The following is a 57,671-nucleotide window of genomic DNA, read 5'->3' as shown; positions in this document are numbered from 1 at the left end:
ACGCCGACGCAAAGAAGTATGATACCCTCACCTTTACCAAGGTGCTGGAAGACCAGCTGGCTGTTATGGATGGCACTGCTGCCACTCTGTGCCGCGACAACAAGCTGCCCATCCTCGTGTTCGATCTGGCCGACCCGGACAACATTGCCCGTGCCGTGCAGGGCGAGAATGTGGGCACACTGGTTTACGAGGGCTGAAACGCCTGCAGCCGACATACATTATAGGGCAGACGCATTGCAGCGCAGCCCCAAGATAAAAAGGAACAGGAGACTACCGCAATGAGCAGCAACACCAAGGTTTACGAAGACAAGATGAAGAGCTCGGTCGAACATCTGGGCCGCGAACTGGGCGCTGTGCGCGCAGGCCGCGCAAATCCCGCTGTGCTGGATAAGGTCAGCGTGGATTATTATGGTGCCCCCACCCCCATCCAGCAGGTGGCATCCGTGGCTGTGGCCGAAGCACGCACCCTGACCATTACCCCGTGGGACCGCACCCTGCTGCGCCCCATCAGCAAGGCCATCATGGCCAGCGATGTGGGTATCACTCCCATTGATGACGGCTCTACCATCCGCCTGAACTTCCCGGCTCCCACCGAGGAGCGCCGCAAGCAGCTGGCAAAGGAAGTTTCCAAGCTGGGCGAGGAGGCTAAGGTGGCAGTGCGCAACATCCGCCGCGAGGCTATGGATAAGGCCAAGGCCATGAAGAAGGCCGGCGAGCTGACCGAGGACAGCCAGAAGACCATGGAAGAGGATGTCCAGAAGCTGACCGACAAGTATATCAAGAACATCGATGCTGCGGTGGAAGAAAAGCAGAAGGAGATCATGTCTGTCTGATCTGCGCAGATGCAATAGACTGGAGGTGCCGTGCGCTGAAGAAGAGTGCGCGGCACTTTTGTTGAAGGTGGCATTGCTGCCGGGAGGAAATAATGGCGCATCCTAAAGAATTTGCCGAGGGCCTTTCCATCGGCATCATCATGGACGGCAACGGCCGTTGGGCAAAGAACCGCGGCCTGCCCCGCACTGCCGGGCACAAAAAAGGCGCAGAGGTGTTCAGCGATATTGCAGATTACTGCGATGAGCTGGGCGTTTCGTCGGTGTACTTCTATGCGTTTTCCACCGAGAACTGGAAGCGTCCGCTGGAAGAGGTCAACGCCATCATGCGGCTGTTCGGCGAATATCTGCTGAAGGGCTTTGACTACAAGAACCGCAATATCCGCATCAAGTTCATGGGTGACCGCACGGTGCTGGATAAAAAGCTGCAGCAGCTGATGAACAAGCTGGAAGCAGATTCTTCGGTCAAGACCGGCATGACCCTGAACATTGCCATCAACTACGGCGGCCGCCCGGAGATCGTGCGGGCGGCGCAGCAGCTTGCGGCAAAGGCGGCGGCAGGGGAGATAAAGCCCGAAGAGATCACGGAACAGCTGCTCAGCGATGCCATGTATACCGCTGGCCAGAAGGACCCGGATTTTATCCTGCGTCCCAGCGGAGAAAAGCGGCTGTCCAACTTCATGCTCTGGCAGGCAGCTTACTCGGAGCTGGTAGAAATGGACGTTCTGTGGCCGGATTTCACCCGCAGCGATCTGGACGCTGCCATTGAGGAGTTCAATCATCGTTCCCGCCGGTTTGGCGGACTGTAAAACCCAAGACCTCCTGCACACGGTGCAGGGACCGGACGGCCCGGCGGCTTTGCCGGAGCCAAACTTAATCCAGAGGGGCGCGGCACCCGACCGGTGAAAAGGAGATCCAATCTATGAAAACACGTGTTATTACTGCGATCGTGGGCATCATCGTACTGATCGGCGTGATGTTCACCTTCAACACCCTGCTCTTTAATCTGGTCATCGCGGCCATTACGCTGATCGCCGTTCACGAGATCTACAGTGCCCTCGGCTTTGAAAAGAAGGACTGGCTGATGTATGCGATGCTGATACCATATACACTGCTGGTCATGACGAGCAACTATCAGATCATGCGGCGGCTGGTGATGCCGGTGTCCTTTCTGCTGGTCACATTTTATGCCATCTATCTGGTGGTGCGCAACGGCACCATCAGCTATCAGAAGGCCAGCGGCCTGCTGATGTTCTCCGGCATCGTGATCTTCTGCTTCTATTCCTTTATCCGGCTCAAGGAGCTGCTGCCGGTGGAGCAGTACGGCTACGATGCGGTGTTCTTTATCCTGCTCATCCTCTGCTTTGCCTGGGGCGGCGATACCTGTGCCTACTTTGCAGGCCGTGCCTTTGGCAAGCATAAGCTCTGCCCGGTGGTCAGCCCCAAAAAGACCGTGGAAGGTGCTGTTGGCGGTGTTCTGGGCACCATGGCGTTTGGTGTGATCATCACGCTGGTATACTCGGTGGCAGCAAACCGGATGGAAGCCTTCACCCGCTCCAACATTGGCGTTTCCATGTATGTGATCATTGCGCTGCTGGGCTGCGTGGCGGCGGTGCTGGGCATTTATGGCGATCTGTTTGCCAGCGTGGTCAAGCGCCAGTGCGGCATCAAGGATTACGGCACCATCTTCCCGGGGCACGGCGGCATTCTGGACCGCTTTGACAGTGTGATGTTCATTGCGCCCTTTGTGACCATGGTCATTACGGCGGTGTTCTACTATTAAGGGAGGAATATGTGATGTCGAAAAAAATCACTCTGCTGGGTTCTACCGGTTCCATTGGCACCCAGAGTCTGGATGTGATCCGTGCACAGGGCTATGAGGTGTTCGGCCTTTCTGCCCACAGCCATGTAGACAAGATCCTGCAGCAGATCGAAGAGTTTCATCCGCGCTATGTCTGCATGACCGACCCGGATGCGGCCCGCAGGCTGGATGCGGAGCTTTCCGGTCGTGCAGATGTGCCCCGGCTGCTGGTAGGGCCGGAAGGGCTCAAGCAGCTGGCCGCACTGGACGGCACCGATGTGGTGCTGAACAGCGTGGTGGGCATTGCAGGCCTTGGTGCCAGCCTGTGCGCGATCGAAAGCGGGCATGATCTGGCCCTTGCCAACAAGGAGAGTCTTGTCACCGGCGGCCATCTGGTCACACAGGCCGTGGCAAAGCAGGGTGTAAAGCTGCTGCCGGTGGACAGTGAACACTCGGCCATCTTCCAGTGCCTGCAGGATAAGGAGAGTGCCCCCAGCCTGACCAAGATCCTGCTCACGGCATCCGGCGGCCCCTTCTTCGGGATGAAGACCGAGGAGCTGCGCGGTAAGACCAAGGCGGATGCCCTCAAGCACCCCAACTGGAACATGGGCGCAAAGATCACCATTGACTCTGCCACCCTGATGAACAAGGGTCTGGAGCTGATCGAGGCAGTGTGGCTGTTCGGCCTGCCGCCGGAGAAGATCCAGATCGTGGTGCAGCGCCAGAGCATCGTGCATTCGGCGGTGCAGTTCAGCGATCATTCGGTCATTGCTCAGCTGGGTGTGCCGGATATGCGCATTCCCATCCAGTATGCGCTCACCTACCCAAAGCGCGTACCCGGCGTTGTGCCGGAGCTGGACTTTGCCGCACTCAAGGTGCTCACCTTCGATGTGGCAGACGACGAGACCTTCCGCTGCCTTGCCGCCTGCAAAAAGGCCATCAAAAAGGGAGGTCTCGGCCCATGCGCCGCCAACGGTGCCAATGAGGAAGCTGTCAAGCTCTTCCTTGAGGACAAAATTGGCTTCCTCGATATTGGCCGTCTGGTGGAAGCAGTCGTGGACAGCGACAGCTTTGGCGGCGAGTATACCCTCAGCGATGTGTACGAGTGCGACCGCATGGCACGAGAGTTCGTGCGCGCACATCTTTGATCTTTAGGAGACGCAATGTCAATTTTTATCACCCTGATCGCCGCATTGATCGTGTTCAGCGCTGTGATCGCCATTCATGAATTCGGGCACTTTACCGTGGCAAAGCTCTGCGGCATTCAGGTCAACGAGTTTTCCATCGGCATGGGGCCGGCTTTGTGGAAGAAAATTTACAAGGGCACCCAGTACAGCCTGCGTGCATTGCCGGTAGGCGGCTATGTGGCGCTGGAGGGCGAGGAAAGCCCCGAGAGCCAGCAGGCCGAAGCGGCCCGCGACGAACGGGAAGCAGAGGACGAAAACCCTGTCCCGCCGGAGCAGCGCACCGGCATCCCTTTGAACGAGGCATCGGTATGGCAGCGTGTGCTTGTGATGGTGGCAGGTGCCTTCATGAATTTCGTGCTGGGCTTTGTGGTGCTGGTCATTCTTGTGGCAGCACAGGAAGGAGCCATCACCAGCAAGACCATCTATTCCATTGAGAACGATGCCCTCTGCGGCCAGACCGGCCTGCAGGCGGGGGACGAGATCGTTGCCGTGAACGGCAGGCGCTGCTTTGTGGCCAACGACATCCTTTATGAGCTGGTGCGCACCGAAGCCTATCGCGCCGATTTTACGGTCAAGCGGGACGGCCAGAAGGTGGAACTGTCGGACGTGCAGTTCAACACCTGGCAGGACGAGGACGGCCAGACCCATATGACCCTTGGCTTTACGGTGTACGGCATCAAAAAAACACCGCTCAATGTGTTAAAAGAAGCGTGGAACAGCACCCTGTACTACGGACGCATCGTGTTTACCTCGCTGGAAGACCTTGTGCGCGGACGCGAGAGCATCAACAATCTGTCCGGCCCGGTGGGTATCGTGACAGCGATCGGTCAGGCGGCAAGCTACGGCTGGCAGGATCTGCTGGAGCTGCTGGCCCTCATCACCATCAATCTGGGCGTGTTCAATCTGCTGCCCTTCCCGGCACTGGATGGCGGCAAGGTGGTATTTTTGATCATTGAGGGCGTTACCGGCCATGCAGTGCCGGAAAAGCTGCAGGGCACACTGACCATTGCGGCCTTTGCACTGCTGTTTGGCCTGATGCTCTTTGCAACCTATAATGATATCATCCGGCTTGTGACCGGTGCAATGTGAGCAAAAACAGAAAGGGGAGCTTTATGAGGCAGTTAAAACGGGAAGTGAAGATCGGCAATGTGACCATCGGCGGCAAGAATCCTATTGCGGTGCAGACGATGCTCAACGTGCCGGTGGAGGATATTGAGGGCAATGTGGCGCAGGCAAAGCGGTGCGAAGCTGCTGGCTGTCAGATCTTGCGCGTGACCTGCCCCAGCCCGGCGGATGCAAAGTGCATCGAAGCCGTCAAGAATGCGGTGAACATCCCCATTGTGGCAGACATCCATTTTGACTACAAGGCGGCTCTGGCCTGCGCAGATGTGGGTGTGGATAAGATCCGCATCAACCCCGGCAACATCGGCGACGATGACCGGGTGAAGGCTGTGGTGGATGCCTGTCAGCGCAAGAACATTCCCATCCGCATCGGCGTGAATGGCGGCAGTCTGGAAAAGCATATTCTTGCAAAATACGGCGCACCCACGCCGGAGGCCATGGTGGAGAGTGCACTGTACCATGTGCGCCTGCTGGAAAAATTCGATTTCAACAACATCGTCATTTCCATCAAGAACTCCAATGTGCCCCGCATGATGGAGGCCTACCGCCAGCTCAGCGCTGTCACGGATTACCCGCTCCATGTGGGTGTTACCGAGGCGGGTACCTACCAGATGGGTCTGCTGAAAAGCGGCATGGGCATCGGCGGAATGCTGCTGGAAGGCATTGGCGATACCATCCGCGTCTCGCTGGCCGCAGAGCCAGAAAAGGAAGTGGAAGCGGGCTACAACATCCTGCGCGCCGTGGGCTTCCCGGTAGCAGGCCCGGAGGTCATCACCTGCCCCACCTGCGGCCGCACCCAGTATCCCTGCACCGAGATCGCCAATGAGGTGGAAAAGCGGCTGCAGGGCTGCAAAAAATCCATCAAGGTGGCCGTGATGGGCTGCGTGGTCAACGGCCCCGGTGAAGCCCGTGAAGCAGACATCGGCATTGCCGGCGGCAAAGGCGAGGCGGTGCTGTTCATCCACGGCAAGCCCATCAAAAAGCTGACCGGAGACAACATCCTGGATCAGTTCATGGATGAGGTCTATAAACTGTAAAATGGGAGAATGCTATGGCACTGCAAAACAAACTGGGCCTGACAGATGAACTGGAGCTTGCCCGTGAAGAGGAAAGAATCAGCAAACAAAAGGCGCTGGCGCTGTATGATACGGGTTTGCTGAATACTTTTCCGGTGGGAACATTTGCAGGCCTTGCAATGATCCATAAATATCTGTTTGAAGATATCTATGAATTTGCCGGTCAGATGCGCACCGTAAACATCGCAAAGGGAAATTTCCGCTTTGCACCGGTCATGTATCTGCGCCCGGCACTGGAAAGCATTGACCAGATGCCGCAGTCCACGTTTGATGAAATTATTGAAAAATATGTGGAGATGAACGTGGCGCACCCTTTCCGGGAAGGCAATGGCCGCAGTACCCGTATCTGGCTGGACAGCATCCTGAAAAAAAAACTGCATCAGGTGGTGGATTGGAGCCGCGTGGATAAAAGCGACTATCTGATGGCCATGGAGCGCAGCCCGGTGAAAGATCTGGAAATCAAGGTGCTGCTGCATAAAGCACTGACGGAACAGATCAATGACCGTCAGGTGTATATGAAGGGGATTGATGCAAGCTATCATTATGAGGGCTACCAGATTTTCAGAACAGAGGAACTTGCAAAGAAATAAAACCACATTTTTGCTGCCACACCTGCAAAAACGGGTGCGGCAGTTTGTGCTGTATAAAAAGGAGTACCATTTGTGACACCACTCGTATCCAACCTGTGGCCGCAGTTCATGGTGGACCCGGCATTTGCAGACTGCTTCGGGCAGGTCATTGTGGAGCATGCGCAGATGCTGCGGCAGGAGCGGCAGGTCATCTTTACCCTGCGCAGCGGTGCGCCACTGGACAAAAATCTCTGTGCCCGGCTGCTGGCATCCCTACAGCCGGATTATGAGGGCTTTGAGCTGCGCATCCAGAACCTGTTTGGCTATGCCATGCTGGACGAAGCGGCCCTGCGCGATCTGATGGAAGAGATGAAGCGGGACGGCGTGCCCATCAATGGCTTTCTGGACCGGTGCAAGATCAACATCATCGGACAGAAGATCACCATCGGCGTATGCCATGGCACCAAGTTTTTGCAGGAGATGCACTTTGAAAAGCTGCTGGCAGAGCGCATTGCGGCCCACACCGGGGTAACGCCGCAGGTAACGCTGCAAAGCGCTGTAAGCGAAGCCGAGCAGCACCAGATGGAAGAAAAGCTGGAGCGCAAGATTGCGCCACCGGTGGTCAAGTTTGAGAAAAAGAACACAGCACCGTCCATCAAGGTGGATGGTCTGGACCTGACCGATAAGCCCGTCACCATTTTCCACGGCAAGATGTTCACCCCCAAGAACCTCACCCCGCTGAAAGACCTTGGCGGCGAGGGCGGCAAGTGCACGATCTGGGGCGATGTGTTCTTCTCGGAGGTCAAGGGAAACTTCCGCAAAATTTATACCGTATCCATCACCGATTATCAGGGCTCCATCAACCTGAAGATCCGCGCGCAGGAAGGTGAGGACTGCTCCAAGTGGGAGAGCCTTGGCAAAGGCACCACCCTCATCGTGCGCGGCGACTGCTCCTACGACAAGTACGAACACGATTATATCGTCTACCCCTACGATGTGCTCATCGTGGAGCGCAAAAAGCGGGAGGATACCGCACCGGTCAAGCGTGTGGAGCTGCATCTGCACACCAAGCTTTCCAGCATGGACGGCTTCTGTGACCCCGGCGGCATCGTCAAGCTGGCCCACCGCATGGGGCATCCGGCCGTTGCCATCACGGACCACGGTGTGTGTCAGGGTTACCCGGAAGCCATGCTGGCAGCGGACGATATCCATAAATCAGACCCGGACTTCAAGTTGATCTACGGCTGCGAAGCCTACTTTGTGGACGACATGATCCCCTGTGTATACGGTGTGAAGGATCAGCCGCTGGACGGGGAGTTCTGCGTGTTTGATACCGAGACCACAGGCCTTGACCCCGGCGTGGAGTATATGACCGAGATCGGTGCCGTCATCGTGAAAAACGGCGAAGTGGTGGAGGAATTTGATACCTTTGTCAAGCCCGGCAAGCCCATCACCCCCAAGATCACCGAGCTGACCGGCATCACCAACGAAATGGTGGCGGATGCCCCCGGCGAAAAGGAAGCACTGGAAGCCTTCCTCAAATTTGCGGGAGACCGCATCCTTGTGGGCCACAACGTCCACGCCTTTGATATGCGTTTCCTGCGCGCCGCCGCCAAGCGCAGCGGCATCAAGCTGGAGCCGACCTATATCGACACCCTGACCATGGCGCAGGCCATGTACCCCGGCCTGCACAACTACAAGCAGGGCACCATCAACAAGCATCTGGAGCTGCCTGCCTACGAAGCCCACCGTGCCTGTGAGGATTCTGCCGCGCTGGGCCGCATCTTCGGGGTCATGCTGAACGACCTGAAAGAAAAGCAGGTAGCGAAGGTAAGCGAGATCAACACCGGCCTTGGCGGCAACCGCGAGGTGCTGAAAAAGAAGTATTACCACCTCATCATTCTGGTCAAGAACCAGATGGGCCTGAAAAATCTGTACAAGATCGTCAGCGAAGCCCATGTGAACTACTTTTTCAAAAAGCCCCGGGTGCCCCGGAGCCTTTTGAACAAATACCGGGACGGCCTGCTGCTCACTTCCGCCTGCGAAGCCGGCGAGCTGTACCGAGCCATCGTGGATGGAACCAGCTATGAAGAACTGAAAAAGATCGCGTCCTACTACGATATTCTTGAGATCCAGCCGCTGGGCAACAACGCCTACATGGTGCGGGACGGCAAGGTGGACAGCGAAGAGGACATCAAAAACTTCAACCGCACGGTCATCAAGCTGGGCGAGGACCTGCATAAGCCGGTCATTGCCACCGGCGATGTGCACTTTACCGAGCCGGAGGACGCGGCTTACCGCGCTGTGCTGCAGGCGGGCAACGGCTTTAAAGATGCCGACAACCAGCCGCCGCTGTTCTTCCGCACCACGCAGGATATGCTGGCGCAGTTCTACTATCTGCCCAAGGAAAAAGCCTACGAGGTAGTGGTGAAGAACCCCCGCAGGATCGCGGCGATGATCGACAACAATGTTCGTGCCATCCCGCGCGGCACCTACCCGCCCAGCATCGAGGGCGCAGAGCAGCAGCTGCGCGATGCTACGTGGGAACACGCCAAGCGCGATTACGGTGACCCGCTGCCCGAAATTGTGGAAAAGCGGCTGCAGAAGGAGCTGGACTCCATCTGCGGCCATGGCTACGCCGTGCTGTACGTGATTGCAGTCAAACTGGTGGCCTATTCCAACGCGGGCGGCTATCAGGTGGGCAGCCGTGGTTCGGTCGGCTCATCGGCCGTGGCCCACTTCTCCGGCATCTCGGAGGTGAACAGCCTGCCGCCCCACTATCGCTGCCCCAAGTGCAAGCACAGCGAGTTCATCACCGACGGCAGCGTGGATGACGGCTTTGACCTGCCGGATAAAAACTGCCCCAACTGCGGCACCCGGATGCTGGTGGACGGCCACGATATTCCCTTCGAGACCTTCCTCGGCTTCTACGGCGATAAAGAGCCGGATATCGACCTGAACTTTTCCGGCGAATATCAGTCCAATGTGCACCGCTATACCGAGGAGCTGTTCGGCAAAGCCAACGTGTTCAAGGCGGGCACCGTGTCCGGTATTCAGGACAAGACCGCCTACGGCTATGTCAAAAAATATCTGGATGAGCGCGGCCGCACGGTGAACCATGCGGAGGAGAACCGCCTGACTCTGGGCTGCACCGGTGTCAAGCGCACCACGGGTCAGCACCCCGGCGGCATGGTCGTTGTGCCGGACACCTACGAGATCTACGATTTCTGTCCCATCCAGCACCCGGCGGACGATGTGGCAGGCGGCCTGCTGACCACCCACTTCGAGTTCAAGTACCTGCACGATACCCTGCTCAAGCTGGACGAACTGGGCCACGATATGCCCACCTTCTACAAGTATTTTGAGGAGTACACCGGTATCCCCATCGACAGTATCCCCATGAACGACCCCAAGGTGTACAGCCTGCTGACCAGCCCCGAAGCGCTGGGCGTGACCCCGGAGCAGATCGACAGCCAGACCGGAACCTTCGGCATCCCGGAAATGGGCACCAACTTCGTGCGCGGTATGCTGGTGGAGGCACGCCCCAAGAACTTCTCCGAACTGATCCAGATCTCGGGCCTGTCCCACGGCACGGATGTGTGGACCGGCAACGCGGACGAGCTGATTCGCAGCGGCACCTGCACCATTGCGGAGGTCATTGGCTGCCGTGACAGCATCATGCTGTACCTGCTGCGCAAGGGTCTGGAACCCAAGATGGCCTTTGATATCATGGAGGCCGTGCGTAAGGGCAAGGTGGCCAAGGGCGGTTTCAAGGATGGCTGGGAGGAAGCCATGCGGGAGCACGAGGTGCCGGACTGGTACATCGAGAGCTGCCGCAAGATCAAGTATATGTTCCCCAAGGCCCATGCCGTGGCCTACCTGATGTCGGCCATTCGTCTGATGTGGTTCAAGATCTACCGTCCGCCGGAGTTCTATGCGGTATACTTTACCGTACGCGGCGACGACATCGACTACGAAGCCGCTGTGGGCGGTGCGGCAGTGGCCCGCGCCCACATGGAAGAAGTCAAGCGCCGCCTGAAGGAAGAGAAGAACGCCAAGGACGAGGATGTGCTGGTCAGCCTGCAGCTCGTCAACGAGATGCTGGTGCGCGGCTACGAGTTTTTGCCCATTGAGCTGGGCAAGAGCCGCGGCTCCAAGTATGTGGTGGAGGACGGCAAGGTACGTCTGCCTTTCTCTTCGCTGAAGGGTCTTGGCGGTGCTGCCGCCGATGCACTGGAAAAGGTGACCATCCACGGCGAAGAATATATCTCGGTGGAAGAGCTGCAGCAGGCTTCCGGCGTCGGCAGCAGCATTCTGGACCGTCTGCGTCAGGTGGGCGCTCTGGGCGACCTGCCGGAGAGCAGTCAGGTGAGCTTCTTCTGAGGATCCTGAAAGCAAAAGTGCCTGCACGGCTTTAGCTGTGCAGGCACTTTTGCTTTAAAAAAGCACCCGCGGCAAAAATCGCAGGTGCTTAAAAATTCAGCAGAACGGGGGAGTGTTTACTCCACGCTGATCATATAATAGTAAACGGGCTGGCCGCCGCGGATGTGGCTGACCTCAACGTGGTTCGGGCACTTTGCCTTTACGATCTCGGTCACTTTCTCGGCATCCTCATCGCTCACGTCGCAGCCGGAAATGATGGTGACGAAGCTGGAATCCTTCTTGCACATGCCGCGTGCCAGACGGTAGGTAGCTTTGGTGATATCGTTGGAGGTGGAAACGATCTTGCCGTTCTCCAGAGCCATGATCTCACCCTTCCTGATGCGCTTGCCGTCGTACTCACTGTCGCGGGCAGCATAGGTGATCAGACCGGTGGACACCTTGTCGGCAGCAGCCATCATGTTGATGGTGTTGGTCTCGGCGTTCACAGAGGGATCAAAGTTCAGCATGGCGGTGATGCCCATGGGCACGGTGCGGGTGGGCAGAACGACCACCTGACGGTCGGCCAGCTTCTGGGCCTGCTCAGCAGCCATGATGATGTTCTTGTTGTTGGGCAGCACGAACACGGTCTTTGCGGGCACGCTCTGGATGGCGGCGAGGATATCCTCAGTGGCAGGGTTCATGGTCTGACCACCGGAGACCACTGCGTCTGCAGCCAGATCGGTGAACACGGCCTTCAGGCCTTCACCGGCGGCAACGGCAACAAAGCCATAGTCACGGCTGGGGTCCACAGCAGCGTAGACGAACTCGCTGGACTGAGAAGGGGCCTTCTCAGCAGAAGCCTGCTTTTCCAGGCTCTTGCCCTGCTTCTGGCGGGCCAGGAACTGCTCATGCATGTTTTCAATCTTGAAGTTAGTCAGGTAGCCATACTTGATGGCTTCGCTCAGGATCTTGCCGGGGTCAGCGGTGTGCACATGCAGGTTGATCACATCGTCATCCTCGATGCACACCACGCTGTCGCCGTTGGATTCTGCAAAGGCACGCATCTTTGCGGCGCTTGCACCCTCATACTTGTTGATCAGGAACTGGGTGCAGTAGCCGTTCTTGATGTCCTCCACCTTCATCAGGTCGTCGGTGAACACACCCTTGCCGGCGTTCTCGGTGGAGAGCTTTGCCTTGTTGGGAGCAGCCTCTCCGCCTGCCACGATGCCTTCGCCATGGAACACCTTGCCCATGCCCTCAAAGATGACCATGATGCCCTGACCGCCGGCATCCACAACGCCGGCCTTCTTCAGAACAGGCAGCAGGTTGGGGGTGTCCTCCAGAGCCTTCTGGCCGGCGGTCATCACCACATCCCACAGAGCGGGCACATCCTCGGCACCGCAGGCAGCAGCTTCCTCAGAGGCAATGCGTGCAACCGTGAGGATGGTGCCCTCGGTGGGCTTCATAACGGCCTTATAGGCACCCTCGACACCCTTCTTCAGGGCCTCGACAATGTCGGCAGCGGTGGCTTCCTTCTTGCCTTCCAGCGCCTTAGAGAAGCCGCGGAACAGCAGGCTGGTGATAACACCGGAGTTGCCGCGTGCGCCGCGCAGCATGGCGGAAGCAGCGGTCTTGGAAGCCTCACCCACGGTGCAGCTGTCGTCCAATGCTTCCAGCTCGCGCACAGAAGCACCCACGGTCATGCCCATGTTGGTGCCGGTATCGCCATCAGGAACAGGGAAAACGTTCAGCTCGTCCACGCGGGAGCGCTGATTGTTGATGTTGTTGGCGCCAGAGATAATGGCGTCACGCAAGATCTTACCAGAAATCATTCTTTTTTACTCCTTGTACTTGCCGGAAAAGCCCGGCGCATTCGGATGAACCAACAAAAATCAGGCGATCACATCGTCTACCGAAACCACAACGCGGGCAACCTTCAGGCCGGTAGCCTGCTCCACCTCGTCCTTGACGCGGTGAGAGATGCTGCGTGCGGCGGTAGAAATGTTCAGGCCATAGCTCACTGCAATGTGCAGTTCGATCACCAGACGACCATCCTCCTGCGTGACACGGACACCCTTTTCCGGGTAATCAGAACCGTGCACCATGCTTCTGACGGCATCGGTCATATCACGGGGTGCCATTGCGGCAACACCGTAACACTGTTTGGCTGCTTCACCTACCAGAGTAGCAAAATACCCGGACGTAAAGCTGACATCCCCCAGAGGGAAACGGGAAGTGATCATAGTCGCTCTGCTCCTTTATGTTATTTTCATAAAACACATTCAAGGTCTGGGGCGCAGCGACGGACAGATACGCATACTGCGCCGAAAAACACCCACATTATTATACAACTTTGGGGCGCGCTTGTACAGCGCAAAATGCTGGTATATCAACTTTTTGCGCAGGTTTCTGCATTGGCGGCATGGTTCGGGCGGTTTCGCACCGGGAAGGTGATAGTATAACGGACGCTGGTTGCTTTTTATCAAAACCGAAAGTATGACGAAAAAAAGCAAACAATCTGTTAAAAAAATATAAAAGGTGGGTGATAACTCTTTATCTGACTATGAAAAAGTGCTAAAATAAAAACAAGGATAGGGACTGCGGCGCAGGGTCCCGCTTGTGCGGACGAACTGCGTTATTTTTTGCGCACGGCGCGTGGAACAATGTTTAGGAGCTGTTGTCATGAATATTTTGTTTTTCCTTTCACCCAAGCAGGATCTGATGTATGTTTACGACGATTTTACCCTTCGGCAGACGCTGGAAAAGTGGGAGAATAACCGCTACGCATCCATTCCGGTGCTCAACCGGCAGGGAAAATATGTGGGCACCCTGACTGAGGGCGACATTCTCTGGGGGCTGAAAAAGTTCCATGGTCTGGATCTGGAAGCGGCTGAGGATATCCCCATTTCGGCCTTCCCGCACAAGCGCGACTACAAGGCTGTCACCGTGACCACCAGCATGGATCAGCTAATCGAAGCGGCCATGAACCAGAACTTTGTGCCGGTTGTGGATGACCGCGGCATCTTCATTGGCATCGTGCGCAGGCAGGCAATCATCCGTTACTGCTATGAGAAGGCCCGCACGGAGCAGCAGGCCCATGAGCAGCGCATCCCGGAATATGCCGCTGTGCATTGAACGATATAAATAGGTGGCCAGCCGTCCGGTTCCGCATCTGGAGCCGGGCGGCTTTTTGTCTGCAAAATGCGTTGAAGATCCGATTTATGGTACCTGTTGTGTGCGATAATACAGCCATGGAACAAAAACGTTCTGAAAAGCTGCAAAAAACGAGATACAGGAGGGAACACGGATGAAAGATTTTGAACTGCGTTATGTTGGAAGCCATGTGGAAGTATACACCGGCAGCGGAGTGTTCCTGTTTTCGGCCGATACGGTGCGGGAAGCAATGGAAGAACTGGCAGAGTAAGCGCCCGCAAACAGACAGGGACTTCAGTACAAATGTAAAATTGATGTAAAATAATTGAAAAGGAAAGAGCACGAATTCATTAAGAGACGGAAAATTGTGTAGAAAAAGTGATTTTCTTGTAAAATAAACCTTGTTGTGACAGGATAAAAAATGATATAATAAATCCAAGCGCGGTCATTGTGCGCCGTTCTGTGCAGCAGAGCGGCAGGCCGCAGCATCTGCCGGATCAAGCAGGCCCGGTGTGCGGGCAGGGCAGATGTACAAGGATCAAAAGGAAGATCATTTTTAGGAGTATCGTTATGGATATCACACACATTACCTCTCTGTTGGGTGGAATTGCGCTGTTTCTGTACGGCATGTCCATTATGGGCGCTGGTCTGGAAAAGCTGGCCGGCGGCAAAATGCAGGGCGTGCTGCAAAAGCTGACCTCCTCAACGCTCAAGGGCGTTATTTTCGGCACCCTCATCACGGGTGTCATCCAGTCCTCGGCCGGCACGGTCGTTATTTGTGTCGGTCTGGTAAACTCCGGCATCATGACCCTTACGCAGTCGGTAGGTGTCATTATGGGTGCAAACATTGGTACCACTGTTACCGGCCAGCTGATCCGCATGGCGGATATCTCCGGTGACAGTCTCTGGCTGACACTGATCCAGCCCAAGACCTTTGCGCCCGTGGTGGCGTTTATCGGCTGCATTTTTTATGTGTTCCTGCGCAGCGCTAAAAGGAAGAACATCGGCCAGATCATGCTGGGCTTCGGCATCCTGTTTACCGGCATGAGCCTGATGGACACCGGTGTGGCTCCTCTGCGTGAGAGCGCCGTGTTCCAGAATCTGTTCGTTACCATGACGAATCCCGTTCTGGGCATTCTGGTGGGCGTGGTGGTCACGGTGATCATCCAGTCCTCCTCGGCATCGGTGGGTATCCTGCAGGCACTGTCCAGCACGGGTCTGGTCACCTTCAGCTCTGCCATCCCCATTATTCTGGGCGCACACATCGGCACGGCCTTTACGCCGCTGCTCACCATTGGCGGCTCCTCTAAGGACGGCAAGCGCGCTGCACTGATCCATCTGTACTTCAACATCATTGGCAGCGTGATCCTGCTGGCGCTGGTGTATGCGGTGCAGTTTACCGTTGGCATCCCCATGTGGAACGATGTGATGAACAAGAGCACCATCGCAAACATCCACACCCTTTCCAGCGTGTGCGCCATGCTGCTGTTCCTGCCCTGCAGCGGCGTGCTTTCCAAGCTGGCCATGCTTACCGTGCCGGACAGTGCCGAGGAAGCACAGGAGCTGAGCATGCCGGTGCTGGATGAACGTCTGTTCAAAAGCCCGGCTGTGGCCCTGCAGCAGGCTAAGAGCGCTGTGATCAAGATGTCCCGCCGTGCTGCCCGCAATGTGAATCTGGCTGCACCGCTGCTGCTGAAGATGGACGAGGATGCCGTCAGCGCCATCCGGGTGCGTGAAAACCTGATCGACCGCATGGAGGTGGCAATCTCCAACTATCTGATCAAGATGACCGATCAGGAGCTGGGCGACGATGAGAGCCACACTGTGACCGAACTGCTGAATTTTGTTACCGAGTTCGAGCGCATCGGCGACTATGCGGTGAACATTATGGAAAAGGCAGAAGAACTGCAGGAAAAGGAAGCGTCCTTCAGTGAAAGCGCCACCAAGGAGCTGCAGCTGCTGGAAAATGCACTGAACCGCATCCTGAACCTGACCAACGATGCCTTTGAAAACAACGATATGCGCCTGGCGGCTCAGGTGGAACCGCTGGAGGAAGTGATCGATGTGATGGCGGAGCGCCTGCGCGACCAGCACATCCTGCGCCTGAAGGACGGCGTGTGCTCCATTGATACGGGTGTCGTGTTCCTGGATGTGCTGAACAATGCAGAGCGCATCTCGGATCACTGCTCCAACGTTGCTGCCCGCCTGATCGGCATGGATGCCGGCGAGGACTACGACTCCCACACCCTCAAGAGCATCATGCACCACAACCCCACCAAGGACTACATGCTGGAATACGAGGAGTGCCGCAAGGCCTACCTTGTTCCGCTGGAAGAAATGGAAGCCTGAAACTAAGAAAGACCTCCGGGGCACTTTTCCCGGAGGTCTTTTTTGCGTTAAAAATCAAGCACTTTTGGGCAAAGAGACAATGACCCAGCGGTGCGGCCCGTGAAAGCCGTCTACCTTGGCGGCTTTGCTGCAGGTGCCGGGGCTGGGCGGACCGAGGTGGATACCGCGGTCCAGCTGCTTGCCGCAAAGACGGCACTGGTAATGGAGGGTGATCTGTTCTGACATGAGGACGCACTTCCTTTTATGATCGCTGCAGGCGGTTAAGAAACTTTACTTCTATTGTCATTATATAATTTCTATATCGTGATGTCAATAAAAATAATTTGTAAAAGTAGATAAAAATTGAGCATTCTGCACTCAACCGCCCAGATCTTCCAGCAGCAGGTCCAGTTCCCGTTCGCTGTACACGGTCACACCGCGCTTGATGCGCACGGCATCGTTCTCCGGCAGAAGATTGGTGTAGATGCCGGTGACGGTGACAAGCACATCCGGCTGGCCATTGGTGCCGCAGCGGTAAACGGCTACGCGCCCGCCTTTGTCGCACAGGCGGTAGCTCTGGGCAGCAAGCTCCGGCATGGCCTGTGCGGCAAGGTCTGCTGCGGAGGAAGGCGGCGCTTCGCTGCCGGGGTCGGGCACCGGAAGGCTGAGCTTGGGCAGGGCCATCCAGAACAGGCTGAACACGATGGTGAATACGCACAGCCCGTAGAACAGGCAGGTGCACAGTTTGCGCATGGAGAAACACGCTCCTTTCCGGCTGAAGTATGCCCCAAAACAGGGGGACACAGTCAATTTTCACACGGGAATGCTGTACTTTGTCCGGCAGATTGTGTTATACTACAGATGATTAGACCTATCAGGGCCGAAGATTGGTTCTTGCCCGCGTTCTGTGCACGTGCTATAATATGGTATTGCGTGCAGTTCTGTGCGCTTTGATGGAAAAGTACCAGCGCATGGCGCTGAAAAAGCAGCCTGAATGTTAGGAGGCGATTTCTATCTCCGATATGAGAAAGATCAACCGTGCCGGTGAGGGGCATTCCCCGGCACCGGCGGGGCGGAAGGTAAATGTGAGCAACAGCCGCCGGGAGTCCCAGCTGGGACCCAAACGCGGCCGGGAACCCAAAGAACCAAAGGAACCCCGTGAAAAGGGCAGACATCCCATTCTGCGCTTCATTGGCCGAACCATTGCTACACTGATTTGTCTGGGCATCATGGCAGGCAGTCTGGTGGCAGTGGGTGCTGTATATTACGTGGTGCAGGCTACCGCCAACGACGGCGACCTGCTGGATCTAGACAACATTGAGCTGAGCCAGTCCAGTGTGGTGATGGCCACCGACCCGGACACCGGTGCACAGGTGGAGTATGCCACGCTGCGCTCTTCCAACAGCCACCGCGTGTGGGCGGATCTGGAGCAGATCCCCACGAACCTGCAGTATGCGTTCATCTGCACCGAGGATAAGGACTTTTACAACGAGCCCGGCGTCAACTTCAAGCGCACCATCGGCGCAATGGTCAACGAATACCTGCTGCCCATCTACAGCTCCAAGCAGGGTGCATCCACGCTGGAGCAGCAGCTGATCAAGAACCTGACCGACGACAAGAGCGCCAGCGGCATTGAAGGCGCACTGCGCAAGCTGCGCGAGATCTACCGCGCCCTCTGCCTGAGCCGCAGCTATTCCAAGGAGACCATTCTGGAAGCGTACCTGAACACCATCAGCTTTACCGGCACCATTCAGGGCGTGCAGACTGCGGCCAACGAATACTTTAATAAGGATGTCAGCCAGCTGACCCTGTGGGAGTGTGCGACCATTGCATCCATCACCAAGAACCCCACCAACTATAACCCCTACACCAACCCCGAAAACCTGATCAACCGCCGTAACTTCCTCATGTACAACATGTGGCAGCAGGGCGTGATCAGCGAAGAGGACTACCGCAACGCAGCGGCCCAGCCGCTGGTACTGGCCGAGGAAGAGAATACCAAGAAGAATTCTTCCGTTACCTCTTACTTTACCGATGCACTGTTCACCGAGCTGGTGCAGGACATCATGGACAAGGAAAACATTTCGGAATCCGAGGCACAGAAGCTGCTGTACACCGGCGGCTTTACCGTTGAGTCGACTGTGAACACCAAGGTGCAGTCCGCCATGGAAAACCTGATGCTCAACACGGACGATGCCTACTTCCCGGCCGGCTGGCATGAGGAAGAGGTGACCTCTATCTCGGATGACGATGTACAGGTGATGAACGAGGACGGTACGCCCAAGACCCGCACCGGCGACGACGGTACCGTTTACTATTACCGCAATGTGCGTACTCAGGCAGCCATGGTCACGCTGGACTATGACGGCAATGTGATCGCCATTGTGGGTGGTCTGGGCGAAAAGAACAAGAGCCTCTCGCTGAACCGTGCCTACAGTGTCACTCGTCAGACGGGTTCTACCATCAAGCCTATCGGTGCGTATGCACTGGGTGTAGAGTATGGTCTGGTGAACTGGTCCACCATGCTCAACAACTCGCCCTTGTATCAGAAGCAGGATATGGTGATCCGCGATGAAGATTACTGCCGCAAAAACGGCCTGATGGGCCTTTCCGACAAGCAGCTGCGCGCTTATCCCAACGCATGGCGCAGCTGGCCCCGCAACTATGGCGGCAACTACGGCGACAACAGTGATGTGCCGCTGTGGAACGGTCTGGCCCGCTCGCTGAACACCATTGCGGTGCGTGTGGGTGATCTGGTGGGCGCAAGCAACATCTTCAATTTTGTGTACAACACCCTGCAGCTGAACACGCTGGACCCGGTAAACGATGTGGGTCTGGCGCAGATGGTCATGGGCAGTCAGACCCATGGCGTTACGCCCACGGCGCTGGCAGCTGCGTTCCAGATCTTCTACGATGGCCAGTACACCACCCCGCATCTGTATACCCGCGTGCTGGACCGTGACGGCAATATCTATCTGGAGAACAACTCCACCAGCTATCAGGCTCTGACCCCGGATACCGCTTATGTGATGAACCGCCTGCTGAAGAACGTGCTGTACTCCAGCGTGGGCACCGCCGGCGGCCGCTACCCCAACTCCAACGGCATGGAAGCCTTTGGCAAGACCGGTACCGCCAGCGACGAAAAGGATCTGTGGTTCGTGGGCGGCACGCCGTACTACGTTACCGCCGTGTGGTGGGGCTACGATGCACCCTATGATATGACCAAGACGCTGGGTAAGCAGCAGGCCAAGACCCGTACCTGTGTTATGGCGTGGAAGGCGCTGATGGAACAGGTGCAGGCAGACCTGCCGTATAAGGCATTCCCGACCTCTGCCGGTGTGGTGGAGCGCCGCTACTGCACCCAGAGCGGCCTGCTGGCAGGTGGCTCCTGCCCCAGTACCGCCGTGGGCTACTACCGCGCCGATGATCTGCCTGGTACCTGCAACTACTCCCATGCAGCAGCTCCTGCAGCGGCTGCACCTGCGGAGACTGCGGCACCGGAGCAGGCTGTCATTCCTGCGGATACAGGTAATCAGGATACAGACTGATCTGTAGCCATATGAAGGACAAAAGGCGTACTATCGGCACCGGCGTGGGGTGAATCCGGCAAGGAAATACCGCGCTTGCCGCAGCAAAACTGGATAATCTGACAAAAACGCATCCGACCTCTTGCATTGCAGGGGGCCGGATGCTATTATATTCACTGCAAGAACACTTGTGTTTGTGAGGTGAACAAGTTGGAACGCCGCTTTTATCTGGTAGATGCGCAGGTTCTGCCTGAGGTTTTTCTCAAGGTGGTACGCGCCAAGGAACTTCTGGCCAGCGGGGAGGCACGCAGCATTTCCGCTGCCACCCGCGCAGTCGATCTTTCGCGCAGCGCTTTTTATAAGTATAAGGACTGCATTTTTGACTCCGAGAATGGCCGTGAGGTGATCACCGTCATGGCTACTCTGCGGGACGAGACCGGTGCACTGCAGAGCCTGCTGGCCGGCATCAGCGCCGCAGGTGCAAGCATTGTGACCATCAACCAGTCCACACCGGAAAACGGTGCCGCATTGGTGGCAGTCACCATCCGCACCGATACCATGCAGATGACTCCCGAAGAGCTGACCGAAAAACTTTCGCGTCAGCGTATGGTGGTAGGCGTGCACTGCGGGTACAATCTGTAAGCAGTCTTCAGAAAACGAGGGAGAACAACAATGGCTAAAATCGCAATTCTGGGCTTTGGCACGGTGGGCAGCGGCGTGTACGAGGTACTGTGCCGCAACGCTGCGGGTGTCTCCCGCCGTGCAGGTGAGCCGGTGGAGGTCAAGTACATCCTTGACCCGAAGGATTTTTCAAACCATCCGGATGCACACCTGTTTATAAAGAACTTCGATATCATTCTGGAAGACCCGGAGATCAAGGTGGTGGTGGAGACCATCGGCGGCACCCGCTTTGCGTATCCGTATGTAAAGGCCTGCCTTGAGAGCGGCCGCAGCGTATGCACCTCCAACAAGGAGATGGTGGCCACCTACGGCGCAGAGCTGCTGGGCCTTGCCAAAGAGCACGGCTGTGCCTTCCTGTTCGAGGCTTCTGTGGGCGGCGGTACGCCCATCATCACCCCGATGCACCAGTGTCTGGCGGCAAACGTCATCACCGAGGTGGAGGGCATCGTGAATGGCACCACCAACTTCATGCTCACCAAGATGGTGCGCGAAAATCTGGGCTTTGACGATGCGCTGAAGATCGCGCAAGAGCTGGGCTACGCCGAGACGAAGGACCCCAGCGACGATGTGGACGGCCGTGATGCCTGCCGCAAGATCGCCATTCTGTCCTCGCTGGTGTGCGGCCATCAGATCTACCCCCAGAACATTCCCACCCGCGGCATCCGTGCCATTACCACGGCAGATGTGGAAGCGGCGGAAAAGCTGGGCTGTGTGATCAAGCTGATCGCATGGATGAAGCGCGGCAAGGACGGCAGCGTGGCTGCCGGTGTGGAGCCGTGTCTGGTGCCCAAGGCAAACCAGCTGGCCAGCGTGGACGATGTGTTCAATGCAGTGCTGGTCAAGGGCGATATGCTGGGCGACGTGGTGTTCTACGGCAAGGGCGCAGGCAAGCTGCCCACCGCCAGCGCCGTGGTGGCCGACGTTGTGGATGCCCTGAAGCATGGCTCCAAGGTGCACGACAGCCTGTTCTGGCAGCCTGCTGAGCCGGTGGAGGGAATGCTCACCGACCCGGCTCCTGCTGCATATTATGTGCGTGTAGCAGGCATTGCTCCGGCGGTGGTGGAAGCCATCTACGGCTATGGCAGGGTGGTGGACGAACGCTACGAAGGCTGCGCTTACTTTGTGGAGCGAGCCGACGAAAAGGCACTGGCCGAAGCAGCCCGCAAGGTGGAAGCCGTGGGCGGCAGCGTGAAGCTGGTGCTCAAGCGTCTGCCGGAAGAAAACTGATAACGGAATAAGGAAAGGTGCGGCGGCTATGAAGATCAAGGTTTCTGTCCCGGCCACCAGTGCAAACATCGGCTCCGGCTTTGATGCGCTGGGTCTGGCGGTGACGCTGTATAATACGGTCACCTTTGAAGAGAGCGAAGTGCTGGATATCTCGTCTGCGGACGGTACCCGCATCCCGCGCGGTGAATCGAACCTCGTGTACCGTTCGGCAAAGGGGCTGTTTGAGAAGGTGGGCAAGCAGATCCCGCCCCTCAAGATCACCCAGACGAATCCCATCCCCATGGCGCGCGGCCTTGGTTCTTCCTCGGCCTGCATCATTGCGGGACTGCTGGGTGCAAACCGGATGCTGGGCGATGTGCTCAACACGCAGGAGCTGCTCACGTTGGCCACCTCCATTGAGGGCCACCCGGATAACGTGGCCCCGGCCCTGCTGGGCGGCCTGACCAGCAGCGTGTTCGAGGATGGCAAGGTGTACTCGGTCAAACGCAATGTGGATGAAACGCTGTGCTTTGCCGCCATCGTGCCGGACTACAAGCTGCTGACGGAAGCCGCTCGTGCGGCCCTGCCCAAAGAGGTCTCCCACAAGGACGCGGTATATAACCTTTCGCGCGCTGCGCTAGTGCCCGCCGCCTTCTGCGAGGGCAGACACGACCTGCTGGCCATTGCTACCGAGGATAAGCTGCACCAGCCCTACCGTATGCCGCTGATGCCCGGCTCCAAGGAAGTGTTCGATATGGCACGCCTGTGCGGTGCAAAGGCTGTTTACGTTTCCGGTGCGGGCAGCACCGTGATGGCCGTAGCGGAAAAGGCAGAGGCCGAAAAGTTTTATTCCAAGCTGGAAAAGGGTCTGGAGCTTCTGGAAGGTCTGGACGGATGTGAAGCATTTACATTGCTGCGTTTGGATGCCGATAACACCGGCGCAACGGTGGAATGATAAATGGGTAAGGGAAGTGCAAGGCGCTGCTGACCGCTTCCGCCCGGTGTACCCCTTTTGACAAAGGGACAAAAAGAGGAGAGTGACAAGATATGGCGTTGATCGTACAGAAGTTCGGCGGTTCTTCGGTGAAGGACCGTGACCGTATCTTCAACGTGGCACGCATTGTGGCAAACACCCACAACGCGGGCAATGACGTAGTAGTGGTGGTGTCCGCTCAGGGCGATACCACCGATGACCTGATCGCCAAGGCTGGGGAGATCACCCACAACCCTTCGGCCCGTGAAATGGATATGCTGCTGGCCAGCGGCGAGCAGATCAGCATTTCGCTGCTGGCCATGGCACTGAATGAGCTGGGCTGCCATGCCATCAGCCTGACCGGCTGGCAGGCTGGCTTCCGCACCGACCGCGCCTATACCAAGGCGCGCATCACCCGCTTGGAGACAGAGCGCATCTCTTCTGAGCTGGAGCGCAACCGTGTGGTCGTTGTGGCGGGCTTCCAGGGCCTGAACAAGATGGATGACATCACCACTCTGGGCCGCGGCGGCTCCGACACCAGCGCTGTTGCCATTGCAGCAGCCTTGCACGCAGACCGCTGCCAGATCTTTACCGATGTGGAAGGCGTTTACACGGCCGACCCGCGCAAGGTGCGCAACACCCGCAAGCTGGATGAGATCACCTTTGACGAGATGCTGGAGCTGGCATCTCTGGGTGCACAGGTGCTGAACAACCGCAGCGTGGAGCTGGCCAAAAAGTATAATGTGGAGCTGGAGGTGCTCTCCAGCCTGAATCCCGTGCCCGGTACGGTGGTCAAGGAGGTTACAAAAGACATGGAAGGTATGCTGATCAAGGGTGTCGCAAAAGACACTGATGTTGCTGTTATCACGATTCTGAACGTTCCCGATGAGCCGGGCATGAGCTTCAAGATCTTCGGTCTGCTGGCCCAGAAGAACATCAACGTGGACATCATCCTGCAGTCCACCGGCCGTGACGGCAAGAAGGATATCAGCTTTACCTGCTCTGAGGGCGAAGCCGATCTGGCTATGCGCGTGCTGAAGGAGAGCGCACACTTCAACGATGTGAGCGTGGACACCACCTGCGCCAAGGTCTCCATTGTGGGTGCCGGTATGCAGAGCCACAGCGGCGTTGCTTCCAAGATGTTTGAGGCACTGTCCAACAACAACATCAACATCAAGATGATCTCCACCAGCGAGATCAAGATCTCCTGCATCATCAACCGCGACGATGCCGACAAGGCTGTTTCTGCGATCCACGATATGCTGTTTGACTGATCTGTAAAAAAATGAATTTTGTGCGCTGTACAGTTTCTTTGGAAGCTGTACGGCGCTCTTTTTGTTGACGGCCTCGCCCTCTCAGTCGCTTACGCGACAGCTCTCCCAAAGGGAGAGCCTCTGGCGAAGAAAAAAACTTTCTGGTTCTGCCAAGGCCTCTCACTTTGGGAGAGGTGGACGCGAACAGTGTGAGCGGACGGAGAGGGCAAGGCCGCTGACGAGGACGGTCATACTTATTTTACACTTCCGGCGTTTACACAAAATGCAAAGGGGTGTATAATATACACTGTATCTGTGCGGCGCAGTGCGCTGCAAATTCTGCAAAAGGAGCTGCAACGCACCATGGAACCGACTGATAGAAATGCTGCAAAGCCCCGCCTGACCCGCGCTCAGTGGAAGCGCCGCAAGCGGCTGCGTCTGGCCCGCAACTGGGCCATTCTCATTCTCGTCTGCGCCGCCATTGTGGCGCTTATGACCAAAGGCATCCTCTGGCTGCTGCCAAAGGTGAACGCCATGCTTGCAGGACCGCAGAGCTTTGATGCGGCCAGCTACGATGGCACCGGCTACAGCTTTGATGCTGACGATGAGCGCTTTGTGCTGGTGAACACCAATCTGCCTTTTACCAAGGAACCCTCTCCGGCCCTTGCCGATGCCGATGAAGCCAGCGGTATCCAACTGGAAGCCGAAGCAGCTGCAGCCTACCAGAAAATGGCTGCGGCTGCGGCCGAGGACGGCGTTGCACTGGTGCTGACGGCAGGCTATCAAGACGCAGATGTCCGCAGCGCGGCCTATGAGACGCAGAAGCAGCAGTATCTGGAAAAGGGCAAAACCGAGGAAGAAGCCGCCAGCCTTGCGGCAGATATCCAGCCGCCTGCGGAATGCAATGATCACGGCACCGGCTATGCGGCGGATATCCTCAGTACGGACTACCCGACCCGTGATACCGGCTTTGATACGACCCGCGCCTACGAGTGGCTCACCGCCTACGCCGCCGAATACGGCTTTATCCTGCGCTATCCGCAGGACAGGCAGGCTGCTACCGGCGTGGTGTTTGAGCCGTGGCACTGGCGGTATGTGGGCGTTGAAAATGCCCTTGCCATCCGTGCCAGCGGCCTGAGTCTGGAAGAATTTCTTGCCTTGCAGAAGGCATCATAAAAATAAAAGCTCCCTGTGAAAGCAGGGCGGAGGAACAAATTGGAACGTACTCTCATTGCGCCGGGTGTGCATCTTTCCTGTGACCCGGCGGAAAAATTCAACCGCTGCCGCATCAGCGTCCACTTTGCCTTTCCGGCAAAGCGGGAAACGGCCACAGCACATGCGCTGCTGCCGCTGGTGCTGGAGCGCGGCTATGCCGACTGCCCGGATATGACCCGCCTGACTAAAAAGCTGGCCAAGCTCTACGGTGCAGACCTCACAGTGGATGCCCGGCCCATGGGCTGCAGCCACAATCTGTGTGTTAGTGTTACCGGCATCAAGGATCAGTTTGCGCTGGAAGGGGAGAGCCTTACAAGGGAATATGCATCCATTGCACTGGGTGCGGCCTTTCACCCGTATTTTGTGGGCGGCACTTTTGATCCGGAAGCCGTGGGCATTGAAAAGCAGATGCTGAAAAAGGCGCTGGAAGATGAGATCAACGATAAGCGCCTTTACTGCCTGCATCAGGCCAACCGGGAATTCTTTGGCGACAGCCCGGCGGGTGTGCGGCAGGAGGGCTATCTGGAAGAGGTGGAAGGCCTGACACCGGAACAGCTTACCGCAGCCTATTACGAGATGCTGCGCACCGCCAACATTGAACTGATCGTGCTGGGCTGCACGGCAGAGCAGACCGCTGCGGTAAAGGATGCACTGCTGGCAGAGCTTGCGGCAATTGACCGCGCACCGCTGCCGCTGGCGGAAAACATTGCCATGCCCCGCCGGGAGCCGGTGCACAAAACCGAAACCTATGATATGGTGCAGGCGAAGCTCTGTATGCTGTTCACGCTGGGCGAACCCATGCGCACCGAGCAGCTGGCAGCGGTCCGCCTTGCCATGGCGCTGTATGGCGGCAGCGTGACCAGCCGCCTGTTCCTGAATGTGCGCGAGCGTGACCACCTGTGCTACTACTGCTCGTCCTCGTTCCAGAGCTTTACCGGAAGCATGGCTGTGAACAGCGGCGTGGAGCACGCCGACGCTGCCCGGGCTGAGCGGGCCATCTTGAAGGAACTGGCCGACCTGTGCGATGGCCCCATCACCGACGATGAATTTGAGGACTGCCGTCGGGGTCTGCTGAGCGGGATGCAGGGGGTAGAGGATACCTTGGGCGGCATCGAGACATGGTATTACATTGAAGTGCTGCGCGGCGGCGACCCGGCCAAGGTGCAGACACCCGCCGAAGCCCGCGCCGCTCTGCAGGCCGTGACCAAGGACGATGTGCGCGCCATCCTGCGCAAACTGACCCTCTCGGTCAGCTATCTGCTCACAAAGGAGGTGGCCGCTCATGCCGCAGAATAACCAGACCCTGCTGGAAAAGACCGTGGCTGACCAGTGGCAGACCCTGCCCTCCGGACTGACCGTTATCGTGCGGCCCATGCCGGGTTATTCCAGCACCCATGTCATTTTTGCTACCCGCTTTGGTTCCATTGACCGGGATTTCCGACTGGACGGCAAAGAGGTGCATCTGCCTGCAGGCGTGGCACACTTCCTCGAGCACAAGATGTTTGAAGATCAGGACGGCGATGCCTTTGCAAAGTATGCCAAGACCGGTGCCAATGCCAACGCATTTACCAGCTTTGACCGCACCTGCTACCTGTTCACTGCGACCCAGCAGCTGGATGAAAGCTTGGACGTGCTGCTGGGCATGGTGACGCATCCGTACTTTACCGAGCAGACCATCGCCAAGGAGCAGGGCATCATCGGGCAGGAGATCAAAATGTACGATGACAGCCCGGACTGGCGGCTCATCACCGGCCTGTTCGAGTGCTTGTACCACGAGCATCCCATCCGCAGCGATATCGCGGGCACGGTGGAGAGCATTGCTGAGATCACGCCGGAGATGCTTTACGACAGCTGCAAAGCCTTCTATGCACCGGGCAATATGGTGCTGGCGGCTGCCGGCGACACTACCATGGAGCAGATCCTGGCTGCCTGTGAGCGCCACGGCCTGATGAGACCGCGCAGCACCGAAAGGGTGCAGCGGCTGTGGAAGCCGGAACCCATGACGCTGGCGGCAGCCCATAAGACCCTGAAAATGCCGGTGTCCAAACCCTGCTTTGGCGTGGGCTTCAAGGAGAAGCCGTTGCCCCCGAACGATCTGCGTACTGAAGCGCTGTATGATCTGATCCTGAGCTGCATCACAGGCGGCATGTCGCCGCTGTACCGCCGCCTGTACGACGGAGGCCTTGTGAACCCCGGCTTTGGCGGGGAAGTGCTGCGGGTGGACGGCTGCTGCTGCATCCTGTTCACCGGCGAGAGCGATGCACCGGATACCGTGCGGAAGCTGCTGCTGGACGAGATCGCCCGCATCCGCGCAGAAGGTGTGGACCGGGAGATCTTTACCCTGTGCAAGAACGAAAAGTACGGTCAGCTGATCGAAAATCTGGAAAATGTGGAGGACTCGGCCAGCCAGATGGCAGACTTTGCCCTCTCCGGCCAGACGGTGGCGCAGCAGATCACCATGCTGGCAGGGCTGACTGCCGAGGATGCGGACGCTGCGCTGCAGCACATCCTCAGCACCGACCGCATGGCTGTGATGGATATTTTGCCAGATGGCACTGCGCCGCTGGCCGAGAACGAGGAGGAAGCAGAATGACAAATCTGGTGCAGTTCCCGGGGCTGGGCCTGAGCTTTGAGATCAACCGCGTGGCCCTTTCCATTGGCGGGTTCAATATTTACTGGTATGGCGTGTGCATTGCCTTTGGCATCTGTCTGGCGCTGGTATTTGCGTTCCGCCACAGCATCGAGTTCGGCGTGGACCCGGACAGCATGGTGGACGTGATCTTGATTGGCATCGTGCTGGGCATTGCCAGCGCCCGCGCTTACTATGTGGCCATGGCACCCTTTAAATACGAAAGCATCTGGGAGATGATCGCCATTCGGGATGGCGGCCTTGCCATCTACGGTGGCATCATCGGCGCCTTTCTGTTCGGTGGCTTGTCCTGCAAAAGGCGGGGCGTGCCGGTGCTGCCCATGTTCGACCTGACCGCTATGGGCTTTCTGCTGGGACAAGGCTGCGGCCGCTGGGGCAACTTTTTCAATCAGGAAGCCTTTGGCTGCAACACCACGCTGCCGTGGGGCATGTTCAGCGAAACGACCCGCGCTTACCTGATGGGCAGCACAGTCACGGCCCAGAGCGGCGTGACCATTGACCCGAATCTGCCGGTGCATCCCACCTTCCTGTACGAAAGCATCTGGTGCTTCGTGGGCTTTCTCCTGCTGTTCCGTTACATTAAAAAGCGCAAGTTCAACGGTGACATTGCCCTGCGGTATATGATCTGGTACGGCGCGGGCCGCTTCTGGATCGAAGCCCTGCGCACCGACAGTCTGATGCTGGTGCCCTCCATTGGTCTGCGGGCATCCCAGCTGGTGGCAGGTATCGCTGTGGTAGTCGGTATGGCTGCGGAAATTTACTTTACCCACAAGTTCAAGGACAAGCCCCTGATGGTAAAGCTGGCAATGACGGCGGACAACGAAGCTGCAGTCAATAAGCTGAGCAAAGAAAAAGCTGTTATCGGTCTGATGACGGATGCAGATACTGAACTGCTGGCCTCCAGCCCGCGTAAGCTGTTCGTGGAGCGCACCGAAGCCTACAATGCGGAAGTAAAACGCACCATCGCGGAAAGCGGGAAGGCGAAACAATAAAAAATCTTTCGGAAAGAGGAAAATTCCTCTTGCATTTCCATCGTTTTTTTGCTATACTATTCTAGCCGCGTGGTGTGGGCGCCTGAAATGGCCCAGTGTAAGGGCCTGCCTTTACGACCAGCGAGTACAACGAAAAGGAATGAACAAAATGTACGCAATCATTGTTACCGGCGGTAAGCAGTACCGCGTGGAGCAGGGCGACATCGTCTACATCGAAAAGCTGGACGTTGAGGCCGACTCCGAAGTGAAGTTTGATCAGGTTCTCGCTATTGGCGAGGAGGGTTCTGTGAAGGTTGGCGCTCCCGTTGTTGAGGGTGCTACCGTTACTGCCAAGGTCATCAAAAATGGCAAGGGCAAGAAGCTGAACATCATCACCTATCGCGCAAAGAAGCACAGTGCTCGCCGTATGGGCCATCGTCAGCCCTTCACCAAGGTTGAGATCACTGCGATCAACGGCTAAGGAGGTAAATTACAATGGCACATAAAAAGGGCGTAGGCAGCACCAAGAACGGCCGCGATTCCGCAGCACAGCGTCTGGGCACCAAGCGTGCAGACGGTCAGTTCGTTCTGGCCGGCAACATCCTGGTTCGTCAGCGTGGCACCCACATCATGCCGGGTGAGAACGTTGGCAAGGGCAGCGATGACACCCTGTTTGCTCTGGTGGACGGTACCGTCCGTTTCGAGCGCGTGGGTAAAGACGGCAAGAAGTGCAGCGTCAAGCAGTAACTTCTTTCGGATAACTGCAAAACGTAGAGAGCCGGACCCTCGTGGCCCGGCTCTTTTTGATGAAGAATTCTCTTTTTGACTGTCTGGCAGAAACTCCTCCAGTCGCCTGTGGCGACAGCCCCCTCGGGGAGGGGGCCTTAAAGCCTCCCTCCTTGAGGGAGGCGGCATCGTGCAGCGATGCCGGAAGGAGTTCCCGGCAAGGGAAGGGGAATAAACGAACATATAAAACTAAGGAGGGGCTGTATGGCAGCACAAACCAACTTTATCGACATCGCCACGATATGGCTCCACGCGGGCAAGGGCGGCGACGGTGCGGTGAGCTTTCACCGTGAAAAATTCGTGGCCGCTGGCGGCCCGGACGGCGGCGACGGTGGCCGCGGCGGCGATATCATCTTTGTGGTGGACGATCACCTGACCACCCTGATGGATTTCCGCTATAAGCGCAAGTATGTGGCCCCGGAGGGCGGCAAGGGCGGTGCAAGCCTGTGCCACGGCAAAAACGCGGAGAACCTTGTCATCAAGGTGCCGCTGGGCACCGTCATCAAGGACGCCGAGAGCGGCCTTGTCATTGCGGACCTGTCCGACCACACCCCAGTCACCATTGCAAAGGGTGGCCGCGGCGGCTACGGCAATGCGCATTTTGCCACTCCCACCCGACAGATCCCCAAGTTTGCAAAGCCCGGTATGCCCGGCGAAGACATTCAGGTGACGCTGGAGCTGAAGCTGATCGCCGATGTGGGTCTGATCGGCTTCCCCAATGTGGGTAAGTCCACCCTCATTTCCACCATCAGCGCAGCCAAGCCTAAGATCGCAAACTACCACTTCACCACGCTGGTGCCCACGCTGGGCGTTGTGTCCGTGGCGGAGGGCGCAAGCTTTGTCTGCGCCGACATCCCCGGCCTGATCGAGGGTGCCAGCGAGGGCATCGGTCTGGGCCACGACTTCCTGCGCCATGTGGAGCGCTGCCGCCTGCTGCTGCATGTGGTGGATGTTTCTGGCAGCGAGTGCCGTGAACCCATTGAGGATTTTGAAAAGATCAACGAGGAGCTGGCAAAGTTCAGCCCTGTGCTGGCTGAGCGTCCGCAGATCGTCATTGGCAACAAGTGCGATCTGGCCACCGAGGAGCAGATCGAAGCTTTCCGCAAGTATGTGGAGGGCAAGGGCTTGACCTTTGTGCCCATCTCTGCCGCTACGATGCAGGGCGTGAAGGAACTGCCGGGCCTCGTGTATAACCGCCTGAAGGATATCCCGCCGGTGCCGGTGTTTGCTCCCGAGTACAAGAAGCCCGAACCCAAGGCCAACGACCGTGCGTTTGAGATCAAGCGCATGGAAGCCCATGTATGGAGCGTGGAAGCCCCGTGGCTGGAATACATTCTGGCCGGCAGCAATGTGGACGACTACGAAAGCCTGCAGTTCTTCCAGCGTCAGCTGGGCGAGAGCGGCATTCTGGACGCTCTGGTGGCAAAGGGCGTGCAGGAGAACGACACCATTCTCATTGGCGATTACCAGTTCGATTATATCTTCTAAAATGGGAAACTGGCTCGCCCTCTCCGTCCGCTCGCTAAACTCGCGTCCACCTCTCCCAAAGGGAGAGGCCTTGGCAGTGCGGCAGACTTTCCGGTTTTGCCAAAGGCTCTCCCCTTGGGAGAGCTGCTGAGCGCAGCGAAGCTGAGAGGGCGAGGACGCTTTCCAGGGGAAAATTTTTTATGAACGAACCTGAAAAGATCGACCCGCGGGAGCTTAGCCCCTTGGCGCTGGCCTTTGTGGGCGACAGCGTGCTGGAACTGCTGGTGCGACAGCGTCTGGTGGAGCACCACCGCCTGTCTGCCGGAAAGCTCAACGCAGAAAAGGTCAAATATGTCTCGGCCCGGGCACAGTTCCGGGAGGAACAGCTGCTGGAGCCGCTGTTCACTGAGGACGAACTGGCCGTGTTCAAGCGGGGCCGCAACGCCAGCAAGGCCAGCGTGGCAAAGCACGCTTCCCCGGAGGAATACCGTGCTTCCACCGGCTTCGAGTGCCTGCTGGGCTGGCTGTATCTGAACGGTCAGCTGGGCCGTGTGCACGAGCTGTTTGAAACACTGTGGCAGCAGTTCGACCCCAACGAGACCTGAGAAGTTGCTTTCATAATCATTGCACACCGCCTGAACGGTCTTTTTGCTGCCATACTGCGTTGCTCTTCCTTGCAATCCATCAGGATTGCTGCGGAAAACCGCCTTGTCTGGCGGCAAAAAGCCGCGCCCATTCGGCGCACCCTGACTATAAAAACAACTTCTGACGCGAAAGCCCGCTGCTTTCCGCACTGGAAAACAGTGCCGGAGGGCAGCGGGCTTTGCGATTTGAGAAAGATCAGAGGTTCGCGCCCATGGTCCATCAGGCGCGAAGGGCAGCGTTAGCGGCTGTTTTTGGCGTTGCTGGAACGGTTGCTCGTGGAGTTCTTGGCGCTCTCATCGTCGGCACCCTTGGTGTACTGGTTGGGGTGCTTGTGCTCGTTGGTGGCGCTGTTGGTGGTCTGGTTGGACGTGCGGTTCGAGGTCTGATTCTTGCAGTTATTGCTGCGGTTTTCGGTTGCCATAGTGAATGATCTCCTTTCGGTTTTCCGTGCGGGGCGGTGTGCCCCTCACAAGACCTAGTTTGGCCGCAGACGGCGGCTTTATACATCCCACAGGAGGAATGCAGAATGCCCATGGAATATTTTGAACAGCGGGAGCGCGCTCTGCTGGGAGACCGGTTCGATGTCCTGTATGCAGCCCCGCAGGAAACGGCGGAGCGCGGCGTAACGGTGTCGGCCCTGCGCAGCTCACCGGAGCGGTTTGCCGCAAAAGCCGATTTCCCACTGGAAGCATCGCCCTTTTGCAAGGCGGCATTCGTGGTGCATCAGCCGGATGATTTGAAATTCCGGCCCGGGCGGCATCCGTACCACCATGCGGGCGTGTTCTACTCGCAGGAGCCGTCTGCGTCCTCGGCGGCACCGCTGCTGGGCGTGCAGCCCGGGATGCGTGTGCTGGACATGTGCGCAGCCCCCGGCGGCAAAAGCAGCCAGCTGGCGGCGGCGCTGCAGGGCCGGGGTGTGCTGGTGAGCAACGAATACGTTGCAGCTCGTGCGGATATCCTGAAAAGCAATCTGGAACGCATGGGCGTGCCCAATGCAGTGGTGCTGAACGAGACACCTGCCCGTATTGCGGATGCACTGCCGGAATTTTTTGACCGGGTGCTGGTGGACGCGCCCTGTTCCGGCGAGGGAATGTTCCGCAAGGAGCCGGTGGCCCGTCAGCAGCACTGTGAAGCGCTGGTGAAGCAGTGTGCTGAGCTGGGTGCAGAAATTCTGGACTGTGCAGCCGCTGTGCTGGCCCCGGGCGGGCAGCTGGTGTATTCCACCTGCACCTTTGCACCCGAGGAGGACGAGGGACAGGTGGCGGCGTTCCTGCAGCGCCACCCGGAGTTCACCCTTGCGGATGCGCTTGGCAATGTGGACTACACCTTTGGCAGTGAGGGCGAAGCCAACCGCACTGGCGGTCTGCCGCTGGATGTGAGCAAGGTGCGCCGTATCTGGCCCTGTCAGGGCGGCGAGGGCCACTTTATGGCCCGGCTCGTCAAAGCTGGCACTCCGCGCGTTCTGCCCGCAGAGGGCGAGTACACTGCCGAAGAACAGCTCTGGCTGGCTGCAGCGGAAGCTGCGGGCAAAAAGGCCAAGGGGAAGGGCGGCAAGCCTGCCAAGGCTGCGGATGCCCGTGCATCCCGCCGCGAGAATGTCCGTGCCTGCCGGGAAGCGGTGCAGGGTGACAAGCGCAGCCGCGAAACACAGGCAGGGGAGACAAGTCCTGCCCAGAGCCTTGCAGCATGGCACGCGTTTGCCGGGCAGTATTTCCCGGCGCTGGTTGACCGCCTGGCTGTGGTGCACGGCGGCGGTGTGCTGCTGCCGGTGCCGTTCCCGCAGACGAACCTGCATGTGCTGCGGGCGGGCGTATTTGTGGGCAGCGTGCAGAAAGGCCGCTTTGTGCCGGAGCACCATCTGTTCACGGCATTTGGCGCACAGTGCGTAAACCGCGAAGAACTCACCCTTGATGACCCGCGCTGCGTGGAGTATCTTTCCGGCCGTGAGGTGGAAGCCCGCATCGCTGCTGACGGCTGGTGCTGCGTGACGGTGGACGGCTGGCCGCTGGGCGGCGGCAAGGTGTCCGGCGGGCGGGTGAAGAACCATTATCCCAAGGCGCTGCGGCTGCTGTGAATGGGCAGAAAAAGCGCATTTTTCCGCGCAGAATGCTGAAAACCGGGCGGATAAGGCTTGAACGCTCTGCCCGGTTGTGCTACAATAATAGAGTTAGATTTTGTGTGCTGCCACAATGCGGGCGACCACAGCCCGTCTGCCCGCAGGCGGAGATTTGAGAATATACAGGAGGCTCTTTCCCATGTCTGGACATAGCAAATGGAACAATATTAAGCGCAAGAAGGAAAAGACCGATGGCGCAAAGGCAAAGGTCTTTACCAAGATCGGCCGCGAGATCAGCGTTGCCGTGCGTACCGGCGGCCCGAACCCCGCTTCCAACAGCAAGCTGGCTGACCTGATCGCCAAGGCAAAGCGCATGAGCGTGCCCAACGATAACATCCAGCGCATCATCAAGAAGGCTGAGGGCGGCGATAAGACCGAGTACGAAGCAATCACCTACGAAGGCTACGGCCCCGGCGGTGTTGCTGTCATGGTGGAGACCCTGACCGACAACCGCAACCGTACCGCTGCCGACCTGCGCCACTACTTCGACAAGAACGGCGGCAATCTGGGTGCTATGGGCTGCGTGGGCTTCCTGTTCAGCCAGAAGGGTGTCATTGACATCTCTCTGGAAGATAAGGATGCCGACGAGGCTATGATGGATGCTCTGGATGCTGGTGCCGAGGACTTCGATGCCAGCGAGGATGCAGCCGAGATCACCACCGATCCCGAGAACTATTCTGCTGTGGTCAAGGCCATGGAGGAGAAGGGCTACGAGATCCTCTCCGACGATCTGGCCATGGTGCCCATGACCACCACCCGCCTGACCGACCCCGACCAGCTGAAGCTGATGGGCAAGCTGCTGGATGCGCTGGAAGACAATGATGATGTCCAGAACGTCTGGCACAGCCTGGAGAACGAAGAGGATCTGCCGGAATAACCTTCCGCAAGGCTCTTTGCTCCTGAAATAAGACGATAAAAAGCCGCTTTTTGTGCTAATTGGCACGAAAGGCGGCTTTTTTGTGCTGTGTTACGGGACTGAAAACGGCTTGGGACCTCCACTGAACAATAAAAATCCCCCGTCGGCAAGGCATACCGGCGGGGGAAAGGGGGAGAGCGTTTTTAATAGATTATTGCACGCTTGCAAGGAACCGCACAAAGCCTGCGCGGCCAGCCTCGTCCATTTTATAGACACCGGCATCGGCCAAGACCTGAGCGAACACATGGCCCACCTCGTCCTGCAGGATGAGGTGCACGGTGTCGCCGTTCAGTTCCGGGTGGCGGGCAAGAATATCCTCGGCCCACTCGGCGTGCTTCTGCAGTTCTTCCGGGTACTGGCTCACCGGGGTGCGGGCCACCAGTGCATCGGCCAGCTCAAACAGCTCCTTTTTCAGGCGGCTGGGCAGCACGGCAAGGCCCATGACCTCGATTAGGCCGATGTTTTCCTTTTTGATGTGATGCAGCTTTGCATGAGGATGGAACACGCCCAGCGGATGCTCCGGGGTGGTGATGTTGTTGCGCAGCACCAGATCCAGCTGATACTTGCCGTCCCGCATCCGGGCAATGGGGGTGATGGTGTTATGTGGCTCGCCGTCGGTCTCGGCAAAGATGAAGCATTTTTCGTCCGAGTAGCCGCGCCATGCGGTCAGAATTTTATCGGCCAGCTCCACAAGACGGGCATCATCCTCGCTGGTCAGGCGGATGCAGCTCATGGGCCAGTGCACGATACCGGCATCCACATCCTCAAAACCGGGGAAGACCCACTTCTTCTCGACGGGAGCCTTTGCCATAGCGAATTCATAGTGGCCGCCCTGGAAATGGTCGTGGCTGAGAATGCTGCCGCCCACGATGGGCAGGTCGGCGTTGCTGCCCACGAAATAGTGGGGGAACAGGCCCACGAAATCCAGCAGCTTGCGGAAGGTAGCACGCTCGATCTTCATGGGAGTGTGCTGGTTGTTGAACACGATGCAGTGCTCGTTGTAGTAGACATAGGGGCTGTACTGCAGGTTCCAAGCGCTGTCATTGATGGTGAGAGGGATGATGCGGTGATTCTCGCGGGCGGGATGGTTCATGCGGCCTGCATAGCCTTCGTTCTCGGCGCAGAGCTGGCACTTGGGGTAGGCGCTCTGGGGAGCCAGTTTGGCGGCGGCAATGGCCTTAGGGTCTTTTTCGGGCTTCGAGAGGTTGATGGTGATATCCAGATCGCCGTAGGGGGTCTTGGTGACCCATTTCAGGTCGCGCTTGATGCGGTAGCGGCGGATATAATCGGTGTCCTGACTGAATTTATAGAACCAGTCGGTCGCGGCCTGCGGGCCTTCGCTTTCATAGCGTTCCTCGAAATTGGCGCGCACGATGCTGGGCCGCGGGGTCAATACGCCCATGAGCTTTGTGTCGAACAGGTCGCGGGCGGTGGAGTTGTCCTCGCACACACCGCGGGCAACGGCATCATCTACCAGCGTTTTGAGGATGCTTTCCAGATCGGTATAGCACACCTCGCCCTCCGGCGCGGTAAAGTCGTCCAGCTGCATGGTCATAAGCAGCTGGTTGCGGATGTAAATTTCATCATCGGGCAGGATAAGGCCGGTGTCCAGCCCGTAATTCACGAGCTGCTGAATGGCGGTAGAGATCACAGCACTGCGCCTCCTTCCGGGCGGATGCTCAGCACATGGCAGCGGCCCTCACCAAGGATGGCTTCCATGTGGGCCTTGAAGTCGGCCATCATTTCCACCGGCACAAAGGCCTGAGCCGTACCGGCAAAGCCGCCGCCGTGCACGCGCACAGCGCCCTTGCCGTTCAGATAATGCTTGGCAGCTGCAATGGTCACGCCCATCTCCTGATGCTCCTTGTAACCGGCGGGGATCACGTTCTGCAGGTATTCCCAGCTGCTGTGGCCGGACTCGTTGACCAGACGCAGGAAAGTGTCAAAATCGCCCTCGCGCAGGGCAGCTACCTGTTTTGCCACACGGTCGTTATCGGCATAGATATGGAAGGCGCGCAGCACAGCACGGTCGCCGCACTGCTTGCGGCACTCCGGAAGCTTTGCAAGGAAGGTCTCGAACGGCACATCCCGCAGCACTTCGCCGCCGCACACAGCAGCCACAGCGCGGCACTCGGCGGGCACAGCGGCATATTCGTCGGTCAGGTCGGCATGATCTGCGCAGGAATCCAGAATGCACAGGGCAAGGCCTGCCTTGGAGAAATCCACGGCCACCGGCTCCACATCCGGGTGGGCAGGGTCCGCAAAATCAATGGTAATAATGTTGCCAACGCTGGAAGCCATCTGATCCATCAGGCCGCAGGGCTTGCCAAAGTAGACGTTCTCTGCCCACTGGCCGATCTGCGCGATCTCGATGGGGGAGACTTTATCGGTCATGAAGCAGTCATTCAGGATCACGCCGATCAGCACTTCAAAGGCGGCGGAGGAAGAAACGCCGCTGCCCTTGGGCACGTTGGAGGAAATGTACACATCCAGACCGGCCAGCTTTGCGCCGCGCTGACGGAAGGCTTCGCATTCGCCGCGCAACAGAGAGAGGGTAGTGTTTTCCTCTTCCTTGCGGGCAGCAAGGTCATCAAGGCCGATCACACACAGGTCGTAGCCTTCGCTCTGCACGCGCAGCTGGTTCAGGGTGTTGGGCGCGGCGGCAGCGATCATATCAATATTCACGCTGCCGGCCAGCACGCGGCCATGCTGGTGGTCGGTGTGGTTGCCGCCGATCTCGGTGCGGCCGGGGGCACTGTAAAGGCCAGCTTCAGCATGGGGGCCAAAGGTGGCATCCAGACCATTCAGAACAGCTTCGTAGCGGGCAGCCTGTGCAGGAGTTTCTTCGGGCGCACAGCAGTAAAGTGCTGCCAGCCGGGCAGCGTGAGCGCCGCTGGAAAGCTCCTGCTTCCATGCGGAAACAGATTTCATCATAGGATAATCCTCCTTTTGAGCGGGTTGGAACTGCAGTGCAGAGCCGCATACAGGATGCTCTGCACACTTCTGTCCTTATCATATAAAATCCGGACAGAAAAAACCATGTGTTATTGTTGCATCTGGATGAAAAGTTGCAAAAAGACTGAAATTGGCGCACAGAGTGGAATTTGACGGTTGAAATAAAATTAGATATAAAACGGAAAAACCATTGGCAAAAATGCCTGCAAATCCGCGGTTTTGCGTGGGACGGACGAGGCCTGCACAACATGGAGATTTGCGCTTTGAAAAAACAGGGAAAAAGCTCATGGGCCTTTTCCCTGTTTCCGAAAATATTATTTTGTAAACTCGTTTCCGGTCAGGCCGTCCATGTTCAGCATCCCTTCCAGCGCGGCCACATCTGCCGAAACGTCCAGTGCGTCGGACTGGAACAGCTTGTCCAGCTGATTTTCAAAGGCGGTCACCATCAGGTCCATGCTGCGCTCGATGTTCTTTTTGGCATCGGCGATGTTTTCCCCCTGCACATCCTGCGCAGGAAGGCTGGCGTAAGTGTTCAGCAGCTTGAGGGCGGTGGGCAGATAGTAGTCCATGAATTTCTGCAGCTGAGCCTTTTTGCCGGGGTCCTGCTTTGCCAGCTCAAAGATGCGGGCACTGACCGCTTCCAGACGGCTGATCTTGGTGGTCATCACGGGGTCCGGGATGGCATCGTTGACCTGCCGCAGCTGTTGCAGAATTGCGGTATATTGGTCCGCTGGTGCAGGTTCTGGGGCGGGCGCAGGCTTCGGTTTCCGGGGCGGCTGGGGAGCCGCGCCGCGCACTACCAGAGTATTGGTGCGGTTATCAATGTAAGCATCTGCACCGAAGTAACCGTGGGAAATAGCACTTTCCACCACGGTGCGGCCCTTTGCAGCGTCGATGCCCGCGGCAGCAAACAGCTCGTCCAGCGGAATATTGTCGCGGTCGCCTGCGATCTTGTCCAACAGGCGTTCCAGCTTGCGGGTACGATCCATGCGCAGGCCGGTCCACAGTGCGCCGGCTCCGCCAATGGTCGTGGCCAATGCAGGGAGCAGATCGTCGAAGTCCGGAAAGTCGAACAGGCAGTCGATCAGTTCCTCCGCACCGGTAAACAGGAAGATAGCACCCAGAATGGTGCAGATCACGGCAATGGTCTTGTGCCAGTTTTGAGCGTCCTTCTGCTCTTTGGTGGGAACATCGTGGCCGTAGGCTGGCTCGTTTTCCTGCTGGGGGGCCGTCTGCGCAGATGCGGGGCCGAGGTCGGAACGATAGTCTGCCTGCGCCTGTGCAGCAGCCTTTTCCTCTTTTTCGGCGTTTTTATCGATGCTTTTTAAGATGAACAGCAGCACGCCCAGCGGTGCCGACATGGCAAACACAATAAAGATGGCAATGGTGGGAATGTGGGCAAAATAATGTTTTTTGGGCTGCATGAGCAAAAACCTCTCAATTTATCCTGACTGTCCGGCAAAAGAACAGAAAAAGACCGCGTTCCACTCTATTATAGCGGAGCACGGCCTTTTTGTTAAGGGGGAAATATTGATGTGCGTGGAAGCAGCAGGGGAGTAAGTATGCTGCCTGCCGGAAAAAGTTACTTCATCAGGCTGCAGACGGCCTCGGCGTAGGCGGCGGGATCATCCACCGGCAGGCCTTCGATCAGCTGAGCCTGTGCGTACAGCAGAGCACTGTACTTCTTGAGCTTGTCGGTGTCACCGGCCTCCTGTGCGGCCTTGAGCACGGCAAACACGGGGTGGTTGACATTCAGTTCCAGAACCTTATCGCTCTTTACGCCTTCGCTGCCGGGCTGCTTGGACAGCACCTTTTCCATCTCAATGGACAGCGGGCCGTCAGCACTCAGGCACACAGGGTGATCCTTCAGGCGGGTAGAGACCTTGACCTCTTTCACCTTGCCGTCCAGAGCGTCCTTCATGGCATCGAACAGGTTCTTGTTCTCAGCGGTAGCGTCCTCGGCGGCCTTCTTCTCTTCCTCGGTCTCAAGGCCCAGATCACCGCTGTTGACATTCTTGAACTCCACGGTGCCGTCCTTGCCTTCGGCATCCTTGCGGGGATAGGTGCGCAGGATCTGCAGGCAGAACTCATCCACGTCCTCGGTCAGCAGCAGGACGTCATAGCCCTTATCCATGACCAGCTCAGCGGCGGGCAGCTTTGCCAGACGGTCGGTAGAATCACCGGCAGCAAAGTAGATATACTTCTGCTCAGCGGGCATCTTGTCCACATACTCCTGCAGAGTGACCATCTTCTGCTCCTTGGCAGACCAGAACAGCAGCAGGTCGCGCAGCAGCTCGGCGTGCATGCCGTAGTCGGAGTAAGCACCGAACTTGATCTGACGGCCGAACTCTTTCCAGAATTCCTCGTACTTCTCGCGGTCATTGGCCAGCATGGCGTGCAGCTCGTTCTTGATTTTCTTTTCCAGAGCGTTGTGGATCAGCTTGAGCTGGTTGTCCTTCTGCAGCATCTCGCGGCTGATGTTCAGGCTCAGATCCTGACTGTCCACAATGCCCTTGACGAAGCTGAAGTAATCGGGCAGCAGGTCGGCGCACTTCTCCATAATGAGCACGCCGGATGCGTACAGGGCCAGACCCTTTTCATAATCCTTGGTGTAGAAGTCGTAGGGACGGTGGCTGGGCACGAACAGCAGGGCATTATAATTTGCAGTGCCCTCGGTGCGGCTGACGATGACGCGGGCGGGGTCGGTATAATCGCCAAACTTTTCCTTATAGAAGTTCGCGTACTCCTCGTCGGTCACTTCGCTCTTCTGCTTTTTCCAGATGGGCACCATGCTGTTCAGAGTTTCCAGCTCGGTGTAAGTCTCCCACTCGGGCTTATAGTCCTCCGGCTTGGGATCGGGTTCCGGCTTCTGGCGCTCGTGCTGGCGCTCCATCTGGATGGGATAGCGCACATAGTCGCTGTACTTCTTCACGATGGCCACGATGCCGTACTCATCGAGGAAGTTGTCGTAGTGGTCCGTCTCAGTATCCGGCTTGATGTGCAGGATGATCTGGGTGCCTGCAGTGTCCTTCTGGGCGGGGGTCATTTCGTAGCCGTCCACACCGGAGGACTCCCACTGCCATGCTTCATCCGAGCCATAAGCCTTGGAAATGACGGTGACTTTATCGGCTACCATGAAGGAAGAGTAGAAGCCGACACCAAACTGGCCGATGATATCGATGTTCTCGTCCTTGTTATCCTTCTTGAAATCCAGAGAACCGGAGTGAGCAATGGTGCCCAGATTCTGCTCAAGTTCCTCTTTGGTCATGCCGATGCCGTTATCCTCAATGGTCAGGATGCGGTTCTCCTGATCGCGGGTGATGAGGATGCGGAAATCGCCCTTGTTCATGCCCACAGAAGGATCGGTCAGGCTCTTATAATAGAGCTTATCGATGGCATCCGATGCGTTGGAGATCAGCTCGCGCAGGAAAATTTCCTTATTGGTGTAGATGGAGTTGATCATCATATCCATCAGCTTTTTGCTTTCAGCCTGAAATTCTTTCTTAGCCATAATGCAAAACCTCTTTTTATCTGTATTCGATACCAAGCACTCGGAAGAGAATATTACTTTTGAATGCTTAGCACTCGTAACTTTCGAGTGCTAATATACACCGACAAAAAGCAAAAATCAAGAGCTTTCATAAAAAGTTTAAAAAATGGTTCGTTTTGTGCTATAATGAACCGCAAAGGATGCTGTAAAAGGAGGAAATATCATGCAGCTGAAACAGCTGGAACTGGCCGGCGGTGGGACGCTGACCGTTTATCTGCGTGATTGCTGTGAGCGGATGCCGAATGTGATTGATCGGCCATTGGTGCTGGTGGTGCCCGGCGGCGGCTATACCCATGTGAGTGCCCGCGAGGGCGACCCGGTGGCGCTGCAGTTTGCGGCGGCGGGGTACCACACCGCTGTGCTGGACTACGCCATCTGCGAAAAGGCAAAGGACTACATGCCGCTGCGCCAGCTGGCCGAGGCTATCGGTCTTGTGCGGCAGCACGCGGCCCAGTGGCATATCCTGCCGGAAAAAATTGCCGTGTGCGGCTTTTCAGCGGGCGGCCACCTGGCCCTTTCCGGTGCTGTGCTGGACATTCCCGGCGGAGCGGCCCAGCCCCGGCCCAATGCGGTCATTCTGGGCTATCCGGTGGTCACGGCAGGGCAGTATGCCCACTGCGGCAGCTTTGTGCAGCTGGCGGGCAGCACTGACCCGGCGGCACAGCAGGTGTTCGGGCTGGAGGATAAGATCACGCCGCAGATGCCGCCGGTGTTCGTATGGACCACCATGGAGGATGCCGCCGTTCCGGTGGAGAACACCCTGATGCTGGTGAACGCTCTGCACCGGGCGGGTGTGCCCTGCGAGGCGCATCTGTTTGAAAAGGGGGTGCACGGTACCAGCATCAGCACGGCAGAGGTGGACCAGCCCAGCCGCCACCGGCATCACTGGGTGGAACTGGCAGTGGAATGGCTGGGAGACACTTTTGCCTTTTCCGTCTGTTAAGTCTGGATATATTTGAACGAACCTACAAAAAATTCACAATTAAACTGTTGACTTGCATAAGCCTTTGACGTATACTGGTCAGCAGGGACAAACTGAAGGAAGAAGGAAATACCTATGGTTATGGACCCGACTCTGCCGCGCATCTCTGTGCGCGACCTGATGATGCAGGCTTTTCTCACCGGATGGGAGCTTTCGGACAAGACAGTTTCGCAGGACGAATACCTGCAAAGCTCTATTCAGGTGATCGAAATGCTGCAGGTGGAACCGGAAAACCTTTATGCCGAAGAAGGCCTTGGCCTGCCGGACGGCGAAGAGGTGGATCATCTGGACGACTGGCTGCGTGCCGACGGCCAGTGGCTGTACTACGGTGTGGAGGAAGAAAATTTCTTCCTGATCCAGTGGTACCCGGACGAAGCCGCCGCAAAGGCAAAACTGGCCCAGCTGGAAGAACTGGGCGACGGCAAGCAGTATCTGGTAGATTTTTCCCTCAAGCGGGAGAACCCTTCCAGTGCAGAGAACTTCGGTAATTCCAATCCGGTCCAGCTCCGCTCCTGAAAACATCACCTTAAAGCGAAAGGAAATTTTGCAGCATGCAGCTTTCTGAGATCGAGCGCGAACAGCTTTATGCCATCGTAGAAAAATATGATCATCACCCGGATGTGCAGCGGATGCGGGAGTACATCCAGCACGGTTCTGTCACCACCTACCAGCATTGCAAGAATGTGGCGCTGGTGAGCTTTTGGCTCAACCGCCGTCTGCATCTGCACGCTGACGAGACCTCGCTGGCAGTGGGTGCCCTGCTGCATGATTTTTATCTGTACGACTGGCACACCACCGGTACCTTTCACGGCCTGCGCCGCCTGTTTGAGATGCACGGCTTCTCCCATCCGGGTTATGCCTGCGTCAATGCAAAGCGGGTGTTCAGCATTACCAGAAAGGAACAGAGCATCATTGCAAGCCACATGTGGCCGCTGACCTTCCGTCATGTGCCCACCTGCCGCGAAGCAGTCATCGTCTGTCTGGCCGATAAGTACTGCGCTGTGGTAGAAAGCATGTTCCAGCGTTCCCGCGCCGGTGCTGTGGTGGACGGCAGCGTGGACATCGACGGCGAAGAGTGGTAAGCCTGTTTTTACCTTTATCGTTTTATCAATGGACAAAAAAGAACTCCGCACCTCACAGGGCGCGGAGTTCTTTTGTATCTTACAGCTTTTTATAGCCTTCCGGTTCATTGGCAGCAGCGCGGTATTCCATTAAGAATGTGTCCAGCCAGCGGCCGTGACAGTCGCGGGCAATGCGTTCCCGGCGGCCCACTAAGCGAAAGCCGCATTTTGTGTGCAGGGCGCGGCTGGCAGCGTTGTCCTGCAGCACGGTGGACTGCAGTGTCCAGTAGCCGGCCTTTTCTGCCTGATGGCATAGCTCGGTCAGCAGGTGATAGCCAAGGCCATGGCCCCGGAACTGCTCACCCACGTAAATACTCACCTCGGCAACGCCGCGGTAGCACCAGCGCGGGTCCACCCGGCGCAACGCCGTCCACCCGGCAATCACGCCGTCGGCCAGCAGTACCAGTCGGCATTCTTTTGCGTGGGAAGCATCCCACGCAGAATACGGCGGACAGGTGGTCTGAAAAGTGGCATGTTCTGTAGCAATGCCCTCCAAATAAATTCTGGAAACAGCGCTCCAGTCTTCCGGCTCCATGGGCCGGATCTCGATTTTGCTCATATTTCGATCCCGGCAGAAAGTGCATAGCTTTCCGCGCCCTCAACTCTCAAAAATATCCGGCTCCAGTATAGCAGAATTTGCGGTGCGGTACAAGCGCCGTACTGCACAGAAATTTCTTTGACAAGCGGAAGGTTTGTGATACAATAAATCATAACAAAGAAAAGCACGGCAGGATACGCCGCTGCAGAATGGAGGATGTCCCAAAATGAAGTGGATCAGAACGGTGGTGTGCGCGCTGGGAATGCTGGCGTGCGTATCGCTTTCGGCATTTGCTGCAGAGTACGGCGAGCCGAACATCACAACAAAGACGACCATGAAAGAGCTGCGGGAGAACCCCAGCATCAAAGGCTCCGGCTACTATACCTACTGCAACGAATGGATCGAGGGCAGCACGCAGTACGATTATACGCCCATTGAGGGCTATGTAAGCTACGCGGCTGCCGAGGATGCCGCCGAAGGCATGAACCTTGTGATCGAAAACTACAACAGGGGCGTACAGATCACATGGCAGGTGTATACCCCGGAAGAAATTGCGGAAAATTCTTCTCTGGGCATGGTGCAGCTGTATTATTTCCCGGCTAAAACAGCCAACGCAAAGTACGCCATCGTGGTGCCCGGCAACGGCGGCAACACCACCGCAGAGCTGAACGAGGGTGCTTCCATTGCCAACCAGCTGCACGAGCTGGGCTATGCGGCCTTTGTGCTGCGGTACCGCTCTTTCCTGAATGCATCCGACAATGCGCCACTGTACGATATTGCCAACGCCGTAAAGTACCTGACCGAAAATGCAGATCAGTTTGGCGTTCAGCGCGAAAACTATGCGCTGATGGGCTTTTCTTCCGGCGGACACATCGTGGGCCTGATCGGCTCGGACAACGAAAAGTTCGGCTATAAGGCATTTGGCCTCCCACAGCCTGCAGCGCTGCTGCTGGGTTACCCCATCAACGATTTCTTTGAGGTGAAGCCGCTGTATCAGCTGGCCATTGACCCGCTGGTGCTTGGCTGGCGTTACTACTGGACCGATATTTCGGATGTGGTGAACGAAAACTTTACCCCTACCTATTTCTTCTACGGCAAAAATGATCTTTATATGCAGCGCATGTGCTACTCCCAGCAGGGGCCGCTGCTGGAGCGCAAGCTCCGGGAGAGCGGGGCTGTTTATGAGTGCCATGTGTACGAGAACGCACCCCACGCCATTGGCCCGGGCCACCACACCGATGCGGACGGCTGGATCCGGCAGGCAACGGCATTCTGGGAAAAACAGTGCAAATAAAGAGATAAACGGGGGATTGCTGTGAGAAAACGATTGAGCACGGTGATGTTTGGTATTGGCCTGATGATCCTGCTGGCACAGCCGGCGTTTGCGGAGGAGCTTGGTCAGGCCAACATCACACCGCACACCAAAATGGCAGAGATCCGCTCCAACCCCGGCATTGTGGGTGCGGGCATCTACACCTACTCGCTGGATCAGGACCGTGTGCTGGACCGGATGTACTGGGACGCGCAGCCGCTGAGCCGCCTTTCCAATCACTGGACGGCACAGGATGCGGCGGATGGACTGAACTATCTGATCCGCACCTATAACGCTGGGCAGCGGGTGACCTTCCCGCTTTATACGGCGGAGGAGATCGCGCAGGATACCAGCCGGGACGGTGTGGAACTGTATTATCTGCCGGCAGAAGGGGCGCAGGCGAACCAGAAATATGCGCTGGTGATCGGCGGTAATGCGATCGTGGTCAGTGCGGAGATCCGCGAGGGCATTTCCACTGCATGGAACCTGCACGAAATGGGCTACCCGGTGTTCGTGCTGCGCTACCGCATCGGCATGAAGGCTTCCAACAATGCGCCGCTGCAGGATGTGGTCCGCGCGGTGCAATATATCACGGAACATGCAGGACAGTTTGGCGTGCAGGCGGAGGATTATGCCATTGTAAGCTATTCCTCAGGCGGGCAGATCGCCGGACTGTTCGGCACCGACGCGGTGGGCTACAAAAATTACGGCCTGCCAAAGCCCGGTGCCATGCTGCTGGGCTACCCGGTAAACACCTTTCTGGAGTTCAAACCGGTCTATAATATCCTGCTGGACCCCGGCGTGTGCAAGCAGCGGTATTATAAAATGACATTGTCGGATTACATCACACCGGATTACCCGCCTACCTATCACTGGTACGGCAAAAACGACATGACCCTTATGACCATGTGCTGGTCGGCGCAGGGGCCTGTGCTGGAAAAGGCACTGGCCCGCAACCATGTGACGCATATCTACCATGTGTATGATGATGCTCCCCATGCAGTGGCCGCAGGCAAGGACACCGATGCAGAGGGCTGGCTGAATGAAGCAGTTGCCTTCTGGGAGGAACAGGTCGGCTGAAAAGGAGATGTTGAGTTGAAACACAGGATGTGCACCGCAGCAGCCTGTATCTGTCTGCTGCTGATGATGGCGCTGCCCGCATTTGCAGCAGAGTATGGTGAGCCGGATATCACGCCGCAGACCACCATGGGCGAGATCCGCTCGAACCCCAGCATCCTTGGCGCAGGCGTTTGGACCTATTCCAAGGAGCAGAACCTGCCCGGCACCGAGGACTGGTGCAATGACCAGACGCTGGAAAAATATGTGAGCAGCTATGTGGCACAGGATTGTGCCGATGGTCTGAACCTGCTCATCCGCAATTACAATGCGGGCGTGCAGATCGCCTATAAGCTCTACTCGGAGCAGGAGATCGCCGAGGACAGCTCCCGCAACAATGTGGAGTTCTATTACTACCCGGCCAGCACGCCGGATGCAAAGTATGCGCTGGTGCTTTCCGGCAACATCTTCAACCGCACGGCGGAGTTAAAGGAGTGCATCTCCACAGCTTACCAGCTGCACCAGAAAGGCTATGCGGTGTTCGTGATGCGCTACCGCGCCTACCCGGATAATGACAACAACGGCCCCGTGGAGGACATTGCACGGGCGGTGAAGTACATCACCGGCCACGCACAGCAGTTCGGCGTGCAGACGGAAAGCTACGCCCTGATCGGCTATTCTTCCGGCGGACATCTGGCGGGCCTGTTTGCATCGGACGCTCTGGGCTATAAAAACTATGGCCTGCCCAAGCCCGGCGCAGTGATCCTGGCGTATCCCATCGTGCAGTTTGCCGAGATCACACCGATCTACCGTGTGGGCACCGACCCCTTTGTGTGCGGCCGGTTCTACTATGAATACAGCCTTGCCGACCTGATCACAGAGGACTATCCGCCGGTGTACTTCTGGTATGGCAGGGATGACCTGACCTTGAACCTGCTGTGCTGGCCGCTGCAGGGGCCAGCCCTCAGCAAGGCACTGGCCGCGCATGGCGTACCTTACAAAGAAGTGGTATATGACCACGCAGCCCATGGCATCAGCCTTGGCCGCGGCACGGCTGCGGATGGATGGCTGGATGAAGCCGCTGCCTTCTGGGAAGAGCAGACAAAATAATATAAAGTACGCAGATCCGGGCTTTGCAGCTGCACAGCCCGGATTTTGCAATAGGAGGCATTATGGAATTTTTAGCGTTTCTTTACACGGTGCTTCTGGTGGCCATCTGCCTGATGATGGCCCTGCTGCTGTACCGCTCGGCAAAGCCTGCCGCAAACCGGGACGATGCAGAACGGAAGGAATGGCTGCGTCAGCAGCTGGAAGCGCAGAACCGCCAGATGGACGCGAAGCTGGCAGAGATGGCGCAGCAGAACCTTGCCGCTATGGGCCACATCAGTGAAACACTGCAGGCTTCGGTGCAGAGTATGAGCACCGCCCTTGCCGCAGGGCAGGGCACCCAGCAGCAGACCATGGAGCAGCGCCTGCAGGGGCTGGAAGCCTCCAACGCCCGCAAGCTGGAAGAGATGCGCCGCACCCTTGCCGAGGGCATGACTGCCCTGCAGGCCCAGAACGCCCAGAAGCTGGACGAGATCCGCCATACTGTGGACGAGCAGCTGCAGGATGCCCTGCAAAAGCGGGTGACTGAGAGCTTCAAGGCGGTGAACGACCAGCTGGAACAGGTGTACAAGGGTCTTGGCGAAATGCAGAACCTTGCCGCTGATGTGGGCGGGCTGAAACAGGTGCTTTCCGGTGTGAAGACCCGCGGCATTCTGGGCGAGATCCAGCTGGGAGCCATTCTGGAAGAGATCCTTGCCCCGGAACAGTACGACACCAACGTGGCCACCATTCCGGGCAGCACCCAGCGGGTGGAGTACGCCATCCGGATGCCCGGCGCGGACGGCGGCACGGTGTGGCTGCCCATCGACTCCAAGTTCCCCGGCGACACCTATGCCCATTTACAGGATGCACAGGCATCCGGCGACGCACAGGCCGTGGAGAACGCCCGCCACGCACTGGAACTGGTGCTGCGGGCCGAGGCCAAGGACATCCGGGAAAAATATGTGGAGCCGCCCTACACCACGGCCTTCGGCATCCTGTTCCTGCCCTTCGAGGGTTTGTATGCCGAGGTGGTGAACGCGGGCCTGCTGGAAGTGCTGCAGCGGGACTATCAGGTGAACATTGCAGGCCCCAGCACCATGGCAGCGCTGCTCAACAGCCTGCAGATGGGTTTCAAGACCCTTGCCATCCAGAAGCGCTCCGGTGAGGTGTGGCAGCTGCTGGGTGCGGTGAAGACCGAATTTGACAAGTTCGGGCAGGGGCTTTCCAAGATGCAGCAGCGTCTGCGCCAGACCGACGAAGAGCTGGATAATCTCATTGGCGTGCGCAGCCGTGCCATCAGCCGCAAGCTGCGCGCTGTGCAGACCATGGACGAAAGCGCTGCTGCCGCTCTGCTGGAACTGGATGCTGAGCCGGGCAGGCCGGTAGCGGCAAAGCTGCCGGAAAATGGAGAAGAATAATATCTCTTGCGAAATTTCTAACAATGTGCTATAATAGGAAATATTCTTAGAAATAATTGCTGCGTTCTGCGGCATATCATAAAAAGGAGACGGAAAGCTATGAGCATGAAGAAGATCAGTGAAGCCATTTTGGGTGTGGGCGTGGATGATACCACCATTGACCTGTTCGAGAGCCAGTATCCGGTGCCCACCGGCGTGAGCTATAATTCCTATGTCATTCTGGACGAAAAGACCGCCGTTCTGGATACGGTGGATGCCCGCGCTACCGAGCCGTGGCTGGAAAACCTGTCCGAAGCTCTGGCAGGCCGTAAGCCGGATTATCTGGTAGTCTCCCACATGGAGCCGGACCACGGTGCCAACATTGCAAAGCTGGCGGCACTCTACCCTGAGATGCAGGTGGTGGGCAACGCCAAGACCTTTTTGTATATGGAGCAGTTCTTTGGCGCTGATGCCATTGCCAAGGAGCGCCGTGTAGTGGTGAAGGACGGCGAGAGCCTGTGCCTTGGTACCCACACCCTTACCTTTGTGTTTGCACCCATGGTGCACTGGCCGGAGGTCATGGTCAGCTATGAGAGCAGCGAGAAGGTGCTGTTCTCCGCGGATGGCTTCGGTCGCTTTGGCGCCGTGGCAAAGTTTGACGAAAAGGCCGACTGGGCCAGCGAAGCCCGCCGCTACTACCTGAACATCGTAGGCAAGTACGGCCCGCAGGTGCAGGCGCTGCTGAAAAAGGCCGCGGCTCTGGACATCCAGACCATTTGCCCGCTGCACGGCCCGGTGCTGACCGGAGATCTGGGCAAGTACCTGAACTACTACGACATCTGGTCCAGCTACAAGCCCGAGGAGCCGGAAAAGATCCTTGTGGCAAGTGCTTCCATCCACGGCCACACCCGTGCAGCAGCGCACCTCATGGCCGAAAAGCTGCGAGCAAAGGGCGCAAAGGTCGTGGAGGTGGACCTGACCCGCACGGATGTGTCCTATGCCGTCACCGAAGCCTTCCGCTGCGGAAAGATCGTGCTGGCCTGCGCCACCTACGACGGCTTCCTCTTCCCGCCGATGGAAAATCTGCTGACCCACCTCAAGACCAAGAACTTCCAGAACCGCACGGTGGGTCTGATGGAGAATGGCACATGGGCACCCATGGCCGCAAAGTTCATGCGCGCCGAGCTGGAAGGCATGAAGAACATCACGGTCTGCGAGAATGTGGTCACCATCCGCAGTGCTGCCAATGCTGCTGCCGAAGCGCAGATGGATGCACTGGCTGCAGAAATCGTGGCAAAATAAAGCACTCTGGAAAAAATACGCAAGATCCTCTGCCGACTGCCCGGCAGGGGATTTTTTTATTGAACCATGTGGAAGAGTTTGATATACTGAAAAGCAGAAGTTTATGGATGGAGGAATATCATGTCTGTAAAAATAAAAGCAGATATCAGACACTGGCTGCGGGAGTTGGATAAGAAATATTTCTGTGTGATGCTGGGCTTTGCGGTGATGGTCTATTTTCCGCTGATCAGTTTGAAGCTGACGAACACAGTGGATGGTCTGTGGACAACGGCTGAGTACATGGCGGGAGCATGGGAGCTTTCCAATGGGCGATGGTTCTGGCTGGTGACCAGTTTTCTGCGTTTCAGTCTGCAGCTAGAACCCATCAATGCGGTGGTGTGCTTGGTGCTGGTTTCTCTTGGCGTTACAAAACTTCATATGACCTTTAAAACTGTGCACGAAAGGAGGACATCTTGCCTTGACTGGCTCGCAGGATTATGCTATTTGGCTAATACCGTGATCGGGTGTTACCTCTCGTTTGCACATCAATCGGTCGAGTTTGGTTTGGCATTTTATTTGTCGGTGCTGGCAGCGGTCTGTGTGATCAGAAGCCGCAGCATTGCGGCAGGCGTTGCGCAGGGAGCATTTTTACTTGCGTTGAGTCTTGGACTCTATCAGACAGACCTTGCTTGCTTCTGCATGGTGCTGCTGGCGTGGTTTCTGGTGCTGTTGTTCCGAGGTGAAGAAGGGATAAAGCTCCGGTACTATATCACAAAATGTCTGGGCAGTGCAGTGTGCGGCGCGGCGCTGTACTGGGGAACATTGCAGATTATTCTGAAGATTTCAGGTGTTGCAATGACGAATTATCAAGGCGGAGCTTCTACCTCGCCGCTGAATATGCTAAAAAGCCTGCCGCAGAGTATTGTAAAATGCTATGCCCAATTCTGGGACTACTTCTTTGGTGATACAGTACGCCATAATGTGCTGCAAAGCTTCGGGGTACTGTATGCGCTGGCGTTCCTTGTCGTGGGTGCAGCGCTTGTACGTCGGTTGGCAGTTGTTCTGCGCAGAAAGGATGCAGAAACGGCGTTTTACGCAGTGGCTGCGGTGCTGGTGATGCCGCTTGCCAGCGTGATCTTTCTGCTGGCAGCATCACAGGCGACGTTTTATATCCCAATGGCCGGAGGAACTGCGCTGTTCTTCCCGGTGTGCTTCTGGCTGTTAGATGCTGCCCAGCCTGCATCTAACACAGAAACCTCAGGCAAAAACAAAGCTGGCAAGGTGGAAAAGGCTGCGCTTCTGCTGGCTGCGGCAGGCATTCTTTATGGCAGTGTCTTTATGTCGGCTATCGATCAGCAGGCGATGTATGAGGGACGCAAGGCAACAAAACAAATCGCGGACCTTGTGGCCGGTGAGCTGGTGGCAGAGGGCTATTATGATTTGCCGGAAAAACTGCCAGTGATGCTGGTAGGCCGCCCCAGTGCAAGCCCGCTGTTCCGGACACACGTCATCTATTGGGATGCGAACGACTACGCACAGGTGGGCCTTTTCGAAAAAGAAAATGCCGCCACAATGCGCTATTCATGGAATGCGGTGTTTCGTGACCTCACACCGATGCAGTTGGAGCTGTGCAGTGATGAGGTATATGACGAACTGATCCGGACAGAAGAAATCAAACGGATGCCGACATTCCCTGAGAAAGGCTCCATGCAGGAAATGGACGGCGTATATGTGATCAAAATTTCAGAGGATTATCTGATTGATGAATAACAAATGAGCCTGAGAACACAAAACAGGACAGATGGAGAAAATAACGATGAAAGAAAAAATCGATGTACAGAAACCGGACGACCTTGGGCTGGATATATCGGATCTAAGATATTTTCTGGTGATGCTGCTGTTTTCGGCGGTAGTGTTTTTCCTGCTGATCAGCCAGCGGCTGACCAATACATTTGACGGATTGTGGAACAATACATGGTTCTTCGGCGGCTATTGGCAGGTAGTCACGGGCCGATGGCTCTGGCCGGTGATCGATGCGCTGCGGTTTGGCATCCAGACGGAACCTTTCAATTCATTGCTGACGCTTTCCATATCGGCGCTGGCTGTTACCCTGCTTCGGAAGTTTTTTACAGAGAAGGATTCTGTCGTGACCTATCTGGCGGGTATGGCTGTTCTGGCCAGCACGGTCACTGGAATACAGCTGTCATATCGGTTTCAGTCGCCGGTGTTTGGCTGCTCTTTTTTGTTTTCTGTTCTGGCGGCAGAGCGTGTGGTTCGTGCCGCAGATTTTAGAAAAGCGGTCGTACAGGGAGCACTGCTTCTGGTCATGAGCCTTGCGTGCTATCAGACGAGCCTTGATAACTTTTGTCTGCTCCTGCTGACATATCTTCTGCTGCTTCTGTTCCGCAATGTGGACAGAGAAAAGGTCCATGCCCACATTGGAAGAAGTCTTTGCAGCGCAGCTGCAGGAATGGTTTTGTATTTCCTGCTCACAAAGCTGATCGTATGGGCATGTGGATGGCAGATGGCAAGTTATAATGGAGGAGCGGATGTTTCGGTACTTTCTATACTGAAAAATCTGCCCAATGCCATTGCAGAGACCTACCAACTGTTTGGAGCTTACTTTTTTCAGAATTACTATCGGCATAACATTCTGCAGCCGGTGGGCTTTTTCGTTTTGGTATTTCTGGCGCTGAGCATCGGACTGCTGAACCGCTTCAGAAAAATGCTTCACCGGAAAAATTGGGAATATATCCTTCTGGGAGTGGCAGCGCTGATCGTTTTGCCCATCATGTGCAATGCCATCATGCTGATCACAAGCGAGGCGGTCTGGCTTTTGCAGATGGGCGAAGGATTGAATCTGTTCGTGCCGGTATGTCTGCTGCTGCTTGAAGGGACGCGCACAAATCAGCCTATGGTAAAAAAGTATGTACGTGCTGCCCGGACAGGGGCTGTAGTACTTGCGGTTTTGGTCGTCTATGGCAATGTCTGCTCTGCCGTGATCGATCAGGAAGCTATGTATGAGGGAAGGAAAACACTCAAGAGCATGTCGGATCACATCGCGGACGACCTGATGAGCAGCGGATATTTTGACGATAACGAGCAGCTGCCGGTACTGTTTGTGGGCAGACCCAGCTCGAACTCCAGTTTTATGAAGAGGGAGTATTACCTCTATGCAAATCCGTATGCGCAGATGGGCCGCTTCTGGCTGAACGATTACTCGGCCAGAGCGTCTTGGAAAGCGGTTTTCAGGGATATTACTCCGGCAAAACTCAAGCATTGCTCGGTGGAACAGTACGGAGAACTGTACAGCAGAACAGAGCTGGAACAGATGTCAGTCTATCCGCAGGAAGGATATATCCAGCAGATCGACGGTGTGGTCGTGGTAAAAATTTCAGATGATTACAAAGTTGATAAAGAGTTTGCGCCACTGATCGACCTGAGAGAATTGTTTCAGCTCATAATGGATGACATAAACGATTCATAATGGCTGCGGCTTTGTGAAAAAACCTCCACCGAACGCGATTTTTGCGGAAAGTGACTGCACAGCCCTTGCAAACTGTCCCGAAATGTGGTAACATAGCTCTTGGTTATAAAACCTGAATACTCCCAAACGCAGCGACGGAGAGAGTAGGTCTGTACCGCACGGCAAAGAGAGAAGCTTCACCGGCTGAAAGGGCTTCCGTGTGCGGGCTGGCTGAAGTTCGCTCCTGAGCGGTCTGTGCGAAACAGCAGTAGTACAGAACGGCCACGCCCCGTTACGGCGTTCTGAGAGCCGCCCGGCATCTGTGCACGGGTGGAAACCGGGTGGTACCGCGGAGCTAAGAATCAACAGCTTCGTCCCTTTTGCCTGAGAAATCGGGCAGGGGACGGAGCTTTTTTGTTGCACTCCGCTCATCAACACGAAGAATAAAGGAGAGAACATCCATGCAAGCAATGATCGACGAGCTGGCAAAACAGGCCGCTGAAAGCCTTGGTCAGGTGTCCGGCAAGGAAACGCTGGCCTCCTTCTGGCAGGAGTACCTCAGCAAAAACGGCAAGATCCCTGCCCTGATGAAGAACCTGCGCACCGTTGCGCCGGAAGAGCGCCCCGCTATGGGCAAGATCATCAATGAACTCAAGGCAAAGGTTCAGGCAGATTACGACGCTGCTGCAGAACAGGTGAAGCAGGCAGAGCTTGCTGCCCGCAATGCTGCGGAGACGGTGGATATTACCCTGCCCGCCAAGACCCGCTCTGTGGGCGGCCTGCACCCGCTGACCCTGATCACCAACCAGATCATCGACGTGTTCTCCGGCATGGGCTTTTCGGTGGGCACCTTCCCGGAGATCGAGGACGATGACCACAACTTCACCCGCCTGAACGTGCCCAAGGATCACCCGGCACGCGACATGCAGGACACCTTCTACCTGTCGGAGGAGTTCCTGTTGCGTACCCAGACTTCCGGCGGCCAGATCCGCACCATGGACGTTCAGAAGCCGCCTATCAAGATCCTGATGCCCGGCCGTGTGTTCCGCTCCGACTCGGACGCTACCCACAGCCCCATGTTCCACCAGATGGAAGGTCTGGTCGTGGACAAGGGCATCACCCTGGGCGACCTGCAGGGTGCCCTGAACACCTTCGTGCAGAAACTGTTCGGTGCCGACACCCGCACCCGCCTGCGTCCCTCCTACTTCCCGTTCACCGAGCCCAGCGTGGAGGTGGACGTGAGCTGCTTCGAGTGCCACGGCAAGGGCTGCCCGCTGTGCAAGCACACCGGCTGGATCGAGGTGCTGGGCGGCGGTGTCGTCAACCGCAAGGTGCTGGAGAACTGCAATATCGACCCGGACGAGTATTCCGGCTTCGCCTTCGGCATCGGCATCGAGCGTATCGCCATGCTGAAGTATGGCATCAACAACATCGGCCTGATGTTCGAGAACAACCTGCAGTTCCTCAAGCAGTTCCACGAATAAGAGGGGAGAGAAGAGACAATGAAAGTACCTTTCAGCTGGTTAAAAGAATTTGTAGATATCGACGTTACTGCGCAGGAACTGGAAGAAAAGCTCTTCTCCTGCGGCTTTGAGGTCGAAGAGCTGATCCCGCTGGATGCCGGCATCAGCAAGGTGGTCGTCGGCAAGATCGTGGAGATGGAAAAGCAGGAGGGCACCCACCTGACCAAGTGTGTGGTGGACTGCGGCGACTACGGCCACGACATCCGCATCAGCACCGGTGCCGCCAACATGAAGCTGGGCGACTGCGTGCCCGCTGCTCTGGATGGCTCCACCCTGCCCGGCGGCATCAAGATCAAGGCCCGCAAGATGCAGGGCGTGGAGTCCAACGGTATGCTGTGCTCCGGCGAAGAGCTGGGCCTGAACGACGACCTGTTCCCAGGCTCTGAGGTCTACGGCCTGCTCATCCTGCCCGAGGATTCTGTCCCCGGCACCGACATTGCTCCCGTGGTGGGTCTGGACGACTATATCTTTGATATCTCCATCACCGCCAACCGCCCGGACTGCCAGTCTGTTCTGGGCATCGCCCGCGAGGTGGCTGCCGTTTTGGGCAAGCCCCTGCACATGCCTGCCATGGACTACAAGACCGTCTGCGAGCCGGATGCGCCCATCACCGTCAAGGTGGAGGCACCGGACCTGTGCCCCCGCTACATGGCACACTATGTGCGCAACATCCGCATGGGCGAGTCTCCCCGCTGGATGAAGCGCCATCTGGCTCTGTGCGGCCTGCGCTCCATCAGCAATGTGGTGGATATCACCAACCACACCCTGCTGGAAATGGGTCAGCCCATGCACGCCTTTGATCTGAACAAGGTCGCCGGCCGCACCATCGATGTGCGCCGCGCCCATGCGGGCGAAAAGATCGTCACGCTGGATGAGAAGGAGTTCACTCTGAACCCCAACAATCTGGTCATCTGCGATGCCGAAAAGCCGGTGGCACTTGCCGGCATCATGGGCGGCGCAAACTCCGGCATGGACGAGAACACCACCAGCCTGCTGTTTGAGTGCGCCACCTTCGCCCGTGACTGCGTGCGTAAGACCAGCCGCGCATTGGGCCAGAACAGCGACTCTTCTGCCCGCTACGAGAAGGGCGTGGACCGTCACTCTCCCGAACTGGGCCTTGCCCGTGCCCTGCACCTGATCCAGGAGCTGGACTGCGGCGACATCACCACGCTGGAATATGACCTGACCGATGGCCGCCCGATGGAGCGCAAGCACATCGTTACCACTCCGGCTAAGATCTGCGGCGTGCTGGGCATCACCGTGCCGGATCAGACCATGATCGACATTCTGCAGCGTCTGGAGTTCACGGTGGATGTACAGGCCGATGGAAGCTGGGACGTGTCCGCACCCCTGTACCGCGAGGACGTGGAGAGCTTCCCGGATCTGGCCGAGGAGGTCATCCGTGAGTACGGCTACGACCACATTGTGCCCACCTTCCTGAACACCGCCTCCGTTACAAACGGTGGTCTGAACTATGACCAGAAGCAGCAGCTCAAGACCAAGCGTCTGCTGGCCGCACAGGGCTTCTATGAGGCCTCCACGCTGGCCTTCTACTCCAACGCAGAACTGGATATGCTGCACATCCCGGCGGACGATGCTGCCCGCAAGGCCATCCACATCCTGAACCCCATCAGTGAGAATCTGTCCATTATGCGCACCCTGCTGGCTCCCTCCATGCTGAACGTCATTGTGGACAATCTCAAGAAGGGCAACACGGAAGGCCGTCTGTTCGAGATGGCACCGGTGTATCTTGCCAAGGAACTGCCCATCAATGAGCATCCGCACGAGCGTCAGACCCTGTGCATCGGCGCATTCGGCCCTGAAGAAGATTTCTTCACCGTCAAGGGTGCACTGGAAGCACTGGCAGCCGGCTTTGGCCTGAGCTTTGATTATAAGCGCGAGACAACCCCGTGGCTGCACCCCGGCATCAGCGCCGCTGTTTACTGTGGCGACAAGCGTCTGGGCGTGTTCGGCAAGCTGTCCAACGAGATCAACGGCGAGCTGGAAATTGCAAAGGATCAGAAGGACAACCAGAATATCTATCTGGGTGAACTGGACTACGAGGCTCTGATGTCCTGCGTGGACGGTGAGCTGCGCTATCAGCCGCTCAGTCCCTACGCTGCTGTCAAGCGTGATCTGGCATTGGTCTGCGACGAAAAGACCACCTGCGGCGAGATCGAGGAGACCATCAAGAAGGCCAGCCCTCTGGTGGGTGAGATCAAGCTGTTCGATATCTACCGCGGCGCAAATCTCGGCGAGGGCAAAAAGAGCATGGCATTCACCCTGTCTCTGTCCGACCCGAAGAAGGAAGTCTCTGCGGAAGAAGTAGAGCGCGTGGTCAAGAAGATCCTCGGCAACCTGAAGTTCAAGCTGGGCATCGAGATCCGCTAACTCTATTATAGAAGTAATATAAGGCCGTCTGTGCAGGAATGTGCAGGCGGCTTTTTTGCGTAAAAAGAGAACGTTGAATACAAGAAAATGAACGTTTTTCAGCAGCGCAAGAAAAAAGATGAAAAAATCTGTCAAAAAGTGTTGACAGAGAGCGGGAGGTGTGGTATTATACTTGA

48 protein-coding genes and 1 other annotated feature (1 of these 49 running past the window's edge) are annotated in these 57,671 nt (G+C 57.1%); of the genes, 38 read left to right on the top strand and 10 right to left on the bottom strand.

What is annotated here, in order from left to right; all coding sequences use genetic code 11:
• The 9 genes from pyrH to DWV57_RS06150 all read left to right on the top strand — a co-directional run.
• Nucleotides 1–197 carry the 3' portion of a UMP kinase gene (pyrH, locus tag DWV57_RS06190; RefSeq protein WP_120020276.1) on the top strand. Its footprint begins 514 nt before the window's first position, so 197 of the gene's 711 nt are visible here — the last part of the coding sequence; its start codon lies off the left edge, out of view; the stop codon is at nucleotides 195–197.
• An 81-nt stretch (nucleotides 198–278) separates the two neighbouring features.
• Entirely contained in the window at nucleotides 279–833 is a 555-nt protein-coding gene (gene frr, locus DWV57_RS06185; protein WP_005945866.1) for a ribosome recycling factor, read from the top strand.
• Nucleotides 834–925: 92 nt separating this feature from the next.
• Nucleotides 926–1,639, top strand: coding sequence for a polyprenyl diphosphate synthase (gene uppS, locus DWV57_RS06180; protein WP_118526027.1), 714 nt, complete (start codon nucleotides 926–928; stop codon nucleotides 1,637–1,639).
• Nucleotides 1,640–1,752: 113 nt separating this feature from the next.
• Nucleotides 1,753–2,613: a phosphatidate cytidylyltransferase gene (locus tag DWV57_RS06175; protein ID WP_120020275.1), complete on the top strand. Its 861-nt coding sequence runs from the start codon at nucleotides 1,753–1,755 to the stop codon at nucleotides 2,611–2,613.
• Nucleotides 2,614–2,627: 14 nt separating this feature from the next.
• The gene (gene dxr / locus DWV57_RS06170; protein WP_120020274.1) at nucleotides 2,628–3,779 is read left to right on the top strand and encodes a 1-deoxy-D-xylulose-5-phosphate reductoisomerase; all 1,152 of its coding nucleotides are present in this window, start codon (nucleotides 2,628–2,630) and stop codon (nucleotides 3,777–3,779) included.
• 15 nt (nucleotides 3,780–3,794) lie between these two features.
• Complete coding sequence (locus tag DWV57_RS06165) at nucleotides 3,795–4,907, top strand: site-2 protease family protein (RefSeq protein WP_120020273.1); 1,113 nt, start codon at nucleotides 3,795–3,797, stop codon at nucleotides 4,905–4,907.
• Nucleotides 4,904–5,977: a flavodoxin-dependent (E)-4-hydroxy-3-methylbut-2-enyl-diphosphate synthase gene (gene ispG, locus DWV57_RS06160; protein ID WP_279221632.1), complete on the top strand. Its 1,074-nt coding sequence runs from the start codon at nucleotides 4,904–4,906 to the stop codon at nucleotides 5,975–5,977. Before DWV57_RS06165 ends, ispG begins: the two co-directional genes overlap by 4 nt.
• Nucleotides 5,978–5,991: 14 nt before the next feature.
• On the top strand, nucleotides 5,992–6,606 hold the full coding sequence (locus DWV57_RS06155) for a Fic family protein (protein ID WP_120020271.1): 615 nt from the start codon (nucleotides 5,992–5,994) through the stop codon (nucleotides 6,604–6,606).
• A gap of 72 nt (nucleotides 6,607–6,678) precedes the next feature.
• Complete coding sequence (locus tag DWV57_RS06150; RefSeq protein WP_243112313.1) at nucleotides 6,679–10,968, top strand: PolC-type DNA polymerase III; 4,290 nt, start codon at nucleotides 6,679–6,681, stop codon at nucleotides 10,966–10,968.
• 116 nt (nucleotides 10,969–11,084) lie between these two features.
• Here the strand turns inward: DWV57_RS06150 and DWV57_RS06145 are convergent, their stop codons facing one another.
• Both DWV57_RS06145 and DWV57_RS06140 read right to left on the bottom strand, forming a co-directional pair.
• Complete coding sequence (locus tag DWV57_RS06145) at nucleotides 11,085–12,779, bottom strand: DAK2 domain-containing protein (RefSeq protein WP_120020270.1); 1,695 nt, start codon at nucleotides 12,777–12,779, stop codon at nucleotides 11,085–11,087.
• A gap of 60 nt (nucleotides 12,780–12,839) precedes the next feature.
• Nucleotides 12,840–13,190 carry an Asp23/Gls24 family envelope stress response protein gene (locus DWV57_RS06140; RefSeq protein WP_005945874.1) on the bottom strand — a complete coding sequence of 117 codons (351 nt, stop codon included), beginning with the start codon at nucleotides 13,188–13,190 and terminating at the stop codon, nucleotides 12,840–12,842.
• Nucleotides 13,191–13,629: 439 nt separating this feature from the next.
• Between DWV57_RS06140 and DWV57_RS06135 the strand changes: the two genes are divergently transcribed.
• Both DWV57_RS06135 and DWV57_RS06130 read left to right on the top strand, forming a co-directional pair.
• Complete coding sequence (locus DWV57_RS06135) at nucleotides 13,630–14,082, top strand: CBS domain-containing protein (protein WP_097777622.1); 453 nt, start codon at nucleotides 13,630–13,632, stop codon at nucleotides 14,080–14,082.
• Between the two features lie 588 nt (nucleotides 14,083–14,670).
• Complete coding sequence (locus DWV57_RS06130) at nucleotides 14,671–16,449, top strand: Na/Pi cotransporter family protein (protein ID WP_120020269.1); 1,779 nt, start codon at nucleotides 14,671–14,673, stop codon at nucleotides 16,447–16,449.
• A gap of 54 nt (nucleotides 16,450–16,503) precedes the next feature.
• On the opposite strand, the gene DWV57_RS14495 is transcribed toward DWV57_RS06130, so the two are convergent.
• Together DWV57_RS14495 and DWV57_RS06125 are read right to left on the bottom strand one after the other, a co-directional pair.
• The gene (locus DWV57_RS14495; RefSeq protein ID WP_154255643.1) at nucleotides 16,504–16,674 is read right to left on the bottom strand and encodes a hypothetical protein; all 171 of its coding nucleotides are present in this window, start codon (nucleotides 16,672–16,674) and stop codon (nucleotides 16,504–16,506) included.
• A 132-nt stretch (nucleotides 16,675–16,806) separates the two neighbouring features.
• Nucleotides 16,807–17,181, bottom strand: a complete 375-nt coding sequence (locus DWV57_RS06125) for a hypothetical protein (RefSeq protein ID WP_097775368.1) — start codon at nucleotides 17,179–17,181, stop codon at nucleotides 16,807–16,809.
• A 269-nt stretch (nucleotides 17,182–17,450) separates the two neighbouring features.
• On the opposite strand from DWV57_RS06125, the gene DWV57_RS06120 reads away from it, so the two are divergent.
• The 13 genes from DWV57_RS06120 to DWV57_RS06060 all read left to right on the top strand — a co-directional run bounded on the left by DWV57_RS06120 (nucleotide 17,451) and on the right by DWV57_RS06060 (nucleotide 31,762).
• A complete protein-coding gene (locus DWV57_RS06120; RefSeq protein ID WP_120020268.1) occupies nucleotides 17,451–19,976 on the top strand; it encodes a transglycosylase domain-containing protein in 2,526 nt (841 codons plus the stop codon).
• A gap of 180 nt (nucleotides 19,977–20,156) precedes the next feature.
• Nucleotides 20,157–20,597 (top strand): ACT domain-containing protein, encoded by a 441-nt coding sequence (locus tag DWV57_RS06115; protein ID WP_005945891.1) that lies wholly within the window; start codon nucleotides 20,157–20,159, stop codon nucleotides 20,595–20,597.
• Between the two features lie 30 nt (nucleotides 20,598–20,627).
• A complete protein-coding gene (locus DWV57_RS06110) occupies nucleotides 20,628–21,863 on the top strand; it encodes a homoserine dehydrogenase (protein ID WP_120020267.1) in 1,236 nt (411 codons plus the stop codon).
• A gap of 28 nt (nucleotides 21,864–21,891) precedes the next feature.
• Nucleotides 21,892–22,797: a homoserine kinase gene (gene thrB, locus DWV57_RS06105; RefSeq protein ID WP_005945895.1), complete on the top strand. Its 906-nt coding sequence runs from the start codon at nucleotides 21,892–21,894 to the stop codon at nucleotides 22,795–22,797.
• 92 nt (nucleotides 22,798–22,889) lie between these two features.
• A complete protein-coding gene (locus DWV57_RS06100) occupies nucleotides 22,890–24,089 on the top strand; it encodes an aspartate kinase (protein ID WP_005945897.1) in 1,200 nt (399 codons plus the stop codon).
• A gap of 342 nt (nucleotides 24,090–24,431) precedes the next feature.
• Nucleotides 24,432–25,244, top strand: a complete 813-nt coding sequence (locus tag DWV57_RS06095) for a M15 family metallopeptidase (protein ID WP_120020266.1) — start codon at nucleotides 24,432–24,434, stop codon at nucleotides 25,242–25,244.
• Between the two features lie 39 nt (nucleotides 25,245–25,283).
• Entirely contained in the window at nucleotides 25,284–26,579 is a 1,296-nt protein-coding gene (locus DWV57_RS06090) for an insulinase family protein (RefSeq protein ID WP_243112312.1), read from the top strand.
• Nucleotides 26,566–27,876, top strand: a complete 1,311-nt coding sequence (locus tag DWV57_RS06085; RefSeq protein WP_118526013.1) for a pitrilysin family protein — start codon at nucleotides 26,566–26,568, stop codon at nucleotides 27,874–27,876. Before DWV57_RS06090 ends, DWV57_RS06085 begins: the two co-directional genes overlap by 14 nt.
• Entirely contained in the window at nucleotides 27,873–28,925 is a 1,053-nt protein-coding gene (gene lgt / locus DWV57_RS06080; protein WP_118526011.1) for a prolipoprotein diacylglyceryl transferase, read from the top strand. The genes DWV57_RS06085 and lgt overlap by 4 nt, the downstream gene beginning before the upstream one ends.
• A gap of 148 nt (nucleotides 28,926–29,073) precedes the next feature.
• On the top strand, nucleotides 29,074–29,385 hold the full coding sequence (rplU, locus tag DWV57_RS06075; protein ID WP_044954216.1) for a 50S ribosomal protein L21: 312 nt from the start codon (nucleotides 29,074–29,076) through the stop codon (nucleotides 29,383–29,385).
• 14 nt (nucleotides 29,386–29,399) lie between these two features.
• Nucleotides 29,400–29,651 carry a 50S ribosomal protein L27 gene (rpmA, locus tag DWV57_RS06070; RefSeq protein WP_005945908.1) on the top strand — a complete coding sequence of 84 codons (252 nt, stop codon included), beginning with the start codon at nucleotides 29,400–29,402 and terminating at the stop codon, nucleotides 29,649–29,651.
• 243 nt (nucleotides 29,652–29,894) lie between these two features.
• Nucleotides 29,895–31,178 (top strand): GTPase ObgE, encoded by a 1,284-nt coding sequence (gene obgE / locus DWV57_RS06065; protein WP_097777632.1) that lies wholly within the window; start codon nucleotides 29,895–29,897, stop codon nucleotides 31,176–31,178.
• A gap of 179 nt (nucleotides 31,179–31,357) precedes the next feature.
• A complete protein-coding gene (locus DWV57_RS06060; RefSeq protein WP_097775375.1) occupies nucleotides 31,358–31,762 on the top strand; it encodes a ribonuclease III domain-containing protein in 405 nt (134 codons plus the stop codon).
• Between the two features lie 278 nt (nucleotides 31,763–32,040).
• Here the strand turns inward: DWV57_RS06060 and DWV57_RS06055 are convergent, their stop codons facing one another.
• A complete protein-coding gene (locus DWV57_RS06055; RefSeq protein ID WP_097777633.1) occupies nucleotides 32,041–32,223 on the bottom strand; it encodes a hypothetical protein in 183 nt (60 codons plus the stop codon).
• 105 nt (nucleotides 32,224–32,328) lie between these two features.
• Between DWV57_RS06055 and DWV57_RS06050 the strand changes: the two genes are divergently transcribed.
• Nucleotides 32,329–33,876: an RsmB/NOP family class I SAM-dependent RNA methyltransferase gene (locus DWV57_RS06050; protein WP_120020264.1), complete on the top strand. Its 1,548-nt coding sequence runs from the start codon at nucleotides 32,329–32,331 to the stop codon at nucleotides 33,874–33,876.
• A 181-nt stretch (nucleotides 33,877–34,057) separates the two neighbouring features.
• Nucleotides 34,058–34,795: a YebC/PmpR family DNA-binding transcriptional regulator gene (locus tag DWV57_RS06045; RefSeq protein ID WP_044954219.1), complete on the top strand. Its 738-nt coding sequence runs from the start codon at nucleotides 34,058–34,060 to the stop codon at nucleotides 34,793–34,795.
• A gap of 190 nt (nucleotides 34,796–34,985) precedes the next feature.
• Here the strand turns inward: DWV57_RS06045 and galT are convergent, their stop codons facing one another.
• The 4 genes from galT to htpG form a co-directional block, all read right to left on the bottom strand.
• Nucleotides 34,986–36,485 (bottom strand): UDP-glucose--hexose-1-phosphate uridylyltransferase, encoded by a 1,500-nt coding sequence (gene galT / locus DWV57_RS06040; RefSeq protein WP_097775378.1) that lies wholly within the window; start codon nucleotides 36,483–36,485, stop codon nucleotides 34,986–34,988.
• Nucleotides 36,482–37,768, bottom strand: a complete 1,287-nt coding sequence (locus tag DWV57_RS06035; protein WP_120020263.1) for a galactokinase family protein — start codon at nucleotides 37,766–37,768, stop codon at nucleotides 36,482–36,484. Before DWV57_RS06035 ends, galT begins: the two co-directional genes overlap by 4 nt.
• Nucleotides 37,769–38,103: 335 nt before the next feature.
• Nucleotides 38,104–39,213 (bottom strand): 5-bromo-4-chloroindolyl phosphate hydrolysis family protein, encoded by a 1,110-nt coding sequence (locus DWV57_RS06030; RefSeq protein ID WP_120020262.1) that lies wholly within the window; start codon nucleotides 39,211–39,213, stop codon nucleotides 38,104–38,106.
• A gap of 158 nt (nucleotides 39,214–39,371) precedes the next feature.
• Entirely contained in the window at nucleotides 39,372–41,300 is a 1,929-nt protein-coding gene (gene htpG, locus DWV57_RS06025; RefSeq protein ID WP_097777638.1) for a molecular chaperone HtpG, read from the bottom strand.
• A gap of 202 nt (nucleotides 41,301–41,502) precedes the next feature.
• On the opposite strand from htpG, the gene DWV57_RS06020 reads away from it, so the two are divergent.
• From DWV57_RS06020 to DWV57_RS06010, 3 genes are all read left to right on the top strand, one after another.
• Entirely contained in the window at nucleotides 41,503–42,282 is a 780-nt protein-coding gene (locus tag DWV57_RS06020) for an alpha/beta hydrolase (protein WP_120020261.1), read from the top strand.
• Nucleotides 42,283–42,396: 114 nt separating this feature from the next.
• Nucleotides 42,397–42,837, top strand: coding sequence for a hypothetical protein (locus DWV57_RS06015; RefSeq protein WP_005945935.1), 441 nt, complete (start codon nucleotides 42,397–42,399; stop codon nucleotides 42,835–42,837).
• A 35-nt stretch (nucleotides 42,838–42,872) separates the two neighbouring features.
• Nucleotides 42,873–43,403: an HD domain-containing protein gene (locus DWV57_RS06010; protein ID WP_044954220.1), complete on the top strand. Its 531-nt coding sequence runs from the start codon at nucleotides 42,873–42,875 to the stop codon at nucleotides 43,401–43,403.
• Nucleotides 43,404–43,482: 79 nt separating this feature from the next.
• Here DWV57_RS06010 and DWV57_RS06005 read toward each other — a convergent pair whose 3' ends face one another.
• On the bottom strand, nucleotides 43,483–44,001 hold the full coding sequence (locus DWV57_RS06005; RefSeq protein ID WP_005945939.1) for a GNAT family N-acetyltransferase: 519 nt from the start codon (nucleotides 43,999–44,001) through the stop codon (nucleotides 43,483–43,485).
• Between the two features lie 205 nt (nucleotides 44,002–44,206).
• On the opposite strand from DWV57_RS06005, the gene DWV57_RS06000 reads away from it, so the two are divergent.
• The 9 genes from DWV57_RS06000 to pheT all read left to right on the top strand — a co-directional run bounded on the left by DWV57_RS06000 (nucleotide 44,207) and on the right by pheT (nucleotide 57,495).
• A complete protein-coding gene (locus DWV57_RS06000) occupies nucleotides 44,207–45,274 on the top strand; it encodes an alpha/beta hydrolase (RefSeq protein ID WP_243112311.1) in 1,068 nt (355 codons plus the stop codon).
• Nucleotides 45,275–45,295: 21 nt separating this feature from the next.
• Nucleotides 45,296–46,372 (top strand): alpha/beta hydrolase, encoded by a 1,077-nt coding sequence (locus DWV57_RS05995; RefSeq protein ID WP_243112310.1) that lies wholly within the window; start codon nucleotides 45,296–45,298, stop codon nucleotides 46,370–46,372.
• A 15-nt stretch (nucleotides 46,373–46,387) separates the two neighbouring features.
• Entirely contained in the window at nucleotides 46,388–47,458 is a 1,071-nt protein-coding gene (locus DWV57_RS05990; protein ID WP_243112309.1) for an alpha/beta hydrolase, read from the top strand.
• Nucleotides 47,459–47,520: 62 nt separating this feature from the next.
• Nucleotides 47,521–48,855 (top strand): DNA recombination protein RmuC, encoded by a 1,335-nt coding sequence (rmuC, locus tag DWV57_RS05985; RefSeq protein WP_120020260.1) that lies wholly within the window; start codon nucleotides 47,521–47,523, stop codon nucleotides 48,853–48,855.
• A 99-nt stretch (nucleotides 48,856–48,954) separates the two neighbouring features.
• Nucleotides 48,955–50,136 (top strand): MBL fold metallo-hydrolase, encoded by a 1,182-nt coding sequence (locus tag DWV57_RS05980; protein ID WP_120020259.1) that lies wholly within the window; start codon nucleotides 48,955–48,957, stop codon nucleotides 50,134–50,136.
• Nucleotides 50,137–50,256: 120 nt separating this feature from the next.
• The gene (locus DWV57_RS05975; protein WP_120020258.1) at nucleotides 50,257–51,885 is read left to right on the top strand and encodes a glucosyltransferase domain-containing protein; all 1,629 of its coding nucleotides are present in this window, start codon (nucleotides 50,257–50,259) and stop codon (nucleotides 51,883–51,885) included.
• 31 nt (nucleotides 51,886–51,916) lie between these two features.
• A complete protein-coding gene (locus tag DWV57_RS05970; protein WP_120020257.1) occupies nucleotides 51,917–53,602 on the top strand; it encodes a glucosyltransferase domain-containing protein in 1,686 nt (561 codons plus the stop codon).
• A 122-nt stretch (nucleotides 53,603–53,724) separates the two neighbouring features.
• Nucleotides 53,725–53,963, top strand: a binding site (T-box leader).
• A 79-nt stretch (nucleotides 53,964–54,042) separates the two neighbouring features.
• Nucleotides 54,043–55,065 (top strand): phenylalanine--tRNA ligase subunit alpha, encoded by a 1,023-nt coding sequence (pheS, locus tag DWV57_RS05965; protein WP_005945958.1) that lies wholly within the window; start codon nucleotides 54,043–54,045, stop codon nucleotides 55,063–55,065.
• Between the two features lie 18 nt (nucleotides 55,066–55,083).
• Nucleotides 55,084–57,495, top strand: a complete 2,412-nt coding sequence (pheT, locus tag DWV57_RS05960) for a phenylalanine--tRNA ligase subunit beta (RefSeq protein ID WP_120020256.1) — start codon at nucleotides 55,084–55,086, stop codon at nucleotides 57,493–57,495.
• Nucleotides 57,496–57,671: the final 176 nt, after the last annotated feature.

Source organism: Faecalibacterium sp. AF10-46, assembly GCF_003604105.1.
In the GTDB taxonomy this organism is placed as follows: Bacteria; Bacillota; Clostridia; order Oscillospirales; family Ruminococcaceae; genus Faecalibacterium; species Faecalibacterium taiwanense.
This window is presented reverse-complemented; position numbering and strand designations above follow the sequence as displayed.

Bases quoted from the DNA above. Each gene is read 5' to 3' on its own strand.
- frr (WP_005945866.1), top strand. From the start codon at position 279: ATGAGCAGCAACACCAAGGTTTACGAAGACAAGATGAAGAGCTCGGTC.
- uppS (WP_118526027.1), top strand. From the start codon at position 926: ATGGCGCATCCTAAAGAATTTGCCGAGGGCCTTTCCATCGGCATCATC.
- DWV57_RS06175 (WP_120020275.1), top strand. From the start codon at position 1,753: ATGAAAACACGTGTTATTACTGCGATCGTGGGCATCATCGTACTGATC.
- dxr (WP_120020274.1), top strand. From the start codon at position 2,628: ATGTCGAAAAAAATCACTCTGCTGGGTTCTACCGGTTCCATTGGCACC.
- DWV57_RS06165 (WP_120020273.1), top strand. From the start codon at position 3,795: ATGTCAATTTTTATCACCCTGATCGCCGCATTGATCGTGTTCAGCGCT.
- DWV57_RS06155 (WP_120020271.1), top strand. From the start codon at position 5,992: ATGGCACTGCAAAACAAACTGGGCCTGACAGATGAACTGGAGCTTGCC.
- DWV57_RS06145 (WP_120020270.1), bottom strand. From the start codon at position 12,779: ATGATTTCTGGTAAGATCTTGCGTGACGCCATTATCTCTGGCGCCAAC.
- DWV57_RS06140 (WP_005945874.1), bottom strand. From the start codon at position 13,190: ATGATCACTTCCCGTTTCCCTCTGGGGGATGTCAGCTTTACGTCCGGG.
- DWV57_RS06135 (WP_097777622.1), top strand. From the start codon at position 13,630: ATGAATATTTTGTTTTTCCTTTCACCCAAGCAGGATCTGATGTATGTT.
- DWV57_RS06130 (WP_120020269.1), top strand. From the start codon at position 14,671: ATGGATATCACACACATTACCTCTCTGTTGGGTGGAATTGCGCTGTTT.
- DWV57_RS14495 (WP_154255643.1), bottom strand. From the start codon at position 16,674: ATGTCAGAACAGATCACCCTCCATTACCAGTGCCGTCTTTGCGGCAAG.
- DWV57_RS06125 (WP_097775368.1), bottom strand. From the start codon at position 17,181: ATGCGCAAACTGTGCACCTGCCTGTTCTACGGGCTGTGCGTATTCACC.
- DWV57_RS06120 (WP_120020268.1), top strand. From the start codon at position 17,451: ATGAGAAAGATCAACCGTGCCGGTGAGGGGCATTCCCCGGCACCGGCG.
- DWV57_RS06110 (WP_120020267.1), top strand. From the start codon at position 20,628: ATGGCTAAAATCGCAATTCTGGGCTTTGGCACGGTGGGCAGCGGCGTG.
- thrB (WP_005945895.1), top strand. From the start codon at position 21,892: ATGAAGATCAAGGTTTCTGTCCCGGCCACCAGTGCAAACATCGGCTCC.
- DWV57_RS06100 (WP_005945897.1), top strand. From the start codon at position 22,890: ATGGCGTTGATCGTACAGAAGTTCGGCGGTTCTTCGGTGAAGGACCGT.
- DWV57_RS06095 (WP_120020266.1), top strand. From the start codon at position 24,432: ATGGAACCGACTGATAGAAATGCTGCAAAGCCCCGCCTGACCCGCGCT.
- DWV57_RS06085 (WP_118526013.1), top strand. From the start codon at position 26,566: ATGCCGCAGAATAACCAGACCCTGCTGGAAAAGACCGTGGCTGACCAG.
- lgt (WP_118526011.1), top strand. From the start codon at position 27,873: ATGACAAATCTGGTGCAGTTCCCGGGGCTGGGCCTGAGCTTTGAGATC.
- rplU (WP_044954216.1), top strand. From the start codon at position 29,074: ATGTACGCAATCATTGTTACCGGCGGTAAGCAGTACCGCGTGGAGCAG.
- rpmA (WP_005945908.1), top strand. From the start codon at position 29,400: ATGGCACATAAAAAGGGCGTAGGCAGCACCAAGAACGGCCGCGATTCC.
- obgE (WP_097777632.1), top strand. From the start codon at position 29,895: ATGGCAGCACAAACCAACTTTATCGACATCGCCACGATATGGCTCCAC.
- DWV57_RS06060 (WP_097775375.1), top strand. From the start codon at position 31,358: ATGAACGAACCTGAAAAGATCGACCCGCGGGAGCTTAGCCCCTTGGCG.
- DWV57_RS06055 (WP_097777633.1), bottom strand. From the start codon at position 32,223: ATGGCAACCGAAAACCGCAGCAATAACTGCAAGAATCAGACCTCGAAC.
- DWV57_RS06050 (WP_120020264.1), top strand. From the start codon at position 32,329: ATGCCCATGGAATATTTTGAACAGCGGGAGCGCGCTCTGCTGGGAGAC.
- DWV57_RS06045 (WP_044954219.1), top strand. From the start codon at position 34,058: ATGTCTGGACATAGCAAATGGAACAATATTAAGCGCAAGAAGGAAAAG.
- DWV57_RS06035 (WP_120020263.1), bottom strand. From the start codon at position 37,768: ATGATGAAATCTGTTTCCGCATGGAAGCAGGAGCTTTCCAGCGGCGCT.
- DWV57_RS06030 (WP_120020262.1), bottom strand. From the start codon at position 39,213: ATGCAGCCCAAAAAACATTATTTTGCCCACATTCCCACCATTGCCATC.
- htpG (WP_097777638.1), bottom strand. From the start codon at position 41,300: ATGGCTAAGAAAGAATTTCAGGCTGAAAGCAAAAAGCTGATGGATATG.
- DWV57_RS06020 (WP_120020261.1), top strand. From the start codon at position 41,503: ATGCAGCTGAAACAGCTGGAACTGGCCGGCGGTGGGACGCTGACCGTT.
- DWV57_RS06015 (WP_005945935.1), top strand. From the start codon at position 42,397: ATGGTTATGGACCCGACTCTGCCGCGCATCTCTGTGCGCGACCTGATG.
- DWV57_RS06010 (WP_044954220.1), top strand. From the start codon at position 42,873: ATGCAGCTTTCTGAGATCGAGCGCGAACAGCTTTATGCCATCGTAGAA.
- DWV57_RS06005 (WP_005945939.1), bottom strand. From the start codon at position 44,001: ATGAGCAAAATCGAGATCCGGCCCATGGAGCCGGAAGACTGGAGCGCT.
- DWV57_RS06000 (WP_243112311.1), top strand. From the start codon at position 44,207: ATGAAGTGGATCAGAACGGTGGTGTGCGCGCTGGGAATGCTGGCGTGC.
- rmuC (WP_120020260.1), top strand. From the start codon at position 47,521: ATGGAATTTTTAGCGTTTCTTTACACGGTGCTTCTGGTGGCCATCTGC.
- DWV57_RS05980 (WP_120020259.1), top strand. From the start codon at position 48,955: ATGAGCATGAAGAAGATCAGTGAAGCCATTTTGGGTGTGGGCGTGGAT.
- DWV57_RS05975 (WP_120020258.1), top strand. From the start codon at position 50,257: ATGTCTGTAAAAATAAAAGCAGATATCAGACACTGGCTGCGGGAGTTG.
- DWV57_RS05970 (WP_120020257.1), top strand. From the start codon at position 51,917: ATGGAGAAAATAACGATGAAAGAAAAAATCGATGTACAGAAACCGGAC.
- pheS (WP_005945958.1), top strand. From the start codon at position 54,043: ATGCAAGCAATGATCGACGAGCTGGCAAAACAGGCCGCTGAAAGCCTT.
- pheT (WP_120020256.1), top strand. From the start codon at position 55,084: ATGAAAGTACCTTTCAGCTGGTTAAAAGAATTTGTAGATATCGACGTT.